This window comes from Pseudomonas sp. FG13, from assembly GCF_057809755.1.
Genome location: NZ_JBMDKO010000032.1, coordinates 1 through 57671, shown reverse-complemented (window position 1 = coordinate 57671; position 57671 = coordinate 1). Strand labels below are relative to the sequence as shown.

At 61.3% G+C, this 57671-nt stretch carries 43 protein-coding genes, 1 tRNA gene and 1 pseudogene (1 of these 45 running past the window's edge); 14 read left to right on the top strand and 31 right to left on the bottom strand.

Features of this window, described 5'->3' with window-relative positions:
- Together ACODTO_RS21670 and ACODTO_RS21665 are read left to right on the top strand one after the other, a co-directional pair.
- Positions 1 to 2887, top strand: a pseudogene (locus ACODTO_RS21670) (LapA family giant adhesin); its annotated part reaches 2602 nt to the left of the window's first position; the annotation flags it as partial.
- A 121-nt stretch (positions 2888 to 3008) separates the two neighbouring features.
- Entirely contained in the window at positions 3009 to 3347 is a 339-nt protein-coding gene (locus ACODTO_RS21665) for a hypothetical protein (protein WP_041021529.1), read from the top strand.
- Positions 3348 to 3483: 136 nt separating this feature from the next.
- Here the strand turns inward: ACODTO_RS21665 and ACODTO_RS21660 are convergent, their stop codons facing one another.
- From ACODTO_RS21660 to lapG, 3 genes are all read right to left on the bottom strand, one after another.
- Entirely contained in the window at positions 3484 to 3843 is a 360-nt protein-coding gene (locus ACODTO_RS21660; protein WP_139650319.1) for a DUF6124 family protein, read from the bottom strand.
- Positions 3844 to 4669: 826 nt separating this feature from the next.
- Positions 4670 to 6616, bottom strand: coding sequence for a cyclic di-GMP receptor LapD (gene lapD, locus ACODTO_RS21655; RefSeq protein ID WP_489107028.1), 1947 nt, complete (start codon positions 6614 to 6616; stop codon positions 4670 to 4672).
- Positions 6617 to 6630: 14 nt separating this feature from the next.
- Positions 6631 to 7254: a cysteine protease LapG gene (gene lapG / locus ACODTO_RS21650; protein ID WP_241801691.1), complete on the bottom strand. Its 624-nt coding sequence runs from the start codon at positions 7252 to 7254 to the stop codon at positions 6631 to 6633.
- A gap of 280 nt (positions 7255 to 7534) precedes the next feature.
- Between lapG and ACODTO_RS21645 the strand changes: the two genes are divergently transcribed.
- The 5 genes from ACODTO_RS21645 (at position 7535) to ACODTO_RS21625 (ending at position 14659) form a co-directional block, all read left to right on the top strand.
- Positions 7535 to 8224, top strand: coding sequence for a GntR family transcriptional regulator (locus ACODTO_RS21645; protein WP_139650316.1), 690 nt, complete (start codon positions 7535 to 7537; stop codon positions 8222 to 8224).
- A 686-nt stretch (positions 8225 to 8910) separates the two neighbouring features.
- On the top strand, positions 8911 to 9687 hold the full coding sequence (locus tag ACODTO_RS21640) for a DUF3050 domain-containing protein (protein WP_139650315.1): 777 nt from the start codon (positions 8911 to 8913) through the stop codon (positions 9685 to 9687).
- A complete protein-coding gene (locus ACODTO_RS21635) occupies positions 9684 to 10616 on the top strand; it encodes a diiron oxygenase (RefSeq protein WP_139650313.1) in 933 nt (310 codons plus the stop codon). Before ACODTO_RS21640 ends, ACODTO_RS21635 begins: the two co-directional genes overlap by 4 nt.
- 10 nt (positions 10617 to 10626) lie before the next feature.
- Positions 10627 to 14163 (top strand): non-ribosomal peptide synthetase, encoded by a 3537-nt coding sequence (locus ACODTO_RS21630; protein WP_139650311.1) that lies wholly within the window; start codon positions 10627 to 10629, stop codon positions 14161 to 14163.
- 31 nt (positions 14164 to 14194) lie between these two features.
- Complete coding sequence (locus tag ACODTO_RS21625; protein WP_139650309.1) at positions 14195 to 14659, top strand: SRPBCC family protein; 465 nt, start codon at positions 14195 to 14197, stop codon at positions 14657 to 14659.
- Positions 14660 to 14815: 156 nt separating this feature from the next.
- On the opposite strand, the gene ACODTO_RS21620 is transcribed toward ACODTO_RS21625, so the two are convergent.
- Both ACODTO_RS21620 and ACODTO_RS21615 read right to left on the bottom strand, forming a co-directional pair.
- On the bottom strand, positions 14816 to 16696 hold the full coding sequence (locus ACODTO_RS21620; protein ID WP_139650307.1) for a methyl-accepting chemotaxis protein: 1881 nt from the start codon (positions 16694 to 16696) through the stop codon (positions 14816 to 14818).
- Positions 16697 to 16989: 293 nt separating this feature from the next.
- Positions 16990 to 18063 carry a fatty acid desaturase gene (locus tag ACODTO_RS21615; RefSeq protein ID WP_489107027.1) on the bottom strand — a complete coding sequence of 358 codons (1074 nt, stop codon included), beginning with the start codon at positions 18061 to 18063 and terminating at the stop codon, positions 16990 to 16992.
- 100 nt (positions 18064 to 18163) lie between these two features.
- Here ACODTO_RS21615 and ACODTO_RS21610 point away from each other — a divergent pair, with 100 nt between their 5' ends.
- Positions 18164 to 19168: an AraC family transcriptional regulator gene (locus ACODTO_RS21610; RefSeq protein WP_139650303.1), complete on the top strand. Its 1005-nt coding sequence runs from the start codon at positions 18164 to 18166 to the stop codon at positions 19166 to 19168.
- Positions 19169 to 19280: 112 nt separating this feature from the next.
- On the opposite strand, the gene ACODTO_RS21605 is transcribed toward ACODTO_RS21610, so the two are convergent.
- Positions 19281 to 19967 carry a Crp/Fnr family transcriptional regulator gene (locus ACODTO_RS21605; RefSeq protein ID WP_489107026.1) on the bottom strand — a complete coding sequence of 229 codons (687 nt, stop codon included), beginning with the start codon at positions 19965 to 19967 and terminating at the stop codon, positions 19281 to 19283.
- An 85-nt stretch (positions 19968 to 20052) separates the two neighbouring features.
- On the opposite strand from ACODTO_RS21605, the gene ACODTO_RS21600 reads away from it, so the two are divergent.
- Entirely contained in the window at positions 20053 to 20577 is a 525-nt protein-coding gene (locus ACODTO_RS21600; protein WP_489107025.1) for an Mpo1 family 2-hydroxy fatty acid dioxygenase, read from the top strand.
- 146 nt (positions 20578 to 20723) lie between these two features.
- Here ACODTO_RS21600 and ACODTO_RS21595 read toward each other — a convergent pair whose 3' ends face one another.
- The 9 genes from ACODTO_RS21595 to dibA form a co-directional block, all read right to left on the bottom strand.
- Positions 20724 to 22943: a GMC family oxidoreductase gene (locus tag ACODTO_RS21595; protein WP_139650297.1), complete on the bottom strand. Its 2220-nt coding sequence runs from the start codon at positions 22941 to 22943 to the stop codon at positions 20724 to 20726.
- Entirely contained in the window at positions 22940 to 23458 is a 519-nt protein-coding gene (locus tag ACODTO_RS21590; RefSeq protein WP_175386633.1) for a sorbitol dehydrogenase, read from the bottom strand. The genes ACODTO_RS21595 and ACODTO_RS21590 overlap by 4 nt, the downstream gene beginning before the upstream one ends.
- Positions 23455 to 24819, bottom strand: coding sequence for a cytochrome C (locus tag ACODTO_RS21585; RefSeq protein ID WP_139650293.1), 1365 nt, complete (start codon positions 24817 to 24819; stop codon positions 23455 to 23457). Before ACODTO_RS21585 ends, ACODTO_RS21590 begins: the two co-directional genes overlap by 4 nt.
- A 267-nt stretch (positions 24820 to 25086) precedes the next feature.
- The gene (locus ACODTO_RS21580) at positions 25087 to 26076 is read right to left on the bottom strand and encodes a sulfate/molybdate ABC transporter ATP-binding protein (RefSeq protein ID WP_139650291.1); all 990 of its coding nucleotides are present in this window, start codon (positions 26074 to 26076) and stop codon (positions 25087 to 25089) included.
- A gap of 3 nt (positions 26077 to 26079) precedes the next feature.
- The gene (gene cysW / locus ACODTO_RS21575) at positions 26080 to 26949 is read right to left on the bottom strand and encodes a sulfate ABC transporter permease subunit CysW (RefSeq protein WP_139650289.1); all 870 of its coding nucleotides are present in this window, start codon (positions 26947 to 26949) and stop codon (positions 26080 to 26082) included.
- 12 nt (positions 26950 to 26961) lie between these two features.
- Entirely contained in the window at positions 26962 to 27780 is an 819-nt protein-coding gene (gene cysT, locus ACODTO_RS21570) for a sulfate ABC transporter permease subunit CysT (RefSeq protein ID WP_175363839.1), read from the bottom strand.
- Positions 27781 to 27956: 176 nt separating this feature from the next.
- A complete protein-coding gene (locus ACODTO_RS21565) occupies positions 27957 to 28970 on the bottom strand; it encodes a sulfate ABC transporter substrate-binding protein (protein WP_139650285.1) in 1014 nt (337 codons plus the stop codon).
- 81 nt (positions 28971 to 29051) lie between these two features.
- On the bottom strand, positions 29052 to 29234 hold the full coding sequence (gene oscA, locus ACODTO_RS21560) for a sulfur starvation response protein OscA (RefSeq protein ID WP_042732574.1): 183 nt from the start codon (positions 29232 to 29234) through the stop codon (positions 29052 to 29054).
- A 238-nt stretch (positions 29235 to 29472) separates the two neighbouring features.
- Positions 29473 to 31380 (bottom strand): phosphodiesterase DibA, encoded by a 1908-nt coding sequence (dibA, locus tag ACODTO_RS21555; protein WP_489107024.1) that lies wholly within the window; start codon positions 31378 to 31380, stop codon positions 29473 to 29475.
- A gap of 146 nt (positions 31381 to 31526) precedes the next feature.
- Here dibA and desA point away from each other — a divergent pair, with 146 nt between their 5' ends.
- The gene (desA, locus tag ACODTO_RS21550; protein WP_139650281.1) at positions 31527 to 32711 is read left to right on the top strand and encodes a delta-9 fatty acid desaturase DesA; all 1185 of its coding nucleotides are present in this window, start codon (positions 31527 to 31529) and stop codon (positions 32709 to 32711) included.
- 199 nt (positions 32712 to 32910) lie between these two features.
- Positions 32911 to 33900 carry a GGDEF domain-containing protein gene (locus tag ACODTO_RS21545; RefSeq protein WP_139650279.1) on the top strand — a complete coding sequence of 330 codons (990 nt, stop codon included), beginning with the start codon at positions 32911 to 32913 and terminating at the stop codon, positions 33898 to 33900.
- A gap of 126 nt (positions 33901 to 34026) precedes the next feature.
- Here the strand turns inward: ACODTO_RS21545 and ACODTO_RS21540 are convergent, their stop codons facing one another.
- The 3 genes from ACODTO_RS21540 to gabD form a co-directional block, all read right to left on the bottom strand.
- Positions 34027 to 35244 (bottom strand): HDOD domain-containing protein, encoded by a 1218-nt coding sequence (locus ACODTO_RS21540; RefSeq protein WP_139650277.1) that lies wholly within the window; start codon positions 35242 to 35244, stop codon positions 34027 to 34029.
- Positions 35245 to 35384: 140 nt separating this feature from the next.
- Positions 35385 to 36662 (bottom strand): 4-aminobutyrate--2-oxoglutarate transaminase, encoded by a 1278-nt coding sequence (gabT, locus tag ACODTO_RS21535; RefSeq protein ID WP_489107023.1) that lies wholly within the window; start codon positions 36660 to 36662, stop codon positions 35385 to 35387.
- Positions 36663 to 36837: 175 nt separating this feature from the next.
- On the bottom strand, positions 36838 to 38280 hold the full coding sequence (gene gabD / locus ACODTO_RS21530; protein WP_053190479.1) for an NADP-dependent succinate-semialdehyde dehydrogenase: 1443 nt from the start codon (positions 38278 to 38280) through the stop codon (positions 36838 to 36840).
- Between the two features lie 349 nt (positions 38281 to 38629).
- Here gabD and ACODTO_RS21525 point away from each other — a divergent pair.
- Positions 38630 to 38706, top strand: a tRNA-Arg gene (locus tag ACODTO_RS21525).
- A 61-nt stretch (positions 38707 to 38767) separates the two neighbouring features.
- On the opposite strand, the gene ACODTO_RS21520 is transcribed toward ACODTO_RS21525, so the two are convergent.
- The 5 genes from ACODTO_RS21520 to ACODTO_RS21500 form a co-directional block, all read right to left on the bottom strand.
- The gene (locus ACODTO_RS21520; protein WP_489107022.1) at positions 38768 to 39382 is read right to left on the bottom strand and encodes a hypothetical protein; all 615 of its coding nucleotides are present in this window, start codon (positions 39380 to 39382) and stop codon (positions 38768 to 38770) included.
- On the bottom strand, positions 39379 to 39951 hold the full coding sequence (locus tag ACODTO_RS21515) for an RNA polymerase sigma factor (protein WP_139650271.1): 573 nt from the start codon (positions 39949 to 39951) through the stop codon (positions 39379 to 39381). Before ACODTO_RS21515 ends, ACODTO_RS21520 begins: the two co-directional genes overlap by 4 nt.
- A gap of 238 nt (positions 39952 to 40189) precedes the next feature.
- Positions 40190 to 41869: a vWA domain-containing protein gene (locus ACODTO_RS21510; RefSeq protein ID WP_175386613.1), complete on the bottom strand. Its 1680-nt coding sequence runs from the start codon at positions 41867 to 41869 to the stop codon at positions 40190 to 40192.
- Positions 41870 to 42012: 143 nt separating this feature from the next.
- Positions 42013 to 42594 (bottom strand): hypothetical protein, encoded by a 582-nt coding sequence (locus ACODTO_RS21505; protein ID WP_175386611.1) that lies wholly within the window; start codon positions 42592 to 42594, stop codon positions 42013 to 42015.
- A 188-nt stretch (positions 42595 to 42782) separates the two neighbouring features.
- Positions 42783 to 43784: a zinc-dependent alcohol dehydrogenase family protein gene (locus ACODTO_RS21500; protein WP_489107021.1), complete on the bottom strand. Its 1002-nt coding sequence runs from the start codon at positions 43782 to 43784 to the stop codon at positions 42783 to 42785.
- A gap of 107 nt (positions 43785 to 43891) precedes the next feature.
- Here ACODTO_RS21500 and ACODTO_RS21495 point away from each other — a divergent pair, with 107 nt between their 5' ends.
- Positions 43892 to 44770 carry a LysR family transcriptional regulator gene (locus ACODTO_RS21495; RefSeq protein ID WP_139650264.1) on the top strand — a complete coding sequence of 293 codons (879 nt, stop codon included), beginning with the start codon at positions 43892 to 43894 and terminating at the stop codon, positions 44768 to 44770.
- A 31-nt stretch (positions 44771 to 44801) separates the two neighbouring features.
- Here ACODTO_RS21495 and ACODTO_RS21490 read toward each other — a convergent pair whose 3' ends face one another.
- Positions 44802 to 46115: an MFS transporter gene (locus tag ACODTO_RS21490; RefSeq protein WP_139650262.1), complete on the bottom strand. Its 1314-nt coding sequence runs from the start codon at positions 46113 to 46115 to the stop codon at positions 44802 to 44804.
- 79 nt (positions 46116 to 46194) lie between these two features.
- Positions 46195 to 46755 carry a YbhB/YbcL family Raf kinase inhibitor-like protein gene (locus ACODTO_RS21485; RefSeq protein ID WP_489107020.1) on the bottom strand — a complete coding sequence of 187 codons (561 nt, stop codon included), beginning with the start codon at positions 46753 to 46755 and terminating at the stop codon, positions 46195 to 46197.
- Positions 46756 to 46894: 139 nt separating this feature from the next.
- On the opposite strand from ACODTO_RS21485, the gene ACODTO_RS21480 reads away from it, so the two are divergent.
- Positions 46895 to 48430: an FAD-dependent oxidoreductase gene (locus ACODTO_RS21480; RefSeq protein WP_489107019.1), complete on the top strand. Its 1536-nt coding sequence runs from the start codon at positions 46895 to 46897 to the stop codon at positions 48428 to 48430.
- A gap of 112 nt (positions 48431 to 48542) precedes the next feature.
- Here ACODTO_RS21480 and pgaD read toward each other — a convergent pair whose 3' ends face one another.
- The 6 genes from pgaD to ACODTO_RS21450 form a co-directional block, all read right to left on the bottom strand.
- Positions 48543 to 49046 (bottom strand): poly-beta-1,6-N-acetyl-D-glucosamine biosynthesis protein PgaD, encoded by a 504-nt coding sequence (pgaD, locus tag ACODTO_RS21475; RefSeq protein WP_139650256.1) that lies wholly within the window; start codon positions 49044 to 49046, stop codon positions 48543 to 48545.
- A complete protein-coding gene (pgaC, locus tag ACODTO_RS21470; RefSeq protein WP_175386601.1) occupies positions 49043 to 50398 on the bottom strand; it encodes a poly-beta-1,6-N-acetyl-D-glucosamine synthase in 1356 nt (451 codons plus the stop codon). The genes pgaD and pgaC overlap by 4 nt, the downstream gene beginning before the upstream one ends.
- Position 50399: 1 nt before the next feature.
- Positions 50400 to 52397 (bottom strand): poly-beta-1,6-N-acetyl-D-glucosamine N-deacetylase PgaB, encoded by a 1998-nt coding sequence (pgaB, locus tag ACODTO_RS21465; protein WP_489107018.1) that lies wholly within the window; start codon positions 52395 to 52397, stop codon positions 50400 to 50402.
- A 12-nt stretch (positions 52398 to 52409) separates the two neighbouring features.
- On the bottom strand, positions 52410 to 54890 hold the full coding sequence (gene pgaA, locus ACODTO_RS21460; protein ID WP_489107017.1) for a poly-beta-1,6 N-acetyl-D-glucosamine export porin PgaA: 2481 nt from the start codon (positions 54888 to 54890) through the stop codon (positions 52410 to 52412).
- Between the two features lie 237 nt (positions 54891 to 55127).
- A complete protein-coding gene (locus ACODTO_RS21455) occupies positions 55128 to 56633 on the bottom strand; it encodes a YdgA family protein (RefSeq protein WP_139650249.1) in 1506 nt (501 codons plus the stop codon).
- Positions 56634 to 56789: 156 nt separating this feature from the next.
- Positions 56790 to 57425, bottom strand: a complete 636-nt coding sequence (locus ACODTO_RS21450; RefSeq protein ID WP_489107016.1) for an NADH:ubiquinone oxidoreductase subunit N — start codon at positions 57423 to 57425, stop codon at positions 56790 to 56792.
- Positions 57426 to 57671 lie beyond the last annotated feature (246 nt).

The window sequence follows — 57671 nt, the reverse complement described above, 5'->3', positions numbered from 1 at the left end:
GGACACTTCGCTGGTTCTCGGCTGGTCGACCTTTGGCGTCAGCGACGTGGACAGTGCCGCCGCCAGCCAGGGCGTGAAGATCACCGGCCTGCCAGGCGACGGCAAGTTGCAGTACCTGGACGGCACGACCTGGAAGGACGTGACCAGCAACCAGACCTTCACCAAGGCTGACATCGACGGCGGCAAGCTGCGCTTCACACCGGACGCCAACGAATCCGGCGCCAACGGCAACCCGACCGGCGTGGGCGATCAGAAGTCCGATTACGCACAGATCCAGTTCCAGCCCACCGACGGCCAGACACTGGGCAACACCGGCACCGTGAAGATCGACATCACCCCGGTGGCGGATGCACCGAGCCTGAGTGTGGCCGACAACAACGTGACCTCCACCGGGTTGATCAAGGAAGTCTGGACCAGCCTGTCGGGCCTGGGCACCGACGGCAGCGGCGCGCCGTCCGGCACACTCAAGTCGGTGATCGATGCTGCCGGCACACCGAACAGCACCAGCACCGTGACCAACGTGCAATCCGACAGCAACGTGAACGCCGGCACAGCGTCGAAAACATCGGGCCTGATCTACCTCGAAGCGGGCAAGACCTACACCTTCAGCGGCACCGGCGACGACAGCTTGCTGGTCACCGTCGGCGGCAAGGACGTGGCAGCTATCACTTGGGGCGCGGGCGGCAAGTTGAACGGTTCGTTCACGCCGACCACCAGCGGTTACTACACCCTCGATATCTATCACCACAACCAGAGCGGCCCGGGCAGCTATGACGTGAACCTGTCGGTCAATGGCGGCACGCCTATCGACCTGAGCGGCGCGGGTGTGCCGCTGTACACCAGCGTGACCGATCTGGCGAACGCCGGCGTAACCGTCTCGGACCTGCACGGCACCAACGGCGAAGGCTACTACGACGGCTACAAGCTCAACGAAGGCGCCGAAGGCACCAGCGTGCACCTGTCGAAAATCACCACCGCCCTGACCGACACCGACGGTTCCGAGAAACTGAGCGTGAAGATCGGTGGCATGCCCGAAGGCAGCGTGCTGACCGACGGCGCGGGTCACACCGCGACCGTGGGCAGCAACGGCGAAGCCACGGTCAGCGGCTGGAACCTGGGCAGCCTGACCCTGACGCCACCGGCCTACTACAACGGTCACCTGGACCTGACTGTAACCTCCACGTCCACGGAAGCCCTCGGCGGGTCGGCGGTGACCACCGCACACATCCCGGTCACCGTGTACCCGGCGGTCTACAACGCCGTGACCGCGACCTCGGGCAGTGACAACGTCACCGGCACCGATGGCAACGACATCATGGTTGCCGACATTGGCGGGCTGACCGTCGTGCCGGGCGTCAACTACAACATCGCATTCATGGTCGACAGCTCCGGCAGCATGAGTTCGTCGTCCATTGCCGCAGCCAAGAACTCGTTGACCCAGGTGTTCAATACCCTCAAGCAGAGCCTGGGCAGCAACTCCGGGACCGTGAACATCTTCCTGGCGGACTTCGACAACCAGGTAAACAAGAACGTTGCGGTGAACCTCAATGACCCGAACGCGCTGACGCTGCTCAAGAGCGTCATCGATTCGATGGTCTCCGGCGGCGGCACCAACTACGAAGACGTGTTCAAGACCACAGCGAACTTCTTCAACAGCACCCAGGCCCTGAGCAATACCGGCGCGAAGAACCTGACGTACTTCATCACCGACGGCCAGCCGACGCTCTACCAGTCCGGCGAACAGACGAACCCGACGCTGTACGGCACCGTCAAGCTCGATGACGTCTTGAGTGCGGCCAACTACTCCATTGGCAAGTACTACACCCAGACGATCGACAGCACGCACAAATACACCATCTACGAAAACGGCGACATGTACCTGTCGACCAAGAACGGCAGGAACTGGAACGACAACTATGTCGGTACGGTGCATGCCGAGGGCAACGGTACCTTCGAATTCTCCTACGTGGACGGTAGCGGCTACGCCGACTCCTGGGCCGCGACGGGTTCGAGCGCCAGCTTCACCCTGCTCAAGGGCCTGAGCAATGTCGAAGCCATTGGCCTGAACAATGACGTCACCCTGAACGACCTCAAGCCGTACGACTCGGATGGCACACCACAGACCAACATCGACCCGAACAACCTGGCCAACTCGATCATCGGCCACACCGAAGCAACCCTGCCAGGTGCCGACACGGTCAACGGTGGCGAAGGCAACGACATCCTCTTCGGCGACCTGGTGAGCTTCAACGGCGTCACTGGCGAAGGCTACCAGGCCATCCAGGCGTTCGTGGCCCAGCAGAGCGGCGTGGATGTCAGCAAAGTCACCACCAGCAACGTGCACCAATACATCACCGAGCACTACACCGCGTTCGACGTGTCCGGTGCCCATGATGGCAACGACACGCTGCTGGGTGGCGGCGGCAACGACATTCTCTTCGGCCAGGGCGGTAACGACTCGCTCAACGGCGGCAAGGGCAATGACATCCTGCTCGGCGGTACTGGCAACGACACGCTGATCGGCGGTCAGGGTCATGACACGCTGATCGGTGGCCTGGGCGGCGATACCTTTGTCTGGAAGGCCGGGGACACCGGCAACGACGTGATCAAGGACTTCAAGGCTGCCGATGGCGACCGGATCGACCTGCGGGATCTGTTGCAAGGCGAATCCGGCAGCACCATTGATCACTTCCTGCAGATCAGTACGGTCGATGGGGTGTCGTCGTTGCAGGTCAGCACCACCGGCCAGTTCAACGGGGCCAACGGCGCATCGGCAGCGCCGGACGTGACGATCAAGCTGGAAGGCAACAACTGGTCGAACGTCAACCTGAACACGCTGATCGCCGGCAGTGACCCGACCATCAAGGTCGATCACAACAACAGCTGAACCTGACACAAAACCCATGGCGAGGGCGCTTGCTCCCTCGCCATGGGATAAGGGTTCATACTCGCGCACAGTTGGCCTATGCTGCTCGGCATGACGCTGCTTAATCCATGAGGGATGCCCGATGTTTTATGTGCAACGCGATGCACAAGGCCTGCTGGTGCGCGTAGAAGCCATCGCCTATGCCGAAGCCACCGAAACCCTGCCGGCCGACAACCACGAGATCCAGGACTGGTTCGCCAACCAAGCCGTGGAAAACAGCCTCAAGCAACTCAAGCAAAGCGACCTGGAGATGATCCGGGTACTCGACGACTTGATTCAAGTGCTGACCAGTAAAGGCGTCATCCGCGTCACCGACCTGCCCCCTGCCGCCCAGGCCAAGCTGATGGACCGCAACCAGGCCCGGGAAGCCTTGGGCGGGCTGAGCCGATTGATCGATGATGATGAAAAGGGCTTGATCTAGGCGCCTGGACTGACGCCATCGCGAGCAGGCTCGCTCCCACAGTTGATCGGTGCTCACCGCAATAACCGGGGCAACATCAATCCCTTGTGGGAGCGAGCCTGCTCGCGATAGCGATCTTCAGTCCACCGAAAACCCCTCAGCCCGACACCCGGGCTTCCAGCCGGTCCATCGCTCGCTCCACCAACAGATGCACCCCATCGGCCATCCGACTGATCGCCAGGATCACGCTGCGACGCGAACCGTCGACATCGTCGGCCAGGTCAGCGGCAATGGCGCTGATGGACAGCAAGTCTTCGGAAGCGTTGGCCAGCAGGGTTTCGGTATCGATGTCCGGAGCGACGACGAAGAGCTGACCGGATGGAGACTCGTCGACGGGTTTGGGCTTGAGGTAATAGTCGAGGGCGCGTTCGGCGGCTTCGTCGAGTTTTTTGGCTTGCAGGGTTTCGACGCGGGATTTGGAAGACGACTGTGGAGGGTTAGGCGTAGGTTTGAACATGGCTTGGGCTTCCTATTCAATTCAGAGCCACCCCGGCTCGCTTGCACGCGATGAAGGGTGGCAGCTATGTGCGAGTGTGCAAGACCGAGTAAGACAACGCCCAAGACCTCGGCAGACCCGAAGGTCTCCCACACACAGCTGCCATAAAAACGAGCACGAATGCACGATAGACGGCTAGTGAGATATAGGACGTTCTTTTAACCGGCTTGCACGCCGGTGTCACCGTTTTTTCAGTGACAAACCCAGACTAGCCATGAGCCCGACGCCGGACAAGTTCACCAACTTCGCCACAACTTGAAGGAAATCTCCTAGGACCTGGCTGTTCTCTGCATAACCCCAAGGACTGGGTTGTCTGGGCTGGCGTCATCGCGAGCAGGCTCGCTCCCACAGTGGATCGGGGTACGTCCGGAGAGACAGGTTGGCTGTAAGGCCGCCTTCGCGAGCAAGCCCGCTCCCACAGGGGGTATTGAGGTCAGCCGCAAGAAATAGGCCGGCCCAAAGGCCGCCTCGCTTTTGCTTTTGCTTTTGCTTTTGCTCTGCTTTTGATCTGAAGGCCCCATTAACCACGCTGGCCGAACGCAGGCATTGCGTAGTGGGCAACCCGGCATGGATGCCGGGTTAGCCGCGCTGGGCCATGGATGGCCCTTCGCGGCGGGCCCACGGAGCAATGCCGGAGTGAGGGAACACCTCGCCTTGGCGAGGTGCCGAGTGGTGGGGCGCAGACCTTTGGTTACTTTGGGCTGGGCCGGCATTCCGGCGTTTGCCAAAGTAACCCGCCGTAAGGGCGGAACCGCCAGCAGCCATTACCGCAGCAACGGATATGTACTCAATCCCAACGCCGCGGCCCCCCCACCAACTGCCCCTGCACCCCAAACAACCCCATCTCCCGAATCACCGCCAACTCCCCCTCCGTCTCCACCCGCTCGGCAATCAACGGCAGGTCGATACTGTGGGCAGCACGCTGGATAGCCTCGATAAACAGACGCTTATCACTCTCCTGATCAATAGCCCGGATATAACTGCCATCGATTTTCAAATAGGCCAACCCCAACCGCGACAAATTGCCGATCATGCTGAAACGCCCACCAAAACGCTGCAGGCTCAAGGAAAAACCAAGCTCACGCAAACGTCGAGTCAGTTGCTCCAGCACCGCCTGCTCGGGCAACTGTTCTTCACCGATTTCCAGGGTCAGACGCGACCCGAGGTTGGAATGGGCCCGCAAGACCTCAAAGACTTTGTTCAGTGCCTGCGGGTCGGCCAGGGTGGCAGAGGATAGATTCAGCGCCAAGGCCTCTTCGTGCCCGGCCATTTGCCGCAGTACCTGCTCGAGCATCAAGCGGTCCAGGCGCGCCGTCCAACCGAAGCGCTCCAGCCAAGGCAGGAAACGCCCGGCGGGAATGGTCTGGCCCTGATCGTCGAGCAACCGGGAAAGTACTTTGTAATGCAGCACCAGTTGAGTGTCCTGGGCAGCCACCACCGGCTGGAAGTAGAGCTCGAACCGCTGATTGTCCAGCGCCCGGTCAAGCAGCGTATGCCAGGCATGATGATCGTCGCCGATACTGGCCGAAGCACTGTGCTCCAGACAGGCCCAGCCCGGCTCGCCCTGGCTTTCGGCCTGGGCCAGGGCCTGGTCGCCAAGCTGCAACACCGCTTGCGGCGAGTCACCATGGACGAAGGGCGCCAGCCCGATCGCGGCCACCGATGCCACGTCGGTCGCGCCGGTGGCATGCAGGCTCGCCAGTGCAACTTCGAGATTCTGCGCCAGTTGCAGCGCTTCCTCGCGCACCAGCCCCGGCGCCAGCACCGCGAATTCCCCGCCTCGGATACGTGTCACCAGATTCTGGGTTTCCGGGTATCGGGCACACTCACGCAACAACTGCTCGCCCACGGCCTTGAGAAATTGGTCGGTGCGCTGCCCACCCAAGCGCTGGTTCAGACCGGCCAGGTCCTGGACCCGCAACAACAACAGATAACCGGAACTGGCTTGCTCCGGGTTGCTCACCCGGGCATTGAGCTGCATTTCGAAATAACGCCGATTGGCCAGCCCTGTGAGATTGTCCTGGTAGGACTCGACCCGCAGCTTTTCACTGCGCTCGGCCTGCTCCTGAAACAACGCCTTGAGCTTCTCGACCATCTGGTTCATCGCCTGCACCACGCGGCGCAGTTCAGGGGTACGCGGCAGCTCCGGCAGGCTCAGGAATTCGCGCCGGGCGATGGCTTGGGATTGGAGCACCATGTAATCCAATGGCTTGAGCTGGCGACGCAGCAGCAAGGCTCCCAGCACCGCGCTCACGGCACCGCACAGCAGCAACCAGCCCAGGCTGCCCAGTGCGCTCTGCCACAGCTTGGCAAGCGCGAACATCGGGTGACTGACCACTTCGACCCGTGCCGCCTGCTCCCAGCCACGACTGACGATCGCATCGCCACCGGCCGGCTCCAGACCGATGAGCTTGACGAACCACTGCGGCACGCTGCCGGCGTCCGGCGTGCCGGTGCGCTCGACCAGGGTCTTGTCGGTGGCCACGTCGACCACACGGATGCTGGCGTAGTAGCCACTGTCGAAGATGGAACTGACCATCAGTTCCACCATCGCCGGATCGTCGATGTTCGGCGTCAGGGACAACGCCAGCGCCGTGGCCGCGTCCTGGGCATGAGAGCGCAGCTGATTGACGTACTGGGCCCGCGAGCTCTCCAGGCTGACCATGAAGCTGCCGCTGAAGGCAACCACCAGGAACAGACAGATAGCGATCAACAGTTGTTTGAACAAAGACATCTGAGCGCGTGCTCCTAGTTAGTCGTCTCGACCGGAAAACCTTCGGCCTGCATTTTCTTCAACACATCCTGCCACCGGGACAGGCGCTTGGTGTCGCTGACTTTCTTGTTGCCCTTGGCGCCCGACAGCCACAGCCCTTCGGCATTGAAAGAGTAGACCGGCAGCAGGTCGGTTCGCTGGCTGGCCGGCTGGATAGCATCAATCAGGCTGTCGAGCACCAGCGGCATCGCCTCGGGCGTGGCGTAATAGGTGAGCACCATGTGCGCCCGATTCTGTCGCAACGCCTTGACGTAAGTGATGCGCAACTTGTCACTGGACACCCCGAGATGCCGCAGGCTGAAGTACTTGGCGATGGCGTAGTCCTCGCAATCGCCGGCGCCCTTCCATAACGCCTGGATCGGGGTTTCCCAGTAATCGACCTCATGCCACAGGTCGATGTCTTCCACGTAGCGCACCTGTTTGTTGAAGAACAGGTTCACCACCTTGAGCTGCTCCAGCTCAGGCGTCTGCTTCTCGGTCGCCAGCAGGTGCTGCCAGGCATCGATCCGCTGCTGCCCTTCACCCAGCGGCCCGTACAGTGCCTGCGCCCGTCGGCTGATCTGCGCAAAGTCCCAGTCGGCCCGCAGGCCACCCAGCATGAGGCCGGCCAGCAACAATGCCGAACACAGCCAGCGCAGGGACCTGAGGGCAGGGGAAGGTGCAGCCAAGGGAATGCGTCCAGAAAAGGCCGTTGAGGATGCGTGGGATGGTGAAGCCTGACCCGGCAAAAGACAATGGCAGGATGCAATCACCCAAGGCACGCTAAACTTTAGTTCAGGAACACTTTAGTTTATGAACCCCGGCCGTGAGACTTTGACGGGCTGGTAATCTGTCACTAATGTTGGCATGGATCCAATTCCTCATTTAGGGTGCGTGGTCGTGACAAAGAAGCCCAAGCCGTTAAGCACTATCCAGGTCAACGGACCCATCCCCGCTGCCCAGGCCCGTTCGATCATCGAGAGTGCTCTGCGCGAAGCGATCCTCGACGGACGCCTGCCCTGCGGCACGGCCCTGCGTCAGCAGGAACTGGCTGACCTGTTCGGCGTGAGTCGCATGCCGGTGCGCGAGGCGCTGCGCCAGCTCGAAGCGCAATCGCTGCTCAATGTGGTTCAACACAAAGGCGCCGTGGTCGCCCCGCTGATCACCAATAACGCCATCGAAACCTACGCGCTACGCGCGGTGCTGGAATCGTTCGCCTTGCGCCTGTCAGTACCTTTGCTCGATGCCGACGACCTGGCGCTGGCCGCCCATTACATCGAACAGTTGGAAGCACAAACCGATCATGCCGAGATCGGCAAACTCAATCGGCTGTTCCACATGTCGCTTTATCACAAGGCACCCAATAGCAAGTTGTTGGACCTGATCGAACGCGAGCTCAATGAGGAGGAGCGCTTCCTGCGCTTTCATCTGTCGTCCATGGGGCTGGGCAAGCTGACCCAGGATGATCATCGCGCACTGCTCGAGGCCGCAAGAACCAAAGACATCGATACAGCGGTAACCTTGCTGGAGCGTCATCTGGAAAAAGCCTGCGTGACTATTCGACGCTATCTGGAACAGTCATCCAACTGATCGCGCGCCGGCGACCCAGCCGGCGTATTACTTTCTTACACATCCTTCCCACCCGTCTTCCCGCCCGCCTGACGCCGCTTGGCCGCGTCTGCGACTCGCCGCCACATCAGTTCAATGGCACTGCCGTCGATTTGGGCTCACTCTTGCGTTTGTCGATTCAAAAAAAGACCTGAAGAAGTCAGCGCCTGGTACATACCAGGCGGATCGAAGCCACCACGCAAGGAGCGTCGCCCACCGGCGGGAGAATCGAGTGTCCGACCGACGCCCCGCCCATAAAACACGAACTTCATTATTCCCTGTTCCCTGAAGTGCTCCGGGTGAGGCATTCACTCGAACTATCGATTCTGATCGTTATACATCGGAAGGAGCAACTTCGCCTAAATAAAACTTACCTTATAAGTTTTATAAAGCCTCTTCACGCCCAATAAAACCACAACTTTAAATAATTAAAAAATCGCTTGCCGCGGACTTGTTTCGTGTATTAATTTTTTCTACGTCGAGTTGTTGTCGATGACTTAATTTTCCCTCAAGCGCTTAAAAAACAAGGCATTCAGACCTTACAACTGAAATAGCAGCACACACTTGCATAACTTGGGTAATTCATGAATTTCGGTTCAGGCACCCGCTCGCCTTATTAAAAACAACGAGCACCCTACCGGACAAACATCATTGATGAGGACGTTCAAATGCAGCCAACAAAAGAACAACTTTTTTTGAAGAAACGCGAACTTGGCCAACACCCTGTTTTTTCTGAAATAACATCAATCGATCTACTACGCCGCTTTATGGAAAGCCACGTTTTTGCCGTGTGGGACTTCATGTCGCTGACCAAGCGGCTGCAACGGGAGCTGACCTGCGTTCATCTACCCTGGCTACCACCGGCCGACCCGCATGCGGCACGCCTGATCAATGAAATCGTGCTGGGGGAAGAGTCCGACGATCGCCCCGGCGCCGGGTATTGCAGCCATTTCGAGCTGTACCTGGACGCCATGCGGGAAGTCGGCGCGGACACTCGGGCGATTGAACAATTCATCACCCTGCAGCAGGAAGGCGTCAGCCCCGAAACCGCCTTGGATAGCGTCGAGGTTGAACCCGCGGCGGCCCGGTTCGTTCGCCAGACCCTGCACACCGCCCTGCATGCCCCAGCCCACAGCGTAGCAGCCGCATTCGTGCATGGTCGCGAGAGCGTCATCCCGCAGATGTTCCAACGCATGCTGGATGCCTGGGGCATTGGCCTGGATCAGGCGCCGACATTTCGGTACTACCTGCAACGGCACATCGAGGTCGACTCCGAAGACCACGGCCCTGCTGCGGAAAAATTGCTGGCCCGCTTGATCGACGGCGATCCGCAGCGCGAAACCGAGGTGCTGTCCGCCGCGCTCGCCGCCGTCCACAGTCGAGCGGCCCTGTGGGATGGCCTGCGCCAGAGCATGACCCAACCGGTCGCGCAGGTGACGCCATGAACGCCATCCAATACCAGTCCTTCGCCGACACCTGGGAAAGCCGCGCCACGATCCGTACCCGGCCACGGCGCCGGGTCGAAAATGACGACAAACTGATCTTTCCCATGAGCCGTCAGCCCCTGGTGCACAGCCAGACCTTTCTCAGCCATTGCCCGCAGCTGCGCGATTACGCACTGGTGCAGAGCCTCTACAAGTTCATCAACGACGTCGTGATCTTCGAGACCGAACTGGTGGATCACACCGCCCGGCGCATCGCCAAGAATCGCTTCGGCATCGAGTTCCCGTTCGCCTGCCGCTACGACGCGATGACCGTGGTGGTGGACGAGGATTACCACGCGTTGGTGGCGATGGACTTCATGCAGCAGACCATCGACATGACCGGCATCGAACCGATTCCGTTGCCGACCCAGATCGAGCTCAGCCGCGCGATACCGACGACGCTGGCCCAGGCGCCGGAACATCTGCAAAGCGCCGTGGAACTGATCTGCATCGCGATCGCCGAAAACACTGTGACCAACGAAGTCGCGGCGTTCGCCCGGGACGACTCGGTCAAGGCTTCGATCAAAGGCCTGATGGCCGATCATCTGATGGACGAGGGACGACACTCGGGCTTCTGGACGCGGCTGGTGCAGATGTACTGGCGTGCAGCCCCCGAAGAAGACCACGAAGCGATTGCCCGGTTGATGCCCGGCTTCATCGTCCAGTACCTGGCGAGCGATCTGCAGCAGGCCTTCGATTTCGAGCTGATCGCTCATCTGCCCGTTGATGAATCGGTGCGCCAGTCGCTGCGTGAAGAGGCCAGCGCGCTGGCCTACCCCATCAATCGCTTTCATCCGCTGGTGGGCAACATCACCCGCTTTTTCCGCAGCAGTTCGATGCTCGCTTCCCCCTGCGTGCGCGATGCCTTGGCCGACTACCTGACCCCATGAGGAGCTGCCGATGAGACGCCTCGAAATTGCAGTGCCTGGCACCAGCCGGGCCATGGCCGAACTGACCCAGGAACTTGAACTGCACGGCCATGGTGTCGTGACGATTCAATCTCCGGCGGTCGACCTGTTGATCGACGACGGTACGGCGCCGTGCGCCATTGAAGCCCGCTCACGCCTTGAGGTGCGTGTAGCGCTGCGAACGGTACCCGGCGAAGCGTTGCCACAACCGATCATTATTTTTCGCGACGGTGCGCAGCGGCTGTTATGCCAGGAGGTGATAGCTGCGCAAAGCGGCAATGGTCAGTCCTTGCGACTGCAGGCCCTGGCAGTGGTGGTTGAGATCGGCGCGCAGCTGGTCAGCCAATTATCCCGGGATGACACCGGCCTCGATCACTGGCCGACGGTGCAGGCCGACGCTGCCGAACACCCTTTACAGGGGCTCGATGCGCTGGACGTGCTGGCTTTCGAGCATGGCCTCAACCGGCGGCCAGTGCCCTGGCTGCTGGCCGCCGCCGAAGTGCCGGTGATGCACGGCATCGAACAGCGCATGCTCGATGATGCGGTGCAACCGGCGTTGTGGGTCGAAGGCCAGCTCACCGACTACAAAACCTTGCGCACCCAGGCGCTGAGGTTGCAGCAGGCCATGCTGGACCGGCTGGGGCAGGCAGAATCTGTGGAAGCAAAACCTGTGGAAACAAGGCTTGCCTGCGATACAGACACAGCGGTACCCAACCAGACCGAGTCATCGTTCATCGCGGGCAAGCCTTGCTCCCACAGGCCTTGCACCCACAAGCCTAGCTCTCAAATGGTGATTGCGGTGTGCCTGTCTAAATCCGCGCCGTTATATGCAGCGATCCTGGCCGTTCTGGGCTGTGGCGCGGTGTACCTGCCGCTGGACCCGCAACACCCCGTGCAGCGTCGACGCTTCATCCTGGAAAACGCCAAGGCCGACCTGCTGCTGCACGATGGCGACAGCGACTTGGGCGATCTGCCCGTGCCCGCGCTGAACGTGCATCGGCTGCCAGCGCTCAAGCCGGGCATCCCCGTCTCGCTGATCCGTCGCTCGGTGGACATCGACGAACCGGCCGTGGCGATCTACACCTCCGGCACCACCGGCCAACCCAAAGGCGTGCTGCTCAGTCATCGCAACCTCAGTCATTTCTGTGCCTGGTACAGCGATTACGTCGGGTTGCAGCGCGACAGTCGGGCGTTGCAGTTCTCCACCATCAACTTCGATGCGTCGCTGCTGGATATCCTCCCGACCTTCATCCAGGGTGCATTGCTGGTAGTGCCCAGCGAAGACCAGCGCCGCGATCCCCAGCAACTGGTGGCGTTGATTCACGCGCAGCGCGTCAGCCACGCCTTTCTACCGCCTGCGCTGCTGAGCGTGCTGCCGCTGGACGCCCCCCTGGGCCTGGCGCACTTGATCACCGGTGGGGATGTCTGCGAGCCGTTCGTGATCGAGCGACTCGCGCCCCAGTGCCGCTTCCACAACATCTATGGCCCGACCGAAACAACCGTGCTTGCCACCACGCGGCAGTTTGGCGTGGGTGATAACAACCGCAACCTCGGCGTACCCATCGCCAACGCTCGGGTACTGATCCTCGATGAGCAGCTGCAACCGGTGCCCCAAGGCGTACCCGGCGAGCTCTACATCGCCGGGCCGGGCGTCGGCCTGGGGTATCTGCACGACCCGACCCTGACCGCCTCGCGGTATCTTGACCTGACCCTGCCCGGTGGACAGAAGCTGAGGGTCTATCGCACCGGCGATATCGGCCAGTGGAGCGACAACGGCATCGAACTGTGCGGCCGGCGCGACAATCAGGTGAAGGTCCGGGGCTTTCGGGTCGAACCCGAGGAAATCGAACATTGCCTGCGGGAAAGCCAGTTGTACCGCCAGGTGGCCGTGGGTGTGGACGAGCGTCGACGGATCCTGGCGTTCCTGGTCCATCCTCGAGAAGACCGGCCCGGCACCGCCCTCCAGGCGCTGCGCGAGCATGTGCAGGACACGTTGCCCAGCTACATGCACCCTGGCGCCTTCATCGAGCTGCCCAGCCTGCCCTACACCAGCAACGGCAAGGTCGATCGCCGCGCCTTGCTCGCCCTGTCGGTGCAGGTTCAGGTCAGTGGCCAACGACGCCAGCCGCAAAACCCGCTGGAAACCCAGTTGCAGCAATTGTGGGCCGAGCTGCTGGAGCTGCCGGCCGAAGACATTGCCACCGACGAGAGTTTCTTCAACCTGGGCGGGCATTCGATCCTGCTGTCGCAACTGCTGCTGAGCATTCGCCAGACCTTCGGGCGCAGCCTGTCGATCAATCGCTTCATCGAGGCACCGACGCTGATGACCTTGGCGAAACTGCTCGACAGCCCTGAACAAAGCGACACATCGGTGCTCAGTCCCCAGGCCTTCATCGATGCCGAGGCGGAACTCAACATCGATCCACTGCCCATCAGTCAATGCGGTGACGTGCATAAAGTGGTGGTGACCGGCGCCAACAGCTTTCTCGGAGTGCACATTGTCGAGGCGCTGCTGGCCTGGGGCGCCACCGAAGTCGCCTGTCTGGTGCGCGCGTCTGCCGGACAAAGCGCGGCAGAACGCTTTTCTCAGGCCCTGCAGGACAATCGCCTGACTCATCTGGACCTGAGCCGGGTCAGTGTCTATGCCGCCGACATCACCCAACCGCAGTTGGGTCTGCCGGACGATGTCTATGCCCGTATCGACCGAACCTTTGGTGCCCTGGTGCACAACGCCGCCCACGTCAACCACGTGCTCGACTACGAGTCCCTGGCGCGGGACAACGTGGAGCCGATCTTCGAATGCCTGCGCCTGTGTGAAGGCCGCAGCAAGAAGATCTTCAACTTCGTCTCCACGCTTTCGGCCTCCAGTGCCCTGGGCGCCGACGGCCAGGTACTGGAGCAACCCGCCGCACCGACGCCACCGATCTACATCAAGAACGGTTACAACCTGTCCAAATGGGTCGGCGAACGGATCCTGCAGCGGGCGCGTGATCGCGGGGTGCGGGTCAACCTGTTCCGTCCAGGCAACATCAGTTTCAACAGCCTGACGGGGGTCTGCCAGCCCCACAAGAATCGCTTGATGCTGATGCTCAAGGGCTCGATCCAGCTGGGCCAGGTGCCGGATCTGTCACTCAACTTCGACCTGATGCCGGTGGATTTCCTGGCCCGCTTCATCGCCTTCCACGCCAGCCGCTACCAGCCAACGCAAGCGGTGTTCAACCTGCACAACCCCGAGCCTTTGAGCTGGGACGCCTACGTGGCGTCGTTCCGCGAAAGCGGCCGGGAGTTTTCCCTGGTGAGCGTCGCGGACTGGCAGCGGCAACTGGGCCGGGTCGATGCCGACAACGCGCTGTTCGGCGTGCTGGGGTTCTACCTCAACGGCTTCGAAGAAGACATCGGCGACATCTCGATGATCCGCCATGACAACGCTCGGACCGGGGTGCGGCAGATGGGGGCCCGCTACCCGGAAAAATCCCCGGCGCTGCTGCGGCGCGGTGCCGACTACCTCAAAGCCATCGACTTCATCTGAAGCCATCCAACCCGAAGCAAGGAGCAAGACCATGAATGCATTTCAACCCGATACCCTGATCAGGAACCCTCACGCCTGCCAAGTCGAAACCTCAGTGGAGGTGACGGCGGACGCGGCAAAGGTCTGGGAACTGGTGGGCGATTTTGGCGGTTTCAATCGTTTCATCCCGGCGCTCGAGCGCATCGAAATGACCGGAGAGGGGGTGAGATCCCTGCGCAAGAAGTTCTTTGTCGACGGGCAGAACCTGGTGGTGGAACAGCTCAACAGCCGTGACGACCAGGCCATGCACATGACCTGGACACTGATCTACAACACCCTGGGCATCGACAACCTGTGGGCCGCCATGCGCGTCGAGCCAATGGCGAACAACCGCTGCCGCGCCACCTGGACCATCATCGCCGACCACACCGAAGCCCATTCGCCGTCGGGGTTCAGGGATTTCCTGCAAGGCTTTGCCGACGAGGCCATGGGGAATGTGCGGAAGATGTTCGCCTAGGTAATGCCACTGTGGGAGCGAGCCTGCTCGCGATAGCGCTGGGTCAGCTAGCGATGATGTCGACTGTGCCGCCGTCATCGCGAGCAGGCTCGCTCCCACACTGGTTCCTGACTAACCGCAATATACGAACCCACCCCCCGCTCCCACAGGACTGGGTCAGATCTTGAAGCTGTCCACCAACTGCTTCAGTCGATTGGCCTGTTGGGACAAGGCATCGCAGTCCTTCAGGGTTTCATTGAGGTTGGCCACGCTTTGCTGGTTCAGCAGGTTGATATGGCTGACGTCCATGTTGAGGGTTTCCACCACGGCGGTCTGTTCTTCGGTCGCGGCGGCCACCGACTGGTTCATGCCATCGATTTCACCGATACGCTGCGTCACGCTGACCAGCCGCAGACCGGCCTGGTTGGCAACTTCCACACTCTCTTCGCTGGAAACCTGGCTGGCGTTCATCGTCGTGACCGCTTCACGGGAGCCGACCTGAAGCGAGGTGATCATCTTGTGGATTTCTTCCGCCGATTCCTGGGTACGGTGCGCCAGGTTGCGTACTTCATCGGCCACCACCGCAAAACCACGCCCCGCCTCACCGGCACGGGCCGCTTCGATGGCGGCGTTCAAGGCCAGCAGGTTGGTTTGCTGGGAAATGCCCTTGATCACGTCCAGGATGTGCCCGATGTTGTCGGTGCTGGCGTTCAGGGTTTCGATCTGGGTGCACGAAAGGCTGATTTTCTGCGACAGCTCGGTCATGGCCTGAATGGTTTTTTCCACCACCTGACGACCGTCATCGGCCTGTTCGCTGGCACCACTGGCCTGTTGCGAGGCGTCGGCGGCATTGCGGGCGATTTCCTGGGTCGCAGCGCCCAACTGGTTGATAGCCGCCGCCACGCTGTTGGTGCGGGCGCTCTGTTCATCCGAACCGACGAGCGAAGCGTTGGACGACGTCATCACGCGCTGCGACAGGTCGTGCACCTGGCGGGTGGCGGAAGACACTTCGGAAATCGAGGCGTGGATCCGCTCAACGAACTGGTTGAACGAGCCCCCCAATACCGCGAACTCGTCCTTGCCTTGTACGGCCAGACGCCGGGTCAGGTCGCCTTCGCCCTGGGCAATGTCGTGCATGGCACGGCCCATGGTGGTCAACGGACGCATCAGTACCTGAATCAGCAGGCTCAGCAGCAACGCGATGGCCGCGACCGCGACGAACATTGCAATCAGCGCTGAGGTACGGAACTGGCTCAGCGGCGCATAGGCCTTGGCCTTGTCGATCGACAGGCCAATGTACCACTCGGCGCCCGGCAGGCCGGTCACCGGGGTGAACGACAGAATACGATCCTGCCCGTTCAACTCAACGTCCTGGATACCTTTGCCAATGCGCACAGGCGTGCCTGGATAGATGTCCTTGAGGTTCTTCATTACCTGGTCCTTGTCCGGGCTGACGATCACCTGACCGTCACCGCTGACCAGGAAGGCATGGCCGATGCCACCGAAGTCCACCGAGTTGATGATTTTCACCAGGGTATCGAGGCTCAGGTCGCCGCCCACCACACCCAGCAATTCGCCGCTTTTCTTCACCGGCAGGGCAATGGTCACCACCAGCCCGCCGACGGCGGCCGAATAAGGCGGAGTCAGCATGGTTTTATCGGCGGTCACCGCCTGTTTGTACCAAGGGCGCTGGCGCGGGTCGTAGCCGTCGGGCATTTTTGCGTCGGGGCGCTGGGTGAAGACACCGTTGGCCTGGCCCACGTAGGTGAACTGGAAATTCGATGTCAGCGCCGGCTGGTCCACCAGCCCCGCCAGATCGGCGGTAGCCCCCTGGTGTGCGATGTTCTGCGCCAGGTTTTCCAGTACCAGGATGCGACCGCTCATCCAGTTCTGGACGCTGCTGGCCGTCAGGTCACCAGATTGTTCGATAGAGGACTCAAGGCTGCGGCCGATGGTGTTGCGCTGCAAATAATCGTTGTAGAGGGTGAACAGGGCAAAAGCCAGAACTACCACACCAGAGGCGGCTAGAAGGATTTTATGGCTGAATTTCAAATTCATCGAAGAGGCTTCTTATGCAGGGAGTGGGGGTGCATTCCGGTTGCAACGTTCACATGCCAGCGCGGGCAGGACTTGTGGTCTGCTCCACTTTGGTGCACGCATATCAGTCTTTCGGCAAGCCCCGGGAAAAAATTAGGTTTTTTTGGGATGGCCCGACGAGAGGATGAGCGTAGTCGTTATGCACCCGCTCGCCAGGGCTGCTGCATGGCCAACGGGCGCGACCTCAGTGGCAAAGGGAATTGCTCCCTCGCCACGGACTATGGGTCTATCGACGACGTGTGAAAAAAGCCTCCTCAACCCTGAACAGCACTCACCGCTTCCTGCCTCGGTTTATCCTCGCCTACAAACCGGTTCGCCCGGCCAAAGGTGCCGAAGTCATTGAACCGCACACCCATCTCGCGCATCACCTTATGTGCCACCGGCACCGTCAGCTGACGGACGTAGAACGGCTCCTTCACCGCAAAATGATGGATCCCGTGGCTGCTGCCGAAGTTGAAGCAGAACGCCTGCAACGGCCATAGCCACCACGGGTTGAGCACCTGGGTTTGCTGGATGACATTGCCAGGTTCGACGTCGCCGTAGTAATGCATGTTGGAACTGATGAAGTGCAGGCAAAAGGTGCGCAACACGTTTGGACCGATGATCACCACCGCCGCGATATCGATCACGTGCATCATCGCCAGGGTGTCCGCCGACCAGTCAATCGATGCACCCAACAGGCTCGCGACGCCATTGGCCCCATGGAAACCGAGAAACACGTACCAGGCCCCCCAGTGCAGCAGTGCCAGCGGGAAATACACCTTCAGCGTGCGTTTGAGGATGTTGCGCTTGTGCGCCCAGGTCCTGGCCCGCAGCAGACGGATGAGGGCCGACATCACGTTGTCACCGACCATCAGCAACCGCGCCAGCCCCCACGGCTCGCCGTTGGTGATGGCCCGTTCTTCCAGGTCGGCCTCGGTGCCGGACATCTTGTGGTGATTGAGGTGCAGGTGACGGCGGATCCACGGGTTGATAGTGCTCGGCCGCGCCAGCCACACCAATCCCATCATCAGATTGTGGGGCAGGCGTTGCTTGCGAAAATACATGCTGTGGATCAGGTCGTGCTCCAATTCGTGGGTCAACGAGGCGAAAAAAGCGTTGAGCAGCAGGCACGCCCAGCCAGCCAGATGGCCGTTGATGTAAAGCAGTGCCGATCCGATCATCCCCGCCAGGGCGAACGCCAGAATGCCCGCCCCCAAGGCATCCTGATGGAGCAGGATCGGGTAGCGTCGGCGCAACTCTTCGCCATGGGCCAATACCACCTGGCGAATATGGGCGGATCGTTGTTGTGCATTCAATCGCTCGGGACTTGCGCTACGGCCATGCATGGCTTAAATCCTCTGTTAAAGATGTGCTCATCCTGACGAGCCTTGCGCCGCCGGGTGGTAGCCGTAGACGCCAACCTGTTGACCGCAAGCGCCAATCGCCATGACTGAACCGACCACCCTCGCCAGCTGGACCCGCGCCCTGCGCAAACAGCTCGATGCGTTGGGCCTGGATGGCCATGCCCTGTGCCTCGAAGCCGGGCTTGACCCACAGCTGATGGACGATCCGAACGCTCGCTACCCGCTTTCAGCCACCACCCGCTTATGGGCCCTGGCAGTGCAAACCAGCGGTGATCCGGCCATCGGCCTGCGGGTATCGCGCTTCGTCAGCCCCACGACGTTTCACGCCTTGGGTTACGCCCTGGTGGCCAGCGGCAGCCTGCGGGAAGTGTTCGAGCGCATCGTGCGCTATCACCCGGTGGTCAGCGACGCGCTGACGCTGCAACTGAGGCGCTGCGAGGACCGTTACCGCTTTACCCTTGATTTGCCCCAGGGCCACCCCGTGCCCGCTTTCGAAGCCATCGACGCGTTCGCCTCGATTTACGTGCGCACCTGCCGTAACCGCCTGGGTCGCGACTACGCACCGTTGGCGGTGTACCTGCGACGCCCTGAGCCGGCGGACCCTGCGCCGTGGCATAAAGCGTTCCGTTCGCCGGTGCATTTCGCCGCCGAACAGGATTGTCTGGAGTTCAGCCTCGCCGACTTCGACAGCCACCTGGACGATGCCAACCCGGAACTGGCCGAACACAATGAAACGGTGCTCAAGCGCACCCTCGCCCACCTCCAGCCGTTGACCTGGGAGCGCAAGGTGCGTGCAGCCATCGAGGCCCAATTACCCGAAGGTGAACCCAGCGCCGAACGCATCGCCCAAGCCATGCACCTGAGCCTGCGCAGCCTGCAACGGCACCTGGCCGACGAAGGCTGCCGCTTCGATGCGCTGCTCAACGAGTGCCGGGAAAACCTGGCGCTGCTGCACCTGCGCGACCCCCAATGCTCGTTGAGCGAAGTCGGCTACCTGCTGGGCTTTGCCGACGCCAGCAGCTTCAGCCGCGCATTCAAGCGCTGGACCGGGATGACGCCCGGGCAGTTTCGGGAGGGGCTGCGCTAGCAGGGCTGGCCTCATCGCGAGCAGGCTCGCTCCCACAGGGATGCACGGCCAACACAGACCCAATGTGGGAGCGAGCCTGCTCGCGAAAGCGATGGATCAGTCGATACCGCACTCAGGCCTGGGTCATCTCCCGCAAACGCCCCATATCAAGGATCTCGATCTCGCCATAACCGAGGTGCAGGATGCCTTGGGCCTGCAAGTCCTTGAGGATCTGGTTGGTGGTCTGACGTGACAGCGAGAGCATCAGCGCCAGTTGTTCCTGGGACAGTTGCAGGACCTGTCGCGCCGATTCGATTTCGCCGTAGCCTTCGGCGATCAGCAGCAAGCGATGGGCAACGCGGGCCGGGGCAGGCATCAAGCTCAGTTGTTCGAGGTTGATGAAAGCCAGGCGCAGTTTGTGGCTCATCAGCAGCGCGAGATGCCGCCAGTACGCCGGGTGCTGTTCCAGGAAGGCCAATAACGTCGCCTGGGGCAAATGCAGCAGCGTGCATTGCCCGACGATGACCGCGTCATGGGTACGCGGCTGGCCGTCGAACAGGCAGATTTCACCAAACCAGTGAGGCGCCTCCACCACGCTCAGCAACGCTTCCTTGCCTTGCTCGTTCACCGAACCGACCCGCACCGCGCCTTCCAGCACCGCGTACAGGCCACACGGCGGATCGCCGCGCTGGAACAGCCGATGCCCTGGCGACAGACGACGTTCCCGTGACATGCCCAGCAAACTATTCTGTAATTCAACGGGCAGGTGGCTGTACCAGTGGCCGGCCATTAGGTGCGAGTGCCAGGGGTGCGAATTCATGAAAACTCCGGGAAGTGTCGGCTAACTGACAGAACACCTTATGAGACCTGGGCATCATGCAGGCATCACCTCAGGAGGAACAACAATGAAAAGCCTCGTCGATCATCTCAGTCAATACGCCGCCTATCACCGCGACCCGCGCAACATTGCCAGCCATTTCATTGGCATTCCGCTGATCTTCGTCGCGGTCGCCGTGCTGTTGTCACGACCGGGCTGGCCAATGGGCGCGCTGCTGCTGTCACCGGCGTTGCTGGTCGCGGCGGCCAGCGCCTGGTTCTACCTGCGACTGGAGTTGCGCCTGGGTGTGCTGATGACGGTTCTGCTGGGCCTGGCCGTGTGGCTGGGGCAGGTATTGGCCGCGCAAGGCACAGCGGTGTGGCTAAGCAGCGGCCTGGGGATGTTTGTGGTGGGCTGGGCGATTCAGTTTGTCGGTCACCATTACGAAGGTCGCAAACCGGCATTCGTCGATGACCTGACCGGGTTGATCGTCGGGCCGTTGTTCGTGGTGGTCGAGGCAGGATTCCTACTGGGACTTCGTGGTGAACTGAAGCAGGCCATTGAGGAACGCGTCGGCCCGGTGGCCTTGCGCAACCAGCGCTCGGCCGCCTGATCACCAACGACAAGGCTGTCCGGGCAAACCCTGTGGGAGCGAGCCTGCTCGCGATAGCGGTGGGTCAGTCAACACACTATTGACTGACAGGGCGCAATCGCGAGCAGGGCTCGCTCCCACAAGTGCCAGACCTTAGCGGTCAAGCGTTACAGCGCACCGAACTCGACCCGGATGGTGAGCGCGCCGGTGTTATCGCTCAAGCCAGCCCCGTATTTCCCGGTCAGGTCATCATTGATGCACAGTTGCAGCTCCCCTTGCTGGTTGCCCGGCACTTGCGCCAGATCCCCCACCAGGAACGGCGTGCCACTGTCTCCCACGCGACCAACCAAGGCACCTTCGGCAGCACCGGGCAAGGCATAGCTGCTGTAGTCGATGTGCCTCGAACCACCCTTCCCATCGACATTGCCGCCCTGCGGGCTGGCACACCATAGCCCGCTGACGTAGCGAACCAGGCGCGGCACCAAACCGTTGACCTGCACACCGGTGCCCTGCCAGGCGACGTTGGATTGGACCTTCATCGTCACCGCCCTCAGGTCGTTGGCCACGGTATCCCCGGCCTGGAACGACAACGCCGCGATGGTCAGGCTCGGATTCGAGGTCCCGCTGCTGGGGAAAACACCATCGCCCACCAGGAACAGGTTCTTGTGATCCCAACTGCGCTGGTCCTTGTCGACCACCGATTTGGCCGGGTCACTGCCCATGCGATAGGTGCCCATCAAGTGACCGGCACCCTGGAAGCTCATAGATTCGTTCCCGTAAGTGAATGTCCCCGGCGTAAGAGGCTTGGTCAGCTCTACGGCACCGAGCAGGTCCTTGATAATGTGAGTAGCCAGCCGTTTTGCCTCCAGGAACCCCTTTTGGGTGTACTTGGACAATTCATAGTGGATTTCCGGCCGGGGAATACCGAGGCGGTCCTTGTACTCGGTCGACGGCACGATGTAGCACTTGGCGTTATCGGGATCATCTTCCACCTGCTCCACCAGGAACGCGATGCGGAACTGCCGGATGAAAATGTCGTTGAGTTTTTGCACCAGCGCTGTTCCATAAAGCGCTTCGGTAGGGGCTTTGGGGTCCTGATTCGACGACAGCGGGTTGACGCGGTTGTTGTTCGTGCCGTCGATGAAGTCGGCCACCGTGTCGTAAGGATCGTTGGCCGGCCAGTTCCAGCCCTCGTTGCCGATTTCAATGCGCCACGCCGCTCGTTGGCTGCGGAAGGCACCGTCGCGCAAGCTCTCGATACCCGCGGTGGACAGGGGTCCGCGGTACGGAAAAATCGCCTTGCCTTCAGGCATCAGGCCCCACGCCAGGTAGATCGGGTGATCGGCCAGGCTGCGTCCCACCTGACCGCTGCTGTTGGCTACGCCCTTGGGCCAAGCGGGCGTGGCGGAGTTGAGCAACAGCTTGGGGGTTTCGATGGCATGGGCGGCGATCACATAACGTTGGCCGAGGGCCACGCCAGTGCCGGTGACCGGTCCGTCACCCAACTGATACTGCATGAACTCCACACCGCTGACATTGTTGTCCGCGCCCACGGTCACTTTGCTCGCCACGGTTCGGTACAGCACCTTGACCTTGCCGGTAGCCAGGGCCTTGGTCATCGTCACGGTGGCGTCGTACTTGGCCTGGATCGGACAGATCGGAGTGCAATTGGTATTGCCGGCACACACCCGGCGCCCCGCATAGGGTTGGGAGTTACGCCCAGCGGGTGTCGGACTGACCACCAACGGCAAGCCATCGAAGGTCTGCCCCGTCACCGCCGTGACAAAACTGCCATCGACCAGCGACAACGGAATGCTGTGCATCGGGAAGGCGTAGCCTTCGGGGAAGGTGATGCCCAGGTACGCCTGGTCGGCGACGTTGGCCGAGACGCCGATTTCCGCCTCGGCCCGGCAGTAGGCGCTTTGCAGATCGTCGTAGCCAATGGGCCAGTCCACTCCAACGTTGTACAAGGATTTCAGGCGAAAATCGTTCGGCACCATGCGCAGGCTCGTTCCGACCCAGTGCCAGGTGGTCCCGCCGCCCACTCGCTCATAGGTGCTGGTGAAAGGCATCGGGCCTTTCTGCACCAGATAACTGACTTTTGGATTGTCCCAGCCCAGGATCAGGTCGGCGATGGTCGCACGCGGGGCGTTTTGCCCGGCCGGGTCACGGGGCGGGTCCAGGCTGGTGACCGGTGGATAGGGCGATTCCGGGGTTTTCAGCGTGGTCGTGTAGAACCGCTCCAGGTATTGAGCCCGATTGACCGGGATCTCCGGCCCCGACTCGAGTACCAGTACCTCCACCCCGGCCATGGCCAGTTGATAGGCAACGATGCTACCGGCCAGTCCAGCGCCAACGATCACCACTTCGGCTTGTTCAGTACTCATGACCGGTCTCCTTGTTGTGCATTGGAGGACGCGGTGGCGGGTACGCCGGTCAAGTCCTCAAGGCTCGACGGCTGTTCGTTCCAGTAGCCGAAGAAGGATTCGCTGTAGCCCATGGGGTGAGCCTGGGCGATTTTCCAGGACCAGCCGTTGATGTAGGCCTGATCGGACACCACCGCCGAGTCACCCTTTTTGTAATTCCCCGCGTCATACGGTTGGTACCAGACACCCAGGAACCAGAGCTTCATGATTGAACGCGCCGCCAGCACGGAGTTGGGGGTCGGTTGCGTGGTGACCAGCACCTGCTGGGCGATCTTGTCCGGGGGCACGTTGTCGGCCGCCAACGTGGCGTACTGCGCCAGCAACGGGTTGAGCACATCGGTAGTGATGCGTGGGGTGACGTAATCGAGAAAGAGCGGAGGCAGACCTATCGGGTCGAGCTGTGGCGCCAGGCGCGCGATGGGGATACCGGTCAGGGCCGATGATAGGCCGACGAAATTGTCCAGGTCAGTGCTCATTGTTTGGCTCCTTGTCCGGAAGTGGACTGCGCGCGTTCGAGCAAATAGGTGAAGTCCGCAAAGCTGGTACGCGGAGATTCGGTGACATGAGTGGCGGCGTTGCCATGACAAGCCATGCAACTGGAAGACGCCTGGGGCGTGGTGCCCTGGATGTAGGTTTCCAGCGTGGCATTGGCCAGGAACGGGGGCGCGGGATTGCCCAGCGGGTTGGCCGCCGAAATCTGGCAGTTCGGTGGCGGCGCTGCGCTCGGCCACTGGGTGCTGATCAACTGATAGTTGGCCCAGACGCTCTGCGGGTTGACCGTGCGCAACAGGCCCTGATATTTGGCGTTCAGGGCATTGGTAGGTCCGGTCAGCGGTACTTCGCGCACGATCTGCGAGGGCGTCGCCTTGACGGCCGGGTTCCATGGTCGTGGCGGAGGCTGGTTGATCGCATTGGTGCTGGCGGCGTTGTAGAACAGGTACGGGCCTTTGCGCTGCGCCACCGGTGTGGATTGTTCCGGCACGTTGTTCACATGCTCGAAGGTCGACCAGACCCACTGCGGTGCGCTGGCGGTCTTATGAACGATGTGCAGGCCCACCAGACCGACCGACTGGGACGCGCACGACTCCTCGACAATCGGCCCATGGCTTGGGTCACTGTTGCCCGGCGTATAGACCAGTGCATCGACCGTGTGGAAATCCTGGGGCCGGTCGTTGGCGCCCAGCACCTTCCAGGATGCCTTCACCATCACCGAACCGACCTGGCTCGTGTCGTTGGAGCCACAGCTGAACGCCACGGTATTGGTCTTGTTCGCGGCAAAGAATTTCTGCTGGCCTTCGATGCTATACAGACCGTTGTCGACGATCCCGTTGAACATGGATTGGTTGACCACGATTTCGTTGCGCGTATACACGCCATTCTGATCCACCAGCGGGCCGCTATCGAAGGGCTGGATAAACTCATCCAGCATGTCGGGGACCTTGCCCATCTGCTGCAGCAACCGCCCGGGCTTGAGCTGCTTGCACACTTCGGGAAGCGTCGCCGGCGCATCCCAGGGCAAGGGTGCCTGGCCCTTGGCGCGGAAAATCTGGTAGCTCTCTTTCCAGCTTTCCCAGACCGTGGCCCCGTCCTGCTGGCCGATGGTGGTACCGGTATTGGGATTGCCGTTGTCCAGCGCCGGCCAGTTCAGGGCGATGAAGGTCTGCCACGACAGGTCATCGAAATTACCTTGCAGGCTGGACAGGGAGACAGGCTGGGTGGCCGTGACATCGAAGGGTATTTGCGGCGACAACGAGGGGTCGGCGCTGGCGAACGGGCACAGCAAAACGCTCAACAAGGCACAGCCCAGCGGGCCATGCCGACTGACTTCCATTCTCATGCTTGATCTCCTTGGCATCAGGGCGCCAGGAAATCACTCCGGTCCGTCATGGACTCTCACTGCCTCCTGGCACGTCAGAGTCTAGGTAGGGTTTTATGCAAGAAGAGCGGTGGACGTAGAACCAATCGAAGCAAGGCCGGACGGCGTTATTCGAATTCAAAGAGCGGTGTCATGGTGGAAGCCATCGCGAGCAGGCTCGCTCCCATAAGGGATTTCAGGGAGACCACGGTCCCTGTGGGAGCGAGCCTGCTCGCGATGCTTTTGATCCTAGAGGTTGGCGACCTTCTGCCAGACCTTCGGCTTGAAGAACAGCGTCTCGCCCTTCGCCAGTCCCACCAGGCTGTCGTGGTCCTTCACCACTTCGGCTTCGATCAGTTCACTCTGGCCTTCCACCTTCAAGGTCACCCGGGTCGTGGCGCCCAGCGGGCGGATGTCCCGCACTTCGGCGGCGTGGTGGTCTTCCAGCTCCGAACGCGACAGCGAGACTTCATGGGGACGGAACAGCACATGCCGGTCTTCACCCAGGTGCAGGCGGTTCGAGTCGCCCAGGAAGTGATACACGAAATCACTGGCCGGGTTTTCATACACATCGCCTGGCGAGCCGATCTGCTCGATCACACCCTTGTTCATCACCACGATGCGGTCGGCGACTTCCATCGCCTCTTCCTGGTCGTGTGTCACGAACACCGAGGTCAGGTTGATGTCCTCGTGCAGCCGCGCCAGCCAGCGGCGCAGTTCCTTGCGGACCTTGGCATCGAGGGCGCCGAACGGTTCGTCCAGCAGCAACACCTTGGGTTCTACCGCCAATGCGCGGGCCAGGGCGATACGCTGGCGCTGGCCGCCGGAGAGTTGCTCGGGGTAGCGGTCGGCAAGCCAGTCCAGTTGCACCATATTCAGCAGCTCGTGAACCTTGGTCGCAATCTGGCTCTCGCTCGGGCGCTGGCCCTTGGGTTTCATGCGCAGGCCGAAGGCGACGTTGTCGAACACGGTCATGTGGCGGAACAAGGCATAGTGCTGGAACACGAAGCCGACGTTGCGATCGCGCACGTCGTGGCCGGACACGTCCTCGCCGTGGAACACGATGCTGCCCTGATCCGGGGTTTCGAGGCCGGCGATGATCCGCAGCAGCGTGGTCTTGCCGCAACCCGACGGGCCCAGCAGCGCCACCAGCTCACCGCTCTGGATGTCCAGGCTGATGTCGTCCAGTGCCCTGAACGCGTTGAAATTCTTGCTGACGTTACGAACTTCGATCGACATGACTTATTCCTCCGCGGCGCTGGCGCGCAGGCGGTTGATTCGGTTTTCGCTCCACTGCTTGAGCAGCAGGATGAAGAGCGCCAGGATCAGCAACAGGCTCGCCACGGCGAACGCGGCCACGTGGTTGTATTCGTTGTAGAGAATCTCGACGTGCAGCGGCAGGGTGTTGGTCACCCCGCGAATGTGTCCGGACACCACCGACACCGCGCCGAACTCACCCATGGCCCGGGCGGTGCACAGCACCACGCCATAGATCAGCCCCCATTTGATGTTCGGCACGGTGACATGCCAGAACATCTGCCAGCCATTGGCTCCCAGCAGGCGCGCGGCTTCTTCTTCCTGGGTTCCCTGTTCCTGCATCAGCGGGATCAGCTCACGGGCCACGAACGGCACCGTGACGAAAATCGTCGCCAGCACGATGCCCGGCAGCGCAAACACGATCTGGATATCGTGGTCCGCCAGCCACGGCCCGAACAGGCCCTGGGCACCGAACATCAGCACGTAGACCAGGCCCGCGATCACCGGCGAGACCGAGAACGGCAGGTCGATCAGGGTCACCAGCATGCTCTTGCCACGGAACGAATACTTGCTCACGCACCACGCGGCACTGACCCCGAACACCAGGTTCAGCGGCACCGAAATCAGCACCGCGATCACCGTGAGCTTCAGCGCCGACAGCGCGTCGGGTTCGAAGATCGCGGTAAAGAACGCGCCCAGGCCGAGCTTCAGGCCCTGGGACACCACGATGAACAGCGGCAACAGCAGGAACAAGGCAAAGAACAGCCAGCCGAAGCCGATCAGGATCCGTCGCGATGTCGCGCTGCCGCGGCGGGCGGCGTTGGTGGAGGCCGCGGAAATAGACGATTGGGACATGTTCGCGCCTCCTTATGGGGTTTCGATGCGCCGCTGCAGCAAGTTGATCAGCAGCAACAGGACGAAGGAAACCACCAGCATCAGCACGCCGATGGAGGTGGCGCCGGTGTAGTCGTATTGGTCGAGCTTGACCATGATCAACAGCGGCAGGATCTCGGTTTTCATCGGCATGTTGCCGGCGATGAAAATCACCGAACCGTACTCGCCCACGCCCCGGGCAAACGCCAGGGCGAAACCGGTCAGCCAGGCCGGCAACAACGCCGGCATCAGGATATGGCGAAACACCTGCCACGGCTTGGCACCGAGGCAGGCGGCGGCCTCTTCGACCTCACGAGGGATATCCGCCAGCACCGGCTGCACCGTGCGCACCACGAACGGCAGCGTCACGAAGGTCAGTGCCAGGGTAATCCCCAGCGGGGTATAGGCGATCTTGAACCCCAGGTCGGTGGCGAACTGGCCCACCAGGCCGGTCGGTGCATACAAGGCCGTCAAGGCGATACCGGCCACGGCGGTGGGCAGGGCGAAGGGCAGGTCGATCATCGCGTCGATGATCTTGCGGCCAGGAAAGGTATACCGTACCAGCACCCAGGCCAGCAGCGTGCCGATCACGCCATTGATGATCGCGGCGCACAGCGCGGTGCCGAAGCTGAGCTTCAAGGCAGCCAACACCCGCGGAGCCGAAATGATCGTCCAGAACTGGTCCCAGGTGAGTTGGGCGGCATGCACGAACATCGCCGCCAGCGGTATGAGCACAATCAGACTGAGGTACACCAGGGTGTAGCCCAGCGTCAGCCCGAAGCCGGGTATGACGGGGGAGATGCGACGCGACATAAAAGTCCTTGGTTGAAAACACACTGTGGGAGCAAAACTGGGTGGGAGCAAGGCTTGCCCGCGATGGGGGCGACTCGGTTTCTAAAGGACCGCATCGCCTTCATCGCGGGCAAGCCTTACTCCCACAAAATCCCCTTGCCACAGATTCAATGTCCGGTTTTTCAGATCAGCCCAGCTTACTGCGCCTGATAGATCTGGTCGAACACACCACCATCGTTGAAGAATTTCGGTTGGGCGGTTTTCCAGCCGCCGAAGTCCTTGTCGATGGTCACCAGCTCCAGTTTCGGGAACTGCCGGGCGTACTTGGCGGCCACGTCCTTGTCCCGCGGACGGTAGAAGTTCTTCGCGGCGATTTCCTGTCCGGCCGGGCTGTACAGATGCTTGAGATAGGCTTCGGCGATCTGCAGGTTGCCTTTTTTCTCGGCATTCTTGTCCACCACCGACACCGGTGGTTCAGCAAGGATCGACAACGACGGCACGACGATATCGAATTTGTCGGCTCCACCTTCTTCTTTCAGCGCCAGGAAGGCTTCGTTTTCCCAGGCCAGCAACACGTCGCCCTGACCGTTGTTGACGAAGGTAATGGTCGAACCACGGGCGCCGGTGTCGAGGATCGGCACGTGCTTGAACAGCGCCTGCACGTATTCCTTGGCCTTGGCCTCGTCCCCCCCATTGGCCTTGAGGCCATAGGCCCAGGCCGCGAGGAAGTTCCAGCGCGCACCGCCGGAAGTCTTCGGATTCGGGGTGATAACCGAGACGTCATTCTTGATCAGGTCACCCCAGTCCTTGATGCCCTTGGGGTTGCCCTTGCGTACCAGGAACACGATGGTGGAGGTATAAGGGGTGCTGGCGTCCGGCAGGCGCTGTTGCCAATCAACCGGCAGGGTTTTACCCAACTTGGCGATTTCATCGATGTCGCCGGCCAAGGCCAGGGTCACGACGTCGGCGCGCAACCCATCGATCACCGCCCGGCCTTGCTTGCCAGAACCACCATGGGATTGCTGGATCTTCACGCTGTCGTCCGGGTGCGCCTGCTTCCAGAAACTGACGAATTCGGCGTTGTAATCCTGGTACAGCTCGCGGGTCGGGTCATAGGACACATTGAGCAGTTCGTAATCCTTCGCGACGGCGGAACCTGCGAAAACAGCGCTGGCCAGAGCGGCCAAGGCATAACGGCGAATCGACGACATGGTGAAAGCTCCTGGAGTGCTGATTTCTTATGGTTTCTGGCAGATCGGATGGTCTCGAGAATTCCCCACAGCCAAACTGTTTCAGCCTGGCTTATGGCTCGGCTGCTGCAGACGGAATTTTTCCTTGCGTTCGATCTGGACCACCTGCGCGTTGTGCACAGTGATTTCCACCGCGCCAAAGCGCAGGTCGCGCAATGCGCTCTGGATCTCACGCAAGATGGTTGCTTCGTCCTGGCCGTCAACGCTACGTAGGGATGCGCTCATGCTGCTGCTCCTTGAATGAATGCCCGGCAGTGGGCGGCACTGCTTGGGGCGTGGAGCAATACTAGATAAGCCGAGATATTCTTAAAAAGACTATTTAAGAATTTTTATATAACCAAAAACATCACCAGCAAACCCTGTGGGAGCGAGCCTGCTCGCGATGGCGGCGTGTCAGTCAGACACCTATGTTGCTGATCTGGCGCCATCGCGAGCAGGCTCGCTCCCACAGGTTTTTTGTCTGTCAGGTGATCGCCGGAGCCCGCTCCCAATCCAGCTGCTGCGCCGGCATCGGTCGTCCGAACCAATAACCCTGTCCCATCCCACAGCCCTGCTCCAGCAGGAATCCTGCCTGCTCGCGCTGTTCGATGCCTTCGGCATGCACCTGCATACCCATGCTACGGGCCAGGGCGATGATCACCCGGACAATTGCCGCGTCGTCTTCATCACACGGCAACCCCGCGACAAAGCCCTGGTCGATCTTGAGCTTCTGCACTGGCAGGCGTTTGAGCCGCAACAACGATGAGTAACCGGTGCCGAAGTCATCAATCGCCAACCGCACACCCAGTTCCCGCAACCGATGCATCTGCTCCAACGCCACTTCCGGGTCTTCCATCACCGCGCTTTCGGTCACCTCCAACTCCAGGAACGCCGGATCCAGACCGGTTTCATGGAGCACCCGTGAAACCTGCTCGTACAACTCACGATGGGCGAACAATCGGCTGGAAACGTTCACCGCGACGAACGTCAACGCAATCCCGGCCTGCTGCCACTGGCACATCTGTCGGCAGGCCTGGGCCAGGACCCAACCATCGATCTGGGCGATCAGCCCGGTGCGCTCGGCGACGGGGATGAATTCGGCCGGCGAGATCAAACCACGTACAGGATGTTCCCAGCGCACCAGCGCTTCGACCCCGATCAGGCGACTGGACGTCAGGTCGTGCACCGGCTGGTAGTGCACCCGTAGCTCCTGCTGGGCGAGGGCACGACGCAATTCGGAGGCTATCTCGACCCGTTGTTGAGCGTGGGCGGTCAGTTCTTCGGTGTACAAGGCGTAACCGTCACGTCCGGCGCTCTTGGCCTTGAACAGGGCCGAGTCGGCGTTACGTAGTAATTGCCCAGCGCTGAGGGCGTCGCCCGGAAACAGGCTGATGCCGATGCTGGCGTTGATGAACAGGGCATGACCATCAAGCCGCAATGGCTCTTTCAACGTGTCGAGAATACGTTGGGCCAGGACCGCTGCCTGCCCCGGCTGCGAGCAGTTCTCCACCAGCACGGCAAATTCATCGCCGCCCAGGCGAGCCAGGGTCACTCCCGGCACGAAGAGTGCCTGGAACCGCTCGGCCACGCTTTTGAGCAACTCGTCGCCCACCGCGTGTCCGAGGCTGTCATTGATGTTCTTGAAGTGGTCCAGGTCCACCAGCAGCAGGGCGCAACCGCGCTTGTGCAGTTGCGCCGAGGCCAGGGCCTGTTCCGCGCGGTCGGAAAACAGCATGCGGTTGGGCAGGCCGGTCAGCGGATCGTGGTGAGCCAGGTGCGCCAGTTCGTGTTCCGAATCCTTGATTGCACTGATGTCGGAGAACACTGCAACGTACTGGCTGACTTGGCCGTTATCGTCGATAAGCGCGCGAATCGTTTGCCATTGCGGGAAGATCTCACCGCTTTTGCGTCGATTCCAGATTTCACCGCTCCATTCCCCCCGCCCGTCCAGGGAGGCAAACATGTCGCGGTAGAAATCCGCCCCGTGGCGGCCGGATTTGAACAGGTTGGGACGCCGGCCCAGCACCTCGTCCCGGTCATAACCGGTGATCGCCATGAAGGCCCGGTTCACGTGCACGATCAGGCCACTGCGATCAGTCACCAGTACCCCTTCGCGGGTGCAGTCGAAAACAGCGGCGGCCTGGCGCAGACGTTCGCGATCGGCCGTGTGCCCGCCTTCGCCGAGCGACTGGCACATGCGCGCCCGCGCGAAGAAGATCAACCCGGCGCTGATCAATATCCAGACATAACCGTTGATCAGTTGCCAGTTCTGCCTGACGGGGGATTGATCGAAGAAATTGCTTAATAAATAACCAACCAGCTGCAGCCAGGCGACTGACAGCACGAGATAAAACAGCGCTTCTCGCATGGCAATGCGGTGATGGGCAGTCATTCGGTCGTCCATGTCCTTATAAATAGGCCGGGATTATAGAGGAAGAAACATCCTGCCACTCTTATCTGAAAGGCCGACTGGTTTTATCTGTAGGGCTGGTGATAATGCAACGGCTGTTTCTATCTTTATCGAGGGCCCTACAGCCTATGTGGTACGAAGGTTTTCTTGGCTTGTCACCCTGGTCACTGGTGGCGGTCACCCTGCTGATGACCCATGTCACGATCATCAGCGTCACGGTCTACCTGCACCGTTACTCGGCTCACCGCTCCCTGGAGCTCAATGCCGGCCTCAAACATTTCTTCCGCTTCTGGCTGTGGCTGACCACAGGGCAGAACACCCGCGAGTGGACCGCCATCCATCGCAAGCACCACGCCAAATGCGAAACTGTCGACGATCCCCACAGCCCGGTCGTCAAAGGCCTGTCCACCGTACTGCGCAAAGGCGCCGAGCTGTACCGCGCCGAAGCGGAAAACCCGGAAACCCTGCGCATCTACGGCAAGAACTGTCCCGAAGACTGGATCGAACGCAACCTCTACAGCCGCTACCCGCTCCTGGGCGTGGCGATCATGGGCGTGATCGACCTGCTGCTGTTCGGCACCATTGGCATCACCATCTGGGCCATCCAGATGATGTGGATTCCGGTCTGGGCGGCCGGCGTGGTCAACGGCCTGGGCCATGCCGTGGGCTATCGCAACTTCGAATGCCGCGACGCGGCGACCAACCTGGTGCCCTGGGGCATCCTGATCGGTGGCGAAGAGCTGCACAACAACCACCACACCTACCCCAATTCGGCCAAGCTGTCGGTACGCAAATGGGAATTCGATCTGGGCTGGGCCTGGATCCAGGTGTTCCGCTTCCTGCGCCTGGCCAAGGTCCAGCGGGTCGCGCCGATTGCCCATCGGATCGAAGGCAAGGGCCACCTGGACATGGACACCGCTATCGCGATCCTCAACAACCGGTTCCAGATCATGGCCCAGTACCGCAAGCTGGTGATCGCCCCGCTGGTCAAGCAGGAACTGGAAAAGGTCGATCATTCCGTTCGCCACCAATTCCATCGGGCCAAGCGCCTGCTGTCGCGGGAAACCAGCCTGCTGGACGACCGTCACCATCTGCGCATCCAGAACATGCTGGAACACAGCCAGGCGTTGAAGGTGATCTACGAAAAACGCCTGGCCCTGCAGCAGATCTGGGTCAAGACCAGCAGCAACGGCCACGACATGCTGGCGGCCATCAAGGAATGGGTCCACGACGCCGAGATCAGCGGTATCCAATCCTTGCGGGACTTTGCCGATCAGCTCAAGACCTACTCGTTGCGGCCTGCTACGGCTTGATAACCAAGCCCCGCCACCCGGCGGGGTTTTCTTTCCTGCACGATCCCACAGATTTGGCTGCCGAAACCCCGCCCCTTCGTCGCCTGAAAAGGAACTTCGTCTCGAATCCCCTATCTCAAGAGCACTTCGCCATCCAGGCGGGCTTTGGAGCAAGCGCGTGCGAACCTTCAACAGTGCACGCTCTTTGAGATTTGTGCCAATGGTCGACAAGAACCTGCAGGATTCAACCCAACCTCATTGGCCTGAAGCGGCCCAGACGCTCATGGCGCTGATGCACGCCCAAGGCGAAGTGGCGCGCCTGAGCGAGCGTGAACAGCTCTTCAGTTCGTTACTGGTCAGCGTCAACGCGGTGCTCTGGGCGTTCAACTGGGAAACCCGGCAACTGCTCTACGTCAGCCCCGCCTACGAACGGATTTTTGGCCGGCCCGTCGGCCTGGTACTGGCCGACTTCAACGAATGGCGTGACGCAATCTACCCCGATGACCTGGACTATGCCGAGCGCAGCCTGGCCGAAGTGCTGGTCAAGGGTGCCGTGGAGGATCGCGAGTACCGCATCATCGCCGCCGATGGCCAGATCCGCTGGCTGAGCGACAAATGCTTCATCAACCGCCAGGCCGAATCGGGGCAGCCGGTAATCGTGGTGGGCATCGCCGAAGACATCACCGAAAAGAAGCTGCTGGAAAGCGAGCTGCAGCGACTGGCGACCACCGACGTGCTGACCCAGAGCAGCAACCGCCGCCACTTCTTCGAATGCGCCCACCGCGAATTCGAGCAGGCACGACTGCAAGGGACGCCCATGGCGTTCCTGTTGCTGGACATCGATGATTTCAAGGTGATCAACGACACCTACGGTCATCAGGAAGGCGACAGCGTGCTGCAGAAAATCGCCGAAAGCGGGCGGACCGTGCTCCGGCGAGGCGACCTGTTCGGACGGATCGGCGGCGAAGAGTTCGCCGCCGTATTCCCCGGCTGTGCCCCGGACATGGCCATGCAAGTGGCCGAGCGCCTGCAACGGGAAATCCAGCGCCTGACCTTCCGCAGTGGGGAGCAGGGTTTCGGTATCACCGTCAGCCAGGGTCTGACCAGCATCACCGACGAAGACCAGACCCTCGACAGCCTGTTCTCGCGCGCTGACGCCGCCATGTACGAAGCCAAGCGCCAGGGCAAGAATCGGATCATCGTCGCCTGACCGACGTCCTATACAATTCCCTGTGGGAGCGAGCCTGCTCGCGAAGCGGTCTGACAGTCACTGCATCGTTGAATGCAAGACCGCTTTCGCGAGCAGGCTCGCTCCCACAGGGTTGAATCGACGTTCTTACTTCCTGCGCAAACGCATCAACTCCGGCAAGCCAATCTTCAGCAAACGCGCCGTGCGTCCACGGGCCAGCTCTTCGAGGCCTTCATGCTCGGTCAGGTGGGCCATTTGCGCCGCCATGTTCATCACCAGGGCCTCGCGGGAGTAGACCCCGCCGCCGAGGCTATAGACCGCCGCAATCAACTCCCGCAGTTCCAGTGGCAAGCGCCAGCGGGTACGCAACGCCGAGCCGAAACCGGCACCGTACTGCGCCAGGGAGTTCCCCACTTCCTCCGGCTCATCCAGTTCGCCATCGGCCCGCTTCCATTCCTCCAGACAGCGCAACACCGCCAGTTCACCCAGGCGATGCAGCAACCCGGCGCAATAACAGCGCTCTTGATCCAGATCCAGCAAGCGAGCCATCGTCCGGGCGTATTCGGCGGTGTGCAGCGACAACAGCCAATAACGCTCGGCATAGTCCGCCAGGCAGGGATCGTTGAGTCGGGCACAGCGCTTGAGGGTCAATCCGAGAATCAGGTTCATGCTCTGCCCGGTGCCGAGCTGGTGCAGCGCCTGGGCCACGGTTTGCACCGGACCGCCGCCCTGATGCTGGGCGGCGCTGTTGGCCGCGGCGATCAGCACGGCGGTAATCTGCGGGTCGGTGCGAATTTCCTCTTCCAGTAATTTCAGGTCCAGGCCGCTGGGGTTGAGGCTGCGTTTGACCGCCACTTGCACATCGGTCATCAGCGGCGCGCCTTCGGACTGCTCGCGCCGACGCTCAAGATACGTCGCCAGGGTCTGGGCGGGGCCAGGTGTCGGCGCATCGCTGGCGACGTCTTCAGAGCCACTCAACAGCAAGCCTTGCAGACGCTGGGTCAGGCTTTCCCGGTTCAAGGGTTTGGTCAGATAAGCGGCCGGCGCCAGTGGCAATACCTCTCGTACACTGGCGCTGTCATTGCGCCGGCTCATCAGGATGAATGGCAATGGCGGGGTGCGCTGTTGATGGCGAAGGCCCCGCAGGATACTCAAGCCATCGACACCCGGCAGCTCCCAGTCGGCGATCACCAGGTCGTAAGGATGATGCGCCAGCAATTCCAGCGCCTGCTTGCCCTCACTGCACATGTCCACCCGCGCATCGCAGCGCAAGCCCGACAACACCTGTTCCAGCAGCTCACGGGATGCCGGGTCGGCCTCGGCGATCAATACGCGGGGTACAGCGGGTAAGTCCACAGCAGTCATGCGGCATCGCTCCCTTGCAATACCTGCACCTTAGACAATGACCGTCGTTCCAGACAGCTTGAACTTTGAGATTAGGTGCCCGGACATGAAAAAACCCGCTAAAAGCGGGTTTTTTGTGGATCAGTGCACAGCTGGCTGCATCAGAGTTCGGAGAAGCACTCTTCGATGATTGCCAGGCCCTTGTCCAGTTGCTCGTCTGGCGAGGTCAACGGCACCAGGACACGCAGGACGTTGCCGTAAGTACCGCAGGACAACAGGATCAGACCCTTGTCGCGGGCCTTGGCTACGATCTGGGCCACGGCAGCGGCGTTCGGCTTATGGGAATCACCGTTTTCGAACAGCTCCACGGCAATCATCGCGCCCAGGGCGCGGACTTCACCGATTACCGGGTATTTCTTCTGGATGGCCTTGAGGCCGCTGACCAGGCGTTCGCCCACCGCCTTGCAGCGCTCCAGCAGGTGTTCTTCTTCGAACACCTCCATCACCGCCAGCGCCGCCGCGCAGGCGATCGGGCTACCCGCATAGGTGCCGCCCAGGCCACCCGGGGCGATGGCGTCCATGTACTCGGCCTTGCCGCAGACACCGGCCAGCGGGAAACCGCCAGCGATGGATTTGGCGAAGGTGGTCAGGTCGGCAGCGACGCCCATCTGTTCCATGGCGAAGAAAGTACCGGTACGACCTGCGCCGGTCTGCACTTCGTCGGCGATCAGCAGAATGCCGTGCTGGTCGCACAGGGCGCGCAGGCGCTTCATGAACTCCTTAGGCGCCACATAGAAACCACCCTCGCCCTGCACCGGCTCGATGATGATTGCAGCGATGTCACGCGGCTCGGCGTCGTTCTTGAAGATGCGCTCGATGCTGGCGATGGAATCGTCGATGCTCACGCCGTGCAATTCGTTCGGATACAGCGCACGGAAGATACCGCCTGGCATCAGGCCCATGCCAGCCGAATACGGCACGACCTTGCCGGTCAGGCCCAGGGTCATCATGGTGCGACCGTGGTAAGCGCCAGTGAAGGCGATCACACCGGCACGGCCAGTGGCGGCACGGGCGATCTTCACGGCGTTTTCCACCGCTTCGGAACCGGTGGTTACCAGCAGGGTTTTCTTGGCGAAGTCGCCTGGCACCTTGGCGTTGATTTTTTCGCACAGTTCCACGTACGGCTCGTAGGCCAGGACCTGGAAGCAGGTGTGGGTCAGCTTGTTCAACTGCTCGGTCACGGCGGCGATGATTTTCGGGTGCACGTGGCCGGTGTTCAGCACGGCGATACCGCCGGCGAAGTCGATGAATTCACGGCCTTCGACGTCGGTTACCGTGGCGTTCTTCGCCGATTCAGCGAAGATCGGGTGGATCTGGCCGACGCCACGTGGAACGGCAGCGGTACGGCGGGCCATCAGATCAGCGTTAGTCTTGCTCATTAAAGTCCTCATTCGCCGCTCATCGGTCGGCGTGGTTCAAGGATTACACGGCGGAAATTCAACGGTGGCAGCATGCGATGATCGACTGCCACGGCGTTCCCGGCCGCAGAAAAAAGTGCAGTTTTGAAACGGCGCAAAGGACAGCGCTCTCGTGCCCTTTGCGCTTGCAGCAGGATCAGATACCCAGGCAGAGGTATTTGATTTCCAGGTAGTCCTCGATGCCGTACTTGGAGCCTTCACGGCCCAGGCCCGAGGCCTTGATGCCGCCGAACGGCGCGACTTCGTTGGAAATCAAGCCAGTGTTGACGCCAACCATGCCGTATTCCAGGGCTTCAGCCACGCGGAACACACGGCCCAGGTCACGGGCATAGAAGTACGAGGCCAGGCCGAACTCGGTGTCGTTGGACATCGCGATCACTTCGGCTTCGTCTTTGAAGCGGAACAGCGGCGCCAGTGGTCCGAAGGTCTCTTCCTTGGCTACCGCAGCGGTTTTCGGGACGTTGGTCAGGATGGTCGGCTCGAAGAAGTTGCCTTGCATCGGTTTGCCACCGGCCAGCACGGTCGCGCCTTTGCCGACGGCATCGGCGATGTGCTCCTGGACCTTGGCAACGGCTTTCTCGTCGATCAACGGGCCGGTGGTGGTGCCGTCTTCCAGACCGTTGCCGATCTTGAGTTTGGCGACCGCGGCCTTGAGTTTTTCCGCGAACGCGTCGTACACCGAATCCTGGATGTACAGACGGTTGGCACAGACGCAGGTCTGGCCGTTGTTGCGGTACTTGGAAATGATCGCGCCTTCGACGGCCTTATCCAGGTCCGCGTCGTCGAACACGATGAACGGCGCGTTGCCGCCCAGTTCCAGGGAGACTTTCTTGATGTCCTTGGCACATTCGGCCATCAGTTGACGACCGATCTCGGTCGAACCGGTGAAGGACAGCTTGCGCACGATCGGGTTGCTGGTCAGCTCGCCGCCGATATCGCCGGCGCTGCCGGTGACCACGCTCAGCACGCCTTGCGGGATGCCGGCACGGTGCGCCAGTTCCACCAGGGCCAGGGCCGAGAACGGGGTTTGCGAGGCCGGCTTGATGACCATGGTGCAACCGGCGGCCAGGGCTGGACCGGCCTTGCGGGTGATCATCGCGGCCGGGAAATTCCACGGAGTAATGGCGGCTGTCACGCCGATCGGCTGCTTGATCACGATCAGGCGCTTGTCGGGCTGGTGGCCGGGAATCACGTCACCGTAGATGCGCTTGGCTTCTTCGGCGAACCACTCGATGAACGACGCGGCATAGACGATCTCGCCCTTGGCTTCTGCCAGCGGCTTGCCCTGCTCCAGGGTCATCAGGCGACCGAGGTCGTCCTGGTTTTCGATCAGCAATTCATACCAGCGGCGCAGCTTGTTGGCGCGCTCCTTGGCGGTCAGCGCACGCCAGGCCGGCAGGGCCTTGTCGGCGGCTTCGATCGCACGACGGGTTTCGGCAGCGCCCATTTTCGGCACGGTACCCAACACTTCGCCCGTGGCCGGGTTGGTGACCTTGATCGTCTGACCATTGTCCGCATCGACCCAAGCGCCATCGATGAAGGCTTGCTGGCGGAACAACTGGGTGTCTTTAAGCTGCATGTCGGCTTTCCTTAACAGCACCGCGCGCACGCGGAGCGAATTAGAGTTGTAGAAAGGCGCCTTATGGGCTGCCGTCAGGGAAATCATTCACCGGGCTGAAGCACAGAAATAACGCACAACAAGCATAGACGTGCGGTTCAGCACCCAGACAAGAGCGTTTGAAATCTCAAACGAATCCTAGGGCCGATGGGGGTGAAGGACAATAGGCTGTTCGAAAAAAAGAACGAAAAAGACGAAATTGACCGTTTTTTCTGATCAGCGTAGCCAACACATGCCTCAGAGCCGGAAAACAACGGCAAATCAGCAGCATGGACGCCCGCCATGCATATGAGTATCATGGCGCCGCGTTGCACCAGTAGCTCAGCTGGATAGAGTACTGCCCTCCGAAGGCAGGGGTCGTGGGTTCGAATCCCGCCTGGTGCACCATACAGATGATCAAAAGCCCCAAGTCGCGAGACTTGGGGCTTTTTTGTGGGCGTTGGTTCACTCAACGCTTGCGCAACGCCTCCAGCCGCGCCGGCAAGTCTTCCTTGGGAAACCGCTTGTGCAGAGCAAGCAACTTCTCATCCGCCGCCTTGGTCTCCCCCGCCTGGCGCAACCGCAGGATTTCCAGCAATCCCTGCTCCAGCGAAGGGGCGGCGGCGGGCACGGGCTTGCTCTTTTTCGCCATGGGCTCATCCGCCTGAATTTGCACAGGCTGCTCCGGTTCCCGGCTCAGTTCGCCCAGGGGCGCCATGCGCGCCATCGGCGCCGAGGCAGCAGGGGCTGCCGGCGCGGGGGCAACAGCAAGCTCCTGCCGGGCCGCGGAATAATCCAGCGCTGCCGGTGCAGCCAGTTCGTCCTTCGGGACCGGCGAACGCAGCACCAGGCCGATCATCAGCGCCACGCCCGCCACCGTGGCGAACGCCATTTGCCAGCGCGGCCGTTGGCAGGCCTGCAACCAGCGGCTCCACAGGCTTGGCTTGGGCGCCGGCGCTTCGCGGCGGGCGGTGGCCAGGATGAAGGCGTCCAGGGAGGCAGGTGGCTCGCCGCTGGCGTGTTGGCGGAAATGCTCGATCAGCGCTTCGTCAGCGGGATCCGGGGTCTGTCGGGAGTCAATCATGCGGGTACCTCCTCGGCCAGCAGCCGGTGCAACTTCTGCTGGGCGTAACGCAAACGGCTCTTCACTGTTTCCAGCGGGACGCCGGTCAGGGCGGCGATCTGTGGCAGCTCCAGGTCGCCGTGCAGGCGCAGCAGGAAGACTTCTCGCTGGTCTTCCGGCAAGGCTTGCAACGCGGCCTCCAGACGGCCCTGATCGCGGCTCAGGCTCAACTGCTGCTCCGGGCTGTTGGAGTCGTCGGACTGGACGTGAAGCTGTTCGTCATAGCTGTCATGCAACGGATTGTGAACACCGTGCCGGCGCCAGTGATCGATCAAGCGATTGCGGGCGATCTGGAACAGCCAGGTGCGAAAACTCGCCCGTCCTTGTGGCTGGGTGCTGCTGCGGATCAGGCTGAGCCAGGTGTCCTGAAAGATTTCCTCGGCCAGCTCGGCCTTGTTGCTCAAGGACACGAGGAAACGGTAAAGCCCCTGCCGATGCCGCGCATACAGGCTTTCAAAGCTGGCGCCATCGCCATTGCGGTAGCGGGCCAGCAGCGCTTCGTCGCTGACAGAGTCAATCGGGGTGGGCATTTGGGCAGCGGACTCCTTCCAATAGAAATGCGATCCTGCAAACAACACCGATCCACTGTGGGAGCCGGGCTTGCTCTAACGCCGGTCAGTTAAGGATCAAACGGCGCAACACCTGTGGGAGCAAAGCTTGTTCGCGATAACGATGGCCCCGTCAACATTGCTGCTGACTGACTTACCGCAATCGCGGGCAAGCCTTGCTCCCACAAGCCCGGCTCCCACATTTTGATCCCATTAATCTTCAGGAACCGTGTTTGGCCTCGGGTTTGAGGCTCTGCGCCAGCTCGACCATCTGCACGAACTCGGCACGCAGCCCGAACGGATCATCGCCCCGGGCGGAACGGGCCAACTGAGCGGTGTCCTTCAAACTCATCGACCCAGTGTAGCGTCCCTCGCCCTTGAGCTGCTGCGCAAAAGCCGCCACCGCCGCCGAGAAACGCAGGTCATCGCTGGCCTTGCCTTCGCCCTGCGCACTGGTGATGGGATGTTCGATCAGTCGGCTGCTGCCGCCTTCAGCGGTTTTGTAGCGTACCCGCACCATTGCCAGCTCATCGGCCTTGCCCTCTTGCTTGGGCTGCGGGCTGGCATAGCGCAGCGGCTCCAGCCAACCCTGCTCCCCTTTCGGCACGATTTCATACAACGCCGTCACCGTGTGCCCGGCACCGATTTCGCCGGCGTCGATCTTGTCGTTGCTGAAATCCTCACGTTTCAGCCCGCGGTTCTCATAACCCAACAGGCGATACTCGCTGACCTGGGCGGGGTTGAACTCCACTTGCAACTTCACATCCCGCGCCACCACCGCCAGGGTCGAGCTGAGCTGGTCCACCAACACCTTGCGTGCTTCGAGCAGGTTGTCGATGTAGGCGTAGTTGCCGTCGCCGGCGTCGGCCAGTTGCTCCATCAGGCGTTCGTTGTAGTTATCCACACCGAAACCCAGGGTCGTCAGGGATACGCCACTTTTACGCCGGTCCACTGCCATCTGCTTGAGGCTGTCGAAATCACTGACGCCGACGTTGAAGTCGCCGTCGGTGGCCAGCAGGATGCGGTTGATGCCTTTGTCGATAAAGCTCTCCCGCGCCATCTGGTAAGCCATTTCGATACCCGAGGCGCCTGCGGTGGAACCGCCGGCGTCGAGCTGATCGATGGCATTGCGGATTTTCACCTTGTCGCGACCCGAGGTCGGCTTGAGCACCACCCGGGACTCACCGGCATAGGCCACCAGGGACACTCGGTCCTGATCGCGCAATTGGTCAACCAGCAATTTCAACGTGCCCTTGACCAGCGGCAGGCCTTCGCGACGGTCCATCGAACCGGAGACGTCCACCAGGAACACCAGGTTGGCCGGCGCCAGGTCCGCCACGGCGCGGTCGGAAGCCTTGATGCCGATGCGCAGCAAACGGGTGTGAGGGTTCCACGGCGACGGCGCCACTTCGGTGGTCACGCCAAAAGGCGAACCATCGGTGGGCAGCGCGTAGGTGTAGGGAAAGTAGTTGACCATCTCCTCCAGCCGCACAGCGCCCTCGGGCGGCAGGCTGCCTTGGGTGAGGTAACGTCGCACATTGGCGTAGCTGCCGGTGTCGACATCCACGCTGAAGGTCGACACCGGTTTCTGCGCAACGCTGCGGACGGGATTGCCTGGCAAGTTTTCATATCGCTCCCCGGGCGCGCTGCGGTAACGCGTGACGGCATCATCGTCCATCACCAGATACGAGCCAATCGTCATTGGCACGTCCATGCGCTTGAACCGGGGCTGCATGGGGGCGATCTCGCGTTGCGGTCCAGGCTTTGCGGGCGCGGCGGCGGGCTCGGCGGTAACGGCAGTCTCTCGGGACGAAGACAACCCACAGCCCGCCAGCGCCACCAATAAGGTCACGGTGAAGCCCTGGGCTGCAGGACGAAGAAATGGACGGGGACGGGACATGGGGCTGAACCTCGTGAGTGGATGATCCGTTCACAAGCTCAGACGAGGAGGATTTGCGGTTCGGGTTAACGATGGCAAAATTTTTTTGGGGGTACTGAAACAGCAGCGCCTGGTCACCCTAGATGTCCAGGCGCAAGACACGACTAGCGAGACGGAATGGCTTGCAGATCATCGACGATAAAGCGGCTCAACACGCCGGTATAGTAACCCTCCACATCGGAGTTACCCTTGTTGGTCAGCGCGCCCAGCATGCTCTTCATGTTCTGCATTTGCCCTATCGCGCCGCCAGGCATCAACCCCTCACGGGCCTGGGCAAAGTGCAACACTTCGGCGCCGGCCTTCTTCACCTTGACCTGATAGCTGAAATCGACGCTGGCAAGGTACGTACCGTCGGCGACGACCTTGTTCATGAAGCCGCCCTGGGTGTCCTGGATGCGGCGCGCGTAAACGGTGTTTACATCCAGCAGGTAGTCCGCTGTTTCCCGGCTGGAGGCATAGCGGTTGGCATCGAGCAGGCGCAGGACCAGATCGCCGTTCAATTGCTCGCGAACGGTTTCGTCAGGCAGGAAGCGTTCATTCTTGCCGACGACTTCAACGTTGAAGGTATCGATCCAGTAAGTGGCGGTCTTGGGGATCGCTACCGGCGCGGGAGAAATGTAGTAATCGGGCTTGGAGGCACAGCCCGCCAGGAGGCAGAGGGCCAGGAATGTGGCAAAAAAGCGCATATCCGAATTCGTCCTTGAAGAGTTGATTGTAAAGCGCGGCGGATTTTACGGAGTCTGGAAGGCTTCTCAAGCTGTTTTGTTGTTTACGCGACTGTGCTGCCCTGACGACCTTCCCACAGAAGCCAAAAGCCCCGGTCGTGATGGACCTGAGCTTTGGTTGGCACATGACTCACAACAGGAAGATCCGATCATTCGATGCCGATTTCCACCACCGTTTTTCCTTGCCCGCGTCCTTCGGTCACTTGCACAAACGCGTCGTTGACCTCGTCCAGGCTAAACCGCCGCGGATCCACCCTGATCCGCAATTTCCCCGCCTCTACCAGCCCTGCCGCCTCCCGCAAGATCTGGCCATGGCGCTCGCGTCCCTTGCCGGTCAGCAAGGGCATCAAGGTAAATACGCCGGAATAGCTCGCGCCACGAAACGACAATGGCGCCAGACTGTGTTGCCCCCAGCCCAGGCAACTTAGGACGTGGCCGGTGTAGGTCCTCACGGCGTTGAACGACGCGTCCAGGGTCGGGCCGCCGACCGTGTCATAAACGATGTCGAAGCCCTCGCCCTCGGTGTGCAGGCGTACATAGCTGTCGGTGTCCTCGGATCGGTAGTCAATGGCCGTCGCGCCCAGTTCGCGGATGAAATCCAGGCTGTCGATCGAACCGGTGGCATAGACCTCGGCACCCCGTGCCCTGGCAATCTGCACAGCCATTTGGCCAACACCGCCCGCGCCACCATGGATCAGCACTTGCTGGCCGGCCCGGACATTGGCACGATCCACCAGCCCTTCCCAAGCCGTGATGAAGACCAGCGGCAGTGCCGCTGCTTCCCGCATGCTCAGTGAAGCGGGCTTGGGGGCGATCAGGCGAGCATCGACGGCAATGTATTCGGCCAGGGCACCTTGTGCACCACCGATACCGCCCGCCATGCCGAATACCTCCTCGCCGGGGATAAAGTCATGCACGCCTTCCCCCAGCTCAAGAACTGTCCCGGCCAGGTCAATCCCCAATACAGCAGGCAGCGGCTGACGAGCATGGGCACCACCTCCTGCCGCGATCTTGGTATCCAGCGGGTTGATCCCTACAGCTTGAACCTTGATCAGGACCTGTCCCTTGCCCGGAACAGGCCGGGGAATAGAGCGGACGACCAGTGGCGCCTGGGCAACTTCGGCGATGGCAGCGGACATGGTGTTGTTCATGACGGGTAAACCTCCAATGGGTGGGTAGGTTTATATTGCGAGCGCCGGGCTATTCCGATAAGTAAGCAAGAATGGATAGGATTTATTCCTCATAAAGGCCAAATCCCATGGATCTGTTCGAGGCAATGCAGGTGTTCGTACGGGTGGTGGAGCGCGGCTCGTTCTCGGCCGTCGCCAGGGAACTGAACCTGGGTCAACCAGCGGTCAGCAAGCAGATCAGCGGATTGGAGAAACACCTGGGTGGGGCGCTGTTTGCCCGCAGCACCCGCCATCTGGCGTTGACCGACCAAGGCCAGCGCTTCTACGCCCAAAGCAAGGAAATCCTCGCCAACCTGGACACTGCAAGGCTCAGTTTCGCCAGCGGACAGGAGCAGGTTGCCGGCCCTCTGCGCGTGGCGGCGCCGGTGAGTTTCGGACGGTTATGCATTGCGCCTTTGCTGGGGGACTTCCTGGCGCGTCATCCACAGGTTCGGATCGACCTGAGGCTGAGCGATCAACATGAGGATGTGCTGAAGGAAAATATCGACGTGGCCATCCGTATCGGCGGGATCAAAAACGAAGGGCTGGTAGCCCTGAAGCTCGGCGAAAGCACACGCCGGGTGTATGCCTCCCCCGCCTACTTGCAACGGCATGGCACGCCACTCGAACCGTCCGACCTGAGCCGCCATAACTGTTTGGGGTTTACCCTGCTGGAACATTATGACGCCTGGCAATTCGACCACCATGGCGAGCAACATCACGTGACGATCAAGGGCAACGTCACCAGCAACAGCAGCGAAGCGATCCGGGAAATGGTGCTTGCCGGGTTAGGGCTTTCGCTTTCGCCACAGTGGTTGTTCGCCGCCGATGTTCACCAGGGAACCGTGACCAACGTGCTTGCCCATTACCTGCCGATGGCATTGCCCATCCACGCGGTATTCAGTCAGGACCGACGCCGCTCGGCACGTACCCGGGCGTTTGTGGACTTCTTGCGTGAACACCTTTGAAGGCTGGACCTGCAGAGGCGCCTGAGCAGGACTAGGCGTCACACGCCAATGAAGGCTGCGCCGACTTCATGGGACGTCGCGAGAAAAACAGCGCCGCCGCGACACCCACCGCCCCCATCACCACGCTATACCCCACGCACACCCACGGACTCCAAGGCACCAGCGCGATCAGCACCAGCGGCGTGACACTGGCCCACAGCGCATAGGCGATGTTGTAGGTGAACGAGATGCCGGAGACGCGGATCTTCGGCGGAAACAGGTTGACCATCACCGAAGGCACCGCGCCGACCACGCCGCAACCCAGGCCGGCCACGGCGTAGGCCAGGCCCAGCCAGGCACCGCCGTTGATCAGGCTGGCGTAGAGCACGAAGATGCCCAGGGGCAGCAACACGCTGTAGAGCATGACCGTGCGCCAGGCGCCGATGCGGTCGACGATGAGGCCGGCCAGGACACAGCCGATGTTCAGGAAGACGATGCCCAGGCTGCTCAAGGCGAAGGTCTGGCCAGGCGTCATGCCGAAGCTTTTCTGCATCACGGTCGGGGTAATGACTACGAACACCACCACGGCGGAGGTCAGCACACAAGTCAGAATGGCGGCGGGTAGCAAGGCATGCCGATGCTCCCGCAGCACCGTGCGCAACGGCAGTTCCGCTGCGCCTTCGCGGTTGGCTTGCAAGGCCATGAAGATTGGTGTTTCGCTCAACCAGCGCCGCAACCAGACGCCGATGACGCCGAAGACTCCGCCCAGCAGGAAAGGCATGCGCCAGGCGTAATCGAGGATTTCCGTTGGGGTGTAGATACGGGCCAGCGCCGTGGCGGTCAGCGCGCCGAGCAGGTAGCCGAAGGTCAGCCCGGCCTGGAGGAAGCCCAAGGCGTAGCCACGATGGTGGAGCGGGGCATGTTCGGCCACGAACACCCAGGCGCTCGGCACCTCACCCCCCACCGCCGCGCCCTGCAGGATACGCAGCGCCAACAGCAGCAACGGTGCGAAATAACCGATTTGTGCGTAGGTCGGCATCACGCCGATGAGCAGGCATGGCAAGGCCATCATCAGGATGCTCAGGCTGAATACCCGCTTGCGTCCCAGGCGATCAGCGAAGTGTGCCATGAGGATGCCGCCCAGTGGCCGCGCCAGGTAGCCAGTGGCGAAAATCCCGAAGCTTTGCAGCAAGCGCAGCCAGTCGGGCATTTCCGGTGGGAAGAACAACTGGCTGAGGGTCAGGGCGAAGAAAACGAAGATGATGAAATCGTAGATCTCCAACGCCCCGCCCAAGGCGGCAAGCCCCAGGGTCTTGTAGTCGGACCGGCTGAACCGGTCGCCTGGCGGATGGGTGATGGCTGTCATGGGCAGATTTGAATATCAGGTTGTTGAAAGGGCGGGGGGATGGGAATCCCCTCGCCACAAAGGCTCACAGGGAGAGAGATCAGCGGTGGTAACGCCGCACGACGCTGCTGTTGCGCAACACGTGGCCGTTGATCTTTTCCATCAGCTGGGCACGGGTCAGTCCCGCGGGCAACGCATCCGGTGGCAGGTCCAGGGCGAAGAGCTGGATCAGGTAGTGATGAGCGCTGTCGCCGATGGGTGGGCAAGGACCGATGTAACCACGGGTATTCTTGCTGTTGATACCGCTCATGCCTTCCAGCGTGGACTTGCTGCCCGCCCCGGTCGGTATTTGCCGCGTAGTGGCCTTGATACCGTAATGAACCCAATGGTCCACGCCCTGACCCCTTTGGCCATCCGGATCCAGCATGACGATGGCGTAGCTGAGGGTGCCCGGTGGGCCGGCATTCCAGCTCAAGGCAGGGGAAATGTTCTTGCCCCCGCAATTGTTGGCATCACTGGCGGCCGCAGCGGTGAAAAGACGGTCATCCGACACGCCGGGGATGTTGAGGGTGAAGCGCTCGTCAGCCTGGGCAGCCCCTTGTGCGCACAGCATCAGGGTGAAGGCTGCCAGCCAGGGAGTGAGGGAAGTCAATCGGGTCATACCGGGCACCTTATGCGGGTCAGGCCATGGACGGCCTGCGCACTATAGCCCCAGCTTCGCCCGGGTTGCAGTGACAATTATGATGAACCTCACTCCAATCAGCCGACTCCAACGAGAAACGCCTGCCGGAGGACCGACCATGCCCTTGCATCAAGTCGCCCGCTTCACGGATGTACGCGAAGACCGCGGCCTCGAAGTCAAGATCAACGAAACGCCCATCGTGCTGCTGCGCACCGGCGATCAGGTACGCGCCTTCCAAGGCAAATGCCCGCACGCCGGTGCGCCGCTGGCCAAGGGTGCGGTGTGTCACGGACGGCTGATCTGTCCCTGGCACAAGGCGGCATTTCGGGCTGAAGACGGCGCCCTGTGCGAACCGCCGGCCCTCGACAGTCTGGAGCGCTACCACGTCGAGGTGCGCGACGGCGACATCTGGGTCGATGATCAACCGCTGCCCGCCGAGAAAATCCCGCCGGCCGACGACCCACGCGCCTTTGTCATCGTCGGTGCCGGGGCAGCCGGTACGGCATGCGCTGCGGCATTGCGCGATAAAGGCTTCGGCGGCCGGATCCAGATGATCGATCGCGAGCCCGACGCCGGGTATGACCGTACAGTGCTGAGCAAATACGTCCTGGCCGGTGACATGACCGTCGACGAGACCCCCGCACTGCGTGATGAAACTTACTTCACCCAGCAACGCATCGAACGGATTCACGGCGAGGTCATCGGTCTGGATAGCGCCTCTCGCCAGATTCGCCTGGCCGACGGGCAGACGCTGAGCTACGACGCAGCCCTGATTGCCACTGGCGGAACGCCCAAGACCCCGGAGCTGCCGGGCATCGATTTGCCCCAGGTGTTCGTGCTGCGCTCGATGGAGCACGCAAGGCACATCCTCGACAGTGCCCGGCCGGGGCAACGGGCGGTGATTATCGGTGACAGTTTCATTGCCATGGAAGTCGCCTCGTCGCTGCGCAAACGGGAGCTGAGCGTCACTGTCCTGGCCCGGCATCCCGTGCCGTTCGCGGCGCAGTTGGGCGACAGCGTCGGCCAGGCCATCCTCGCCCGGCATCGAGCCAACGGCGTGGTGTATCACAGCGAGGGCGAAGCGGCGCGCATCGAAGGTGCCGGCACGGTTGAGGCCGTGGTGCTGGATAACGGCCAGCGCTTTGCGGCGGACCTGGTGATTGTCGGGATCGGCGTGCGCCCGGCCACCGAACCGTTCGCCGATTTGCCACGGCAAGAAGACCAGTCGTTGGCCGTCAACGCCGGCATGCGCGTGACCGATGGCGTATGGGCCGTCGGTGATATCGCGACCTTTCCTCTCAACGGCCAGCCCCGGCGAATCGAACATTGGCGCCTGGCCCAGCAACAGGCCCGGATCGCAGCCGCGAATATGCTCGGTGGTGAAGAACATTACCTGGATGTGCCGTTTTTCTGGACCTATCACTTCGGCAAACGCTACGACTACCTCGGCCATGCCGAACAATGGGATGAGGTGCAGTTCAAGGGCACCCCCGAGCATCCGCCCTTCATTGGTCTGTTGGGCAAGGATGGCCTGGTTGCCGCGGCTGTGGCCTGCGATGAAGGCCGAGCCATGGCGGCGCTGGCCCAACGCATGAAACAACCGCTGCCGGTGGACGAGGCGTGGCGGTTGATCCGGGATTTTTCAAGCGCCTGACCTATCGCCTTCGCGAGCAGGCTCGCTCCCACATTAAGCTGCGTTGCCTACAAACTTGGGCTCACACCAATCCCTGTGGGAGCGAGCCTGCTCGCGAAGGCGTCGACGGCCTCTACATCGAATGATCGGCCGGCAGCTGGATAACCCGCGTCGGCTCAAACGGCGCCAGGGGCGGCGGTTGCAGTTCCTTGCTCAGCACATGAAAGTGCGGCACGACATGGCTGATGTCACCCTCCTGGTTGTTATGGATGATTTTGGAGCCCGGCCGGCGCAGGGTGTCCAGGCGCTCGTCAGTCAGTTTGAAACTGTCGCTCAAACCCTGATCGTCGACGACCGGCGCTGGCAATCGACGCTGGGCGAAGCTTCGACTCTTGCGCTGCTGATAACGCGCCCAGGCAATCAGGATGACCGCGTTGACCAGTGCCACCCAACCGTAGATCTGCAACGTCCCGAGGGTATCCAGCCACGTTCCGCCGAAGCGCGGCCCGGCGTGACTGTCGAACAGCGGCCAGAGCCCATTGACCAGCAGGTACAGCAGCCCAACCCATGCCAGCACCGTGAAGAACACATCGATGAGCACCAGAAAAGGCCTTTGCCGGGTCCTGATAATTTTCATCGGATCACTTCCTCTTCGTCATCACCAAACGGTTTGATACCCCGATCCGGGCTGACCCAGCGCGCACGCTTCTGATGCTGCCCGAACAAGACCTTCGGAAAACTCACCAGGGTGGTGAACAGGCTGATCAACCAGAACACCAACGGGTACCAGACCACCCAGAACATGATGTGCCACAGGCCTTTTTCATAACGGCGATCGATGAGGATGCTCACCGCGAATTGGACCAGGCACACCACCGCCAGCAACAGGCCGGTGAAGGCCGGCGGCATCAAATGATCGACCGCGATGGCCGCCGGCATCTCGACGAATTTACCCGCGCCCCAGAACACCACCGACAGCAGGAACGTGAACGCCCACCCCGTGGACAGGCAATATTCGAACAGCAGCGGCCACAGGTAGCGATGACGGTATTGCCAGATGCCGCGGATGTTCTTGAACAGCACCTCGGCACCACCCTGGGCCCAGCGCAGCCGTTGCCGCCACAGGCCGCGCAAGGTTTCGGGCATGAGGATCCAGCACAGCGCACGGGGTTCGTAGAAGATGCTCCAATGGTCCAGTTGCAGCTTCCAGCTGATGTCGATGTCTTCGGTGATCATGTCCGGGCTCCAGTAGCCGACCCTGTGCAGGGCCGTGCGACGGAAGGCGACGATCACGCCGGAGACGGTGAAGATCCGTCCAAAGACCCGCTGGGTGCGCTTGATCAGGCCGATGATTGAGGAGAACTCGCCGACCTGGACCCGACCCACCAATGTCGAGCGGGTACGGATACGCGGGTTGCCGGTCACGGCGCCAAGACGGGCATTCTCGAGCATCGGCGCCACCAAGTAGGCGCAGGTATTGGGCGCCAGCAGTGCGTCGCCATCAATGCACACCAGGTATTCGCTGCGAGCCGCAATGGCGCCCATGCGCAAAGCCACGGCCTTGCCCTGGTTTTCCGCCAGGTGCAGGATCCGCAGGCGCGGATCTTCCAGCGCCAATAGATCGAGGACCTGGCCGGTGTTGTCCTTGGAGCCATCGTTGATGGCGATGACTTCGATGTTCGGGTAATGCTGGCCCAGCGCCGCGTGAATGGTGTCGGCGACGTTGTCGCCCTCATTGAAGCAAGGCACCAGGATGCTGATCAGCGGCTCGCCGGCCAGGGCCGGCGGCAGGGTGTCGTCCTTCCACGGCCAGTGGCGCTCCCAGTGCAGCCAGAAATACAGGCCACCGGCGATCCACAGGCCGGACATGAACAGCGGGTAGAAGAACACGAAGTCCATCAGGAATTGCCCAGTGACCAGGAAGATCAGGCCCAGGGGCACTCCAAGGACGATCGCCAGCACCAGCAGAGCGAGCAGTCTGTCGAGCATGTCAAGGATTCCACTTGTTGGAGAGCGCCGGCCGCACGGTTTTCACCGCGGGCTGGTCTTCGATGAAGTTGTCCGGGTAGTAGCCGAAACTGGTCGCACCCTGGCGCTTGAGGCGCCCCATCCAGTCGGCCAGTTGTTCACCCTCGATATCGCTGGCCGGCTTGCTGTCCCAGTCACGGGCCTGCAATTCGAACACCGTGCGCTTGAGGGCACCGGGGCGGGCCTTGACGGTCTGGACCAGGCGCTCCAGCCATGGGCCGGACTGCGCGCGGGTCTGTTTCTCCATCAACGGCATGGCCATCGGTGCCGTCCAGTCATAAGCACCGAGGAAGTCGTCGAGGTTCTGGGCGAACCAGGCTTCGCTGTCGGGATTGAGCATCGGTTCGGCAAAAATATTGCGCGCCGTCAGCACCTGTGGACCACGAATCGCCCGGACCTTGGCGGTGAGCTCACGGGTGAAATCGATCAAGTAGCGGCTCTTGAAGCGGGTCCAGCGTTGCATCGCTGCCGGGTCTTCACGCAGGGCGGCGATGGACGTCGGCAGGCCATTGGCGGCGTAGACTTTCAGGGCCGCGGGACCGGCATCCTCGAAGTCGGAGAACACGGCGTCGTCGTGGTACAGAACCCCGTCCACTGAGCTCAACCGCGCCAGGTCTTCGTAGATTTCGCCGATGACTTTGCGCACGTTCGGATCGAACGGCGACAAGCGCACGTACTGGTCCGGGGCGATGCCAGTCCTGCCGGTTTCCGGATCCCAGCGCTGCACTCGCGGCAGCTTCGCATCCAGGGCAAAACTGAGCACCGGCATCCAGGCATAGACCTTGGCATTGGCCCGTGTGCGCAACTGCCAGGCGACCCGGTCGAACAGATCGGCCCGTACCGGCAAGTGACGGTTGGGGAAGTACAGCGAACGCACCAAGCCATCGCCTTTTGGATCGGCGAAGGCCTGCAGGAATACCGTGTTGGCGCCCAGGTCATAGATGCGCTGGATCAACTTGCCGACGTTGGCTTCCTGCTGCACAGGGTCGGGGTCGTAAACGTAATCCAGGTCGACATGGACCACCCGCATCGGGTCGTTCGTCTGCACGGAAACAATGCTTTCGGCGAAATGCGCGCCATCCGGATCGGAGGCCACCAAAAACCGCGGCCCGCTCATCAGGTTACCGAGGCTGTCGAGGCCGTCCTCCAGGGTCAGGGCCATTTTATAACCCTCGCTGTCGATCACCTGCAGCGCGGTGCCATCGGCTTCCCCGTAAGGCCATACCCAGATTCGCGGACGGTAACCGGTGACCTTGCGGATTTTCTCGGAGATCGACGCCACGTCCTTGCGCAGGCGAGCCTGGAAATCGGCCTCGGTTTCATAGCGACCGGTGGCGGGATCGTAGCGCCGGGTAGTGGCCGCAGGTTGTTGGTTGCCTTGCGGGTTGGCGAGGATGCCTTTGTGATTGGCGTCGGTGTGGGCGGCGATCTCCACCAGACCCGATTTCGACACTTCGCGAATCTGCTCCCAGGTCAGGAATTCGGAACGCTTGCGCGGCACCCCGGCGAAATCCACCGGTTGGTCCAGCGGCGTATCGATCCAACTGCCCACCGGCGCCAGGATCGCCGGCCAGTTATAGGCGCGCAGGATCGGCATTACGCGGGTGTAGAAACTCGCATAGCCGTCGTCGAAGCTCAGCAGCACCGCACGCGGCGGCAGCTCGGGGCCGCCTTTACGGGCGTTGATGATCTGGTCCACGGTCACCGGCTGGTAGTTGTTTTCCCGCAGCCACGCCAGTTGCTCGATCAGTCGTTCGGTACGCACGGCCACCAGCGCCTGGTCCGGATCGAGGTCCTCGACGTCGTGATAGGCGATGCCGAGCACATGGTTCTTCGGCCACGGCTCATCGTTGGCCGCCAGGGAACGTTGCGAGGGCGGCGTGAATGCCGGGGCCTGCTGGGCACACGCGCTGATCAGCAAGACCCCCAGCAGAAGGATGAATCGCGAAATGACAGGCATTTTCAAACTCTTCTAGAAACGGTAGGTGAGGTCGACAAGCAGGCGCAGATCGCTTTCACGATCGCCATCGTAAGGGCGGTTGAGCCAGCTCAGCGTGGCACCGGCCTCGAGCACGTCGTTCCAGAGGAAACGCTGGCCGTACCCGAGCAGGCCCATGGCGCCGGTGCCGTGGTCGCGCTGGCTGTAGCTGCCGGCACCGACCTGGAATTGCTGGCTCCATGCGGTTTCGTAACGGCGATGCAGCACATGGTTGGCCGTGAGGGTCGGCATCACGCCGAGGTCCGACTTGGGGTTGAAATAGGGCACTTCGTTGGAGCCACTGTTGCGGCTGGCCGCTACCTCCAGACCCAGCTCCAGTTGCAGGCGCGGGGTGCTGTAGAGACCTTCGCGGCCGGTCAGCAGGGTTTCGAGACGGTTGTTGCCATCGCTGAAGTGGGACGGGCTGACCGTCAATCGCCATTCGCGGCTTTCATGGGCTCGCCAGCGGATGAAACCGCTGCCGCCATTGGCGCGAATGCCGCTGTTGAGGGCACGCAGCGGCGTGTTGGCCGAGAGGTAATCCAGGCTGCCGCCGTACTGCCAGTGATCATCGATATCCCGGGCCAACGCCACGCGCGCGCCCTGTTTGTCACCGGAGCCGTAGGCATGGTTGGAGACTTCCGCTTCCAGGGTCATGTCACGGCTGCGACGCTCCACACCCAGGCGCTGCCAGCGATGATGGCCGGTGCCTTCCTCGAAGTCGCCCGTGGCGTAGCCGACGCCGCCGAACAGCCGCCAGTCCTCGTCGATGGGTGGGCTATAGAGCAACGTTTCGACACCGAAGTCCCGACTGCCGGTCACCGCACCGGCATCGCCGTTGCCGCCGCCATAACTTTTGCCGGTGTAGGCCTCGATGCGCAACTCAGCCATGTCGTGCACATCGCGCTGGCGTTGCAAGCGTTTGACGTGGGCGTTTTCCGGGTAACGAGCAACAACATCGTCGGTCAGGACATCCAACTGCCGCCATTCCTGCAAATCCATGGCGGCGCGGGCCTGGGCGATTTCCAGGTCCCGGTTGCGCGGGGTGGTTGCCTCGACTTCCTTGAGCAGGTTTTCCGAACGGCGCGGCCAATCCCGGGCCTGATACAGATCAGCCTGGGCCAGCCGCAGGCCGATATTGCCGGGCCCTTGATTGACCAGGGTTTCCAGGCGCGCCTCCGCGGTAGGCAGATCGGCACCATAGGTCCCGGACTGGGCGGCGAGCAGTTGAGCATCCATCCACTCGTCGTTGGGGTTGCCGATTGGCAAGCCCTTGAGCTCGACTCGTGGATGCTGGGACTTCGCCAGGTCCTCGGCCAAGGCACGGGCTTCTTCGGATCTTTCGCTTTCCAGCAGCGCGTAATAGAGGGCGGTACTGTCTTCAAAGCGATCCGCGGCATCGGCGTCCGGTGCGCTCAGTACCCGTCGGTACAGGTCGACGGCGATCTCCGGCTCACGCTGCTCCAGGTAGGAGGACGCCACCCAGCGCAAGGCATAGGTGGGAATACTCACGCCTTCGGCGATCAACTTCTGGTACTCGGCAATCACTTCCGCCCGACGCGCCCGGGCGTTGAGCGCACCCATGCGGTCGATTCGCCAGCGAAGCACGTCATCATGGGCTTCGGGCACCGGCGTCCAGGTCGCGAGCAACTTATCGTAATCGGCCAGGGCACGATCAGCGATGACGAAGCGGTCCTTTTCGCTGCGACTGGCCATGTCCGCCAAGCGAACCCGCTCGGCCGCCACGTCGCCTTCCAGCCGCCGTTGCACGCCGCGGTCAATCAGACCCGGCTGAAGACGGGCCAGCCGCAATGCCGGCTCCGGCAGGCGTGCACGTTGCAGGGCATTGATGTATTCCCCGGCGATTTCGGGCCTGCTGCCAGCGTGCGAGAACGCCTGGTCGTATTCGAACAGCGCTTCGTGAGGGTTACCGGCGCGGGTCAAGGCATAGCCCAAGGCCATCCGACGCGTCGGGTCTTCAGGCTTCGCGGCGACCATGGCCCTTGCGCGAGCGACGGCTTCATCGGGCTTGCCGGCATCGGCCTGGGTCAAGGCCAGGCCGAGTTGCAGGTCAGGATTCTGGGGTTCGATCAGCAGCGCCTGGCGGTACAGCTCGGCGGCCGAATCCCAACGCCTGAGATTGCGGTAGGCACGAGCCGTTGCGCTCAGCGCCTGGACTGGCAGGTTGCGGTGGCGCCCCTGGGTTTCATAGACCTGCACCACTTCAGTATCGAGGCCGGCCCAACTGGCAATCTGCAGATAATCACTGGTCTGGGCGGCACTGGCCTGTCCGGCCGGTACCTGACGCAACAGGGTCAACGCAGGTGTGTAATGGCCGGCACGGGCGTCGAGCACCATCTGGTCATAGGCGGTATCGGCGAATGCGAAGGCCGGCCAGCACAACTGGCTGCACAACACGACGCCAAACAACGGGCGCAAACCGCATTGAATAAGAGGACCCACAGTACGCGGCATTCGTCAGCATCCTTACATGGCCAGCCGGGTCGCAGTGCCCCCTTGCCCATCAAACAGGAAGCCGGATCAAAGAAATCCAGCCAAGCTCTAATGGGCCTAGTCTTGCATCGCGGGGCGCTGCATTTTTGAGAACGCCACAATTCTTCAGATTCGATACAGATTCGGCTCCTATCGAAGGGCGAAAAAAAACCGGCCGTGCGCAAGGCACGGACCGGTTCCAGATGTTGCTAAACGCTGTTACTGAACGGCGACGCCGCCACCCACTTGATTCATCACAAACGTGGTGAATTCTTCGACCGTCATTTTCTTACCGTTGAAATCAACCTGATTATTGGCATAACGCAGCTTGGTCACCACATCGTTGCCTTCCAGGGTCGCCAGCTGCGTACCCACTGCCATGGCGCTGAACATATCGCTGGTGGCGAGGGCCTGATCCGCGATCAGTTTGGCGTCAGTCTGACCTTCCATCTGGGCTTGCACGGTCGCCAGGTCCACCAGCATCGGCTTGGACACTTTCACGTTGAATTCCAGCAGGGCGAGCAACTGACGACCCAGCTCATCAGGCGGCAGGTCCATCGATTGCGGCTTGGCCAGATCGACGACCAGGCTCGCACGGCTTTCACCGCTGGCGGTACTGAACGACAGATTCTCCAACGCGATCTGCGGGCCAGCGGCCAGGAGTTTTTCCAGGTCGGCCTTGACCTTCGCCTCTTCGGCCTCGGTCAGGTTCAGTTCCGGAGCGGGCTCGCCAGCTTCAGCGGCTTCGGCGGCGGCTTTTTCATAGGGTTGCAACTTGGCCTGATAAACCTGCATCAGCGACATGGTGGCGGGAATGTCGAGGTTCTTCGCGCTGATTGCCATCTGCGCGGCACCAATGGTCTTATCGTTGAACGACAATTCACCGATCTTGTAATCGGCACGCCCCGAAGCGCTGGTGCCGCTTTCGGTGCTGCTGTTTTTCATCTCGATATTCTTCAGGCCCACCACCGATTTCTGCTCACCGAAGCTGGCCTTGAGGTTGCTCAGAATCAGGGCGTTATCGCCCATGTAATAGCCGTAGGTGCTCTTGCTCAGGTTGCTGGCAAGGGTCAGGCCATTCAGTTCAACCAGTACCGGGCTCTGATCCTCCGCGACGCTGGTCAGCTTGAGGCTGTCCATGTAGCCGTCCGCCTTGATCTTCTGTGCCTGGGCATTGGCGGCCAGGTCGAGTTTCAGGCCGGAGAAGACGACCTGGGACTGCTCATCCAGCTTGGCGTCCAGCGGCAGCAATTCCAGCGTGCCGTTGACCGATTGGTCGTAACCCAGGTTGAACACACCTTTGACCGGCGACTTGTCCTTGGCGGCGGCGAACCATTTTTCGGTCAGCGGGGTCCGTTCGATTTCGGCATGACTGGTGGCCATGACCGGCAGCCACTTGAGGGTCATCAGACGGGAAAAAGGCAGCGGACCGTGTTCGATGTTGTCCACGACCAGCAGCTCCACCGCTTCGCCACCGAACATATCGCCTTCACCCTTGAGACGATAATGAGCGGTGCTGCTGAAGATCCCACGATCCAGCGAAACCAGTTCGATGGAGGACGAGCTGTTGGAGCCGGCCAAGGCAGTCACCATCTGCTTGTTACTTTCGGCAATGGCAGTTTGCAGCACGCCCTCAAGCTTGGTCCCGGTGTACCAGGCGCCGCCCGCACTGACAGCTCCGATCGCTACAACGATTCCCAAGAGTACGCTTGCTGATTTATTCATAAGTGACCCGATCGATATCCATGGTTGAAAAAGCCGTCGTCTTCCCTGACCCGCGAAGGGTATGGCTTGACGCCGTAAAGAGGGGGGGAGATTACCATCAGGCACCCTTGGGGGCCCAATGTTTAAAGGGGATAAAGCAAATTCTTGAGAGGTGGTCTACGAATATTGGACTTCAATTTCGTCCAGTTGATGGTCGAAAGTCCTGAGCCGTGCTGTCCAGGTGTACACCAGCACCTCGAAATCGCGGTTGATGACCGCCGCGCCCGATGACTCTGCACGAGGGTCGCAGAAATCCAACTGATAACGTTCACGGGCCATGGCATTGGCCACATCGCATAGCTCACGGGCATTGCTCAGCCAATGCCAGCCGTCCTGGGCGATTTGTTTGTCCAGAGCGGCACATTGGATTTTCAGGGCTTCGAGACTTTTTTCCAGCGGAGTGCCTGTGAGTTCACCCATGACCTCTTGGAAGGTACGACCAGGCTGCCAGTAGCTGCCCCAGAAATAACGATCGAACACCGTTTCGACGCGTCTTAATGCGACCTTGGTGTCCCAGATCAGCACCAGGGTCTTGCCCTGTCCCAGGTGTTTCTTCTTGATGCGTTGCCCTTGCAGCGACGCCCAGGCAACGACGGCGATGGATATCACGCCGATCAGCGCAGATGCACTGTCCAGGAATATCAGCGCTTTTTCGATCTGGTGAGTCAGCATGACGCCATAGAAATAAGTGGCCGAAAGCAGCACCAACGCCGCGATGGCGCACCAGAAACCGGGAACATAAGGGTTTTTCATTATTGGAATCCCCATGACCAGTGACGCATTGACGTCGCGGACTCCTTTTTTTGCCAGTCCCCGACACTCACAGCATAGCAACGGCCCCACGGTTTGCCGGGGTGTCGGCAGTAATCAGGGGCACGATCCGATTACCGGCCCAAAACGACAAAACCCCTGTCTGCGTCAGCAGACAGGGGTTCTGGGAATTCAATCTTGACGATGACCTACTCTCACATGGGGAAACCCCACACTACCATCGGCGAT

What these genes read in the sequence shown, in the direction of transcription:
- ACODTO_RS21665 (WP_041021529.1), top strand. Translation starts at nt 3,009, where the DNA reads ATGTTTTATGTGCAACGCGATGCACAAGGCCTGCTGGTGCGCGTAGAA.
- ACODTO_RS21660 (WP_139650319.1), bottom strand. Translation starts at nt 3,843, where the DNA reads ATGTTCAAACCTACGCCTAACCCTCCACAGTCGTCTTCCAAATCCCGC.
- lapD (WP_489107028.1), bottom strand. Translation starts at nt 6,616, where the DNA reads ATGTCTTTGTTCAAACAACTGTTGATCGCTATCTGTCTGTTCCTGGTG.
- lapG (WP_241801691.1), bottom strand. Translation starts at nt 7,254, where the DNA reads ATGCTGGGTGGCCTGCGGGCCGACTGGGACTTTGCGCAGATCAGCCGA.
- ACODTO_RS21640 (WP_139650315.1), top strand. Translation starts at nt 8,911, where the DNA reads ATGCAGCCAACAAAAGAACAACTTTTTTTGAAGAAACGCGAACTTGGC.
- ACODTO_RS21635 (WP_139650313.1), top strand. Translation starts at nt 9,684, where the DNA reads ATGAACGCCATCCAATACCAGTCCTTCGCCGACACCTGGGAAAGCCGC.
- ACODTO_RS21630 (WP_139650311.1), top strand. Translation starts at nt 10,627, where the DNA reads ATGAGACGCCTCGAAATTGCAGTGCCTGGCACCAGCCGGGCCATGGCC.
- ACODTO_RS21625 (WP_139650309.1), top strand. Translation starts at nt 14,195, where the DNA reads ATGAATGCATTTCAACCCGATACCCTGATCAGGAACCCTCACGCCTGC.
- ACODTO_RS21620 (WP_139650307.1), bottom strand. Translation starts at nt 16,696, where the DNA reads ATGAATTTGAAATTCAGCCATAAAATCCTTCTAGCCGCCTCTGGTGTG.
- ACODTO_RS21615 (WP_489107027.1), bottom strand. Translation starts at nt 18,063, where the DNA reads ATGCATGGCCGTAGCGCAAGTCCCGAGCGATTGAATGCACAACAACGA.
- ACODTO_RS21610 (WP_139650303.1), top strand. Translation starts at nt 18,164, where the DNA reads ATGACTGAACCGACCACCCTCGCCAGCTGGACCCGCGCCCTGCGCAAA.
- ACODTO_RS21605 (WP_489107026.1), bottom strand. Translation starts at nt 19,967, where the DNA reads ATGAATTCGCACCCCTGGCACTCGCACCTAATGGCCGGCCACTGGTAC.
- ACODTO_RS21600 (WP_489107025.1), top strand. Translation starts at nt 20,053, where the DNA reads ATGAAAAGCCTCGTCGATCATCTCAGTCAATACGCCGCCTATCACCGC.
- ACODTO_RS21595 (WP_139650297.1), bottom strand. Translation starts at nt 22,943, where the DNA reads ATGAGTACTGAACAAGCCGAAGTGGTGATCGTTGGCGCTGGACTGGCC.
- ACODTO_RS21590 (WP_175386633.1), bottom strand. Translation starts at nt 23,458, where the DNA reads ATGAGCACTGACCTGGACAATTTCGTCGGCCTATCATCGGCCCTGACC.
- ACODTO_RS21585 (WP_139650293.1), bottom strand. Translation starts at nt 24,819, where the DNA reads ATGAGAATGGAAGTCAGTCGGCATGGCCCGCTGGGCTGTGCCTTGTTG.
- ACODTO_RS21580 (WP_139650291.1), bottom strand. Translation starts at nt 26,076, where the DNA reads ATGTCGATCGAAGTTCGTAACGTCAGCAAGAATTTCAACGCGTTCAGG.
- cysW (WP_139650289.1), bottom strand. Translation starts at nt 26,949, where the DNA reads ATGTCCCAATCGTCTATTTCCGCGGCCTCCACCAACGCCGCCCGCCGC.
- cysT (WP_175363839.1), bottom strand. Translation starts at nt 27,780, where the DNA reads ATGTCGCGTCGCATCTCCCCCGTCATACCCGGCTTCGGGCTGACGCTG.
- ACODTO_RS21565 (WP_139650285.1), bottom strand. Translation starts at nt 28,970, where the DNA reads ATGTCGTCGATTCGCCGTTATGCCTTGGCCGCTCTGGCCAGCGCTGTT.
- oscA (WP_042732574.1), bottom strand. Translation starts at nt 29,234, where the DNA reads ATGAGCGCATCCCTACGTAGCGTTGACGGCCAGGACGAAGCAACCATC.
- dibA (WP_489107024.1), bottom strand. Translation starts at nt 31,380, where the DNA reads ATGACTGCCCATCACCGCATTGCCATGCGAGAAGCGCTGTTTTATCTC.
- desA (WP_139650281.1), top strand. Translation starts at nt 31,527, where the DNA reads ATGTGGTACGAAGGTTTTCTTGGCTTGTCACCCTGGTCACTGGTGGCG.
- ACODTO_RS21545 (WP_139650279.1), top strand. Translation starts at nt 32,911, where the DNA reads ATGGTCGACAAGAACCTGCAGGATTCAACCCAACCTCATTGGCCTGAA.
- ACODTO_RS21540 (WP_139650277.1), bottom strand. Translation starts at nt 35,244, where the DNA reads ATGACTGCTGTGGACTTACCCGCTGTACCCCGCGTATTGATCGCCGAG.
- gabT (WP_489107023.1), bottom strand. Translation starts at nt 36,662, where the DNA reads ATGAGCAAGACTAACGCTGATCTGATGGCCCGCCGTACCGCTGCCGTT.
- gabD (WP_053190479.1), bottom strand. Translation starts at nt 38,280, where the DNA reads ATGCAGCTTAAAGACACCCAGTTGTTCCGCCAGCAAGCCTTCATCGAT.
- ACODTO_RS21520 (WP_489107022.1), bottom strand. Translation starts at nt 39,382, where the DNA reads ATGATTGACTCCCGACAGACCCCGGATCCCGCTGACGAAGCGCTGATC.
- ACODTO_RS21515 (WP_139650271.1), bottom strand. Translation starts at nt 39,951, where the DNA reads ATGCCCACCCCGATTGACTCTGTCAGCGACGAAGCGCTGCTGGCCCGC.
- ACODTO_RS21510 (WP_175386613.1), bottom strand. Translation starts at nt 41,869, where the DNA reads ATGTCCCGTCCCCGTCCATTTCTTCGTCCTGCAGCCCAGGGCTTCACC.
- ACODTO_RS21505 (WP_175386611.1), bottom strand. Translation starts at nt 42,594, where the DNA reads ATGCGCTTTTTTGCCACATTCCTGGCCCTCTGCCTCCTGGCGGGCTGT.
- ACODTO_RS21500 (WP_489107021.1), bottom strand. Translation starts at nt 43,784, where the DNA reads ATGAACAACACCATGTCCGCTGCCATCGCCGAAGTTGCCCAGGCGCCA.
- ACODTO_RS21495 (WP_139650264.1), top strand. Translation starts at nt 43,892, where the DNA reads ATGGATCTGTTCGAGGCAATGCAGGTGTTCGTACGGGTGGTGGAGCGC.
- ACODTO_RS21490 (WP_139650262.1), bottom strand. Translation starts at nt 46,115, where the DNA reads ATGACAGCCATCACCCATCCGCCAGGCGACCGGTTCAGCCGGTCCGAC.
- ACODTO_RS21485 (WP_489107020.1), bottom strand. Translation starts at nt 46,755, where the DNA reads ATGACCCGATTGACTTCCCTCACTCCCTGGCTGGCAGCCTTCACCCTG.
- ACODTO_RS21480 (WP_489107019.1), top strand. Translation starts at nt 46,895, where the DNA reads ATGCCCTTGCATCAAGTCGCCCGCTTCACGGATGTACGCGAAGACCGC.
- pgaD (WP_139650256.1), bottom strand. Translation starts at nt 49,046, where the DNA reads ATGAAAATTATCAGGACCCGGCAAAGGCCTTTTCTGGTGCTCATCGAT.
- pgaC (WP_175386601.1), bottom strand. Translation starts at nt 50,398, where the DNA reads ATGCTCGACAGACTGCTCGCTCTGCTGGTGCTGGCGATCGTCCTTGGA.
- pgaB (WP_489107018.1), bottom strand. Translation starts at nt 52,397, where the DNA reads ATGCCTGTCATTTCGCGATTCATCCTTCTGCTGGGGGTCTTGCTGATC.
- pgaA (WP_489107017.1), bottom strand. Translation starts at nt 54,890, where the DNA reads ATGCCGCGTACTGTGGGTCCTCTTATTCAATGCGGTTTGCGCCCGTTG.
- ACODTO_RS21455 (WP_139650249.1), bottom strand. Translation starts at nt 56,633, where the DNA reads ATGAATAAATCAGCAAGCGTACTCTTGGGAATCGTTGTAGCGATCGGA.
- ACODTO_RS21450 (WP_489107016.1), bottom strand. Translation starts at nt 57,425, where the DNA reads ATGAAAAACCCTTATGTTCCCGGTTTCTGGTGCGCCATCGCGGCGTTG.